Origin of the sequence: Adhaeribacter soli (assembly GCF_008727925.1) — a bacterium.
Classification (GTDB): Bacteria; Bacteroidota; Bacteroidia; order Cytophagales; family Hymenobacteraceae; genus Adhaeribacter_A; species Adhaeribacter_A soli.
Genome location: NZ_VTWT01000003.1, coordinates 1 through 57,671 on the forward strand (window position 1 = coordinate 1; position 57,671 = coordinate 57,671).

42 protein-coding genes (1 of these 42 running past the window's edge) are annotated in these 57,671 nt (G+C 47.2%); 16 read left to right on the top strand and 26 right to left on the bottom strand.

From position 1 onward, the window contains the following. Positions 1-581: 581 nt before the first annotated feature. The 3 genes from F0P94_RS06285 (at position 582) to F0P94_RS06295 (ending at position 5,069) form a co-directional block, all read left to right on the top strand. Positions 582-1,205 carry a hypothetical protein gene (locus F0P94_RS06285; RefSeq protein WP_150902980.1) on the top strand — a complete coding sequence of 208 codons (624 nt, stop codon included), beginning with the start codon at positions 582-584 and terminating at the stop codon, positions 1,203-1,205. An 870-nt stretch (positions 1,206-2,075) separates the two neighbouring features. Further along, entirely contained in the window at positions 2,076-4,421 is a 2,346-nt protein-coding gene (locus F0P94_RS06290; protein ID WP_191906943.1) for a T9SS-dependent choice-of-anchor J family protein, read from the top strand. Between the two features lie 117 nt (positions 4,422-4,538). After that, positions 4,539-5,069 (top strand): GreA/GreB family elongation factor, encoded by a 531-nt coding sequence (locus F0P94_RS06295; protein ID WP_150902982.1) that lies wholly within the window; start codon positions 4,539-4,541, stop codon positions 5,067-5,069. A gap of 81 nt (positions 5,070-5,150) precedes the next feature. On the opposite strand, the gene F0P94_RS06300 is transcribed toward F0P94_RS06295, so the two are convergent. Beyond that, on the bottom strand, positions 5,151-5,531 hold the full coding sequence (locus F0P94_RS06300; protein WP_150902983.1) for a VOC family protein: 381 nt from the start codon (positions 5,529-5,531) through the stop codon (positions 5,151-5,153). Between the two features lie 204 nt (positions 5,532-5,735). Between F0P94_RS06300 and F0P94_RS06305 the strand changes: the two genes are divergently transcribed. Continuing rightward, positions 5,736-7,145, top strand: coding sequence for a sodium:solute symporter family protein (locus F0P94_RS06305; RefSeq protein WP_150902984.1), 1,410 nt, complete (start codon positions 5,736-5,738; stop codon positions 7,143-7,145). Between the two features lie 44 nt (positions 7,146-7,189). Here the strand turns inward: F0P94_RS06305 and F0P94_RS06310 are convergent, their stop codons facing one another. Both F0P94_RS06310 and F0P94_RS06315 read right to left on the bottom strand, forming a co-directional pair. After that, on the bottom strand, positions 7,190-7,984 hold the full coding sequence (locus F0P94_RS06310) for a hypothetical protein (RefSeq protein ID WP_150902985.1): 795 nt from the start codon (positions 7,982-7,984) through the stop codon (positions 7,190-7,192). Between the two features lie 198 nt (positions 7,985-8,182). After that, on the bottom strand, positions 8,183-15,442 hold the full coding sequence (locus F0P94_RS06315; protein WP_191906944.1) for a T9SS type A sorting domain-containing protein: 7,260 nt from the start codon (positions 15,440-15,442) through the stop codon (positions 8,183-8,185). A gap of 689 nt (positions 15,443-16,131) precedes the next feature. Here F0P94_RS06315 and F0P94_RS06320 point away from each other — a divergent pair. From F0P94_RS06320 to F0P94_RS06330, 3 genes are all read left to right on the top strand, one after another. Further along, positions 16,132-16,839, top strand: coding sequence for a YebC/PmpR family DNA-binding transcriptional regulator (locus tag F0P94_RS06320; protein ID WP_150902987.1), 708 nt, complete (start codon positions 16,132-16,134; stop codon positions 16,837-16,839). A gap of 431 nt (positions 16,840-17,270) precedes the next feature. After that, positions 17,271-18,197, top strand: a complete 927-nt coding sequence (locus tag F0P94_RS06325) for a hypothetical protein (protein WP_150902988.1) — start codon at positions 17,271-17,273, stop codon at positions 18,195-18,197. A 197-nt stretch (positions 18,198-18,394) separates the two neighbouring features. Then, on the top strand, positions 18,395-19,288 hold the full coding sequence (locus tag F0P94_RS06330; RefSeq protein ID WP_150902989.1) for a T9SS type A sorting domain-containing protein: 894 nt from the start codon (positions 18,395-18,397) through the stop codon (positions 19,286-19,288). 76 nt (positions 19,289-19,364) lie between these two features. Here F0P94_RS06330 and recJ read toward each other — a convergent pair whose 3' ends face one another. The 12 genes from recJ to F0P94_RS06390 form a co-directional block, all read right to left on the bottom strand. Next, positions 19,365-21,074: a single-stranded-DNA-specific exonuclease RecJ gene (gene recJ / locus F0P94_RS06335; protein WP_150902990.1), complete on the bottom strand. Its 1,710-nt coding sequence runs from the start codon at positions 21,072-21,074 to the stop codon at positions 19,365-19,367. Positions 21,075-21,837: 763 nt separating this feature from the next. Continuing rightward, entirely contained in the window at positions 21,838-23,667 is a 1,830-nt protein-coding gene (locus F0P94_RS06340) for a tetratricopeptide repeat protein (protein WP_150902991.1), read from the bottom strand. A gap of 274 nt (positions 23,668-23,941) precedes the next feature. Further along, on the bottom strand, positions 23,942-26,050 hold the full coding sequence (locus tag F0P94_RS06345) for a peptidylprolyl isomerase (RefSeq protein ID WP_150902992.1): 2,109 nt from the start codon (positions 26,048-26,050) through the stop codon (positions 23,942-23,944). Between the two features lie 656 nt (positions 26,051-26,706). Then, positions 26,707-27,987 (bottom strand): hemolysin family protein, encoded by a 1,281-nt coding sequence (locus tag F0P94_RS06350; RefSeq protein WP_150902993.1) that lies wholly within the window; start codon positions 27,985-27,987, stop codon positions 26,707-26,709. A 15-nt stretch (positions 27,988-28,002) separates the two neighbouring features. Beyond that, a complete protein-coding gene (locus F0P94_RS06355) occupies positions 28,003-28,191 on the bottom strand; it encodes a hypothetical protein (protein ID WP_150902994.1) in 189 nt (62 codons plus the stop codon). Positions 28,192-28,272: 81 nt separating this feature from the next. Continuing rightward, the gene (gene lptC / locus F0P94_RS06360) at positions 28,273-28,827 is read right to left on the bottom strand and encodes an LPS export ABC transporter periplasmic protein LptC (RefSeq protein WP_150902995.1); all 555 of its coding nucleotides are present in this window, start codon (positions 28,825-28,827) and stop codon (positions 28,273-28,275) included. Between the two features lie 86 nt (positions 28,828-28,913). Continuing rightward, a complete protein-coding gene (locus tag F0P94_RS06365) occupies positions 28,914-30,182 on the bottom strand; it encodes a hypothetical protein (RefSeq protein ID WP_150902996.1) in 1,269 nt (422 codons plus the stop codon). After that, entirely contained in the window at positions 30,175-30,894 is a 720-nt protein-coding gene (locus tag F0P94_RS06370; RefSeq protein WP_150902997.1) for a type III pantothenate kinase, read from the bottom strand. The genes F0P94_RS06365 and F0P94_RS06370 overlap by 8 nt, the downstream gene beginning before the upstream one ends. A 572-nt stretch (positions 30,895-31,466) precedes the next feature. Continuing rightward, the gene (locus F0P94_RS19845) at positions 31,467-33,359 is read right to left on the bottom strand and encodes a pseudouridine synthase (protein ID WP_225307136.1); all 1,893 of its coding nucleotides are present in this window, start codon (positions 33,357-33,359) and stop codon (positions 31,467-31,469) included. Between the two features lie 58 nt (positions 33,360-33,417). After that, positions 33,418-33,981: an SMC-Scp complex subunit ScpB gene (gene scpB, locus F0P94_RS06380; protein ID WP_150902998.1), complete on the bottom strand. Its 564-nt coding sequence runs from the start codon at positions 33,979-33,981 to the stop codon at positions 33,418-33,420. Positions 33,982-34,109: 128 nt separating this feature from the next. After that, complete coding sequence (locus F0P94_RS06385; RefSeq protein WP_150902999.1) at positions 34,110-34,493, bottom strand: TraR/DksA family transcriptional regulator; 384 nt, start codon at positions 34,491-34,493, stop codon at positions 34,110-34,112. 178 nt (positions 34,494-34,671) lie between these two features. Beyond that, on the bottom strand, positions 34,672-36,894 hold the full coding sequence (locus F0P94_RS06390; protein WP_150903000.1) for a T9SS type A sorting domain-containing protein: 2,223 nt from the start codon (positions 36,892-36,894) through the stop codon (positions 34,672-34,674). 294 nt (positions 36,895-37,188) lie between these two features. Between F0P94_RS06390 and F0P94_RS06395 the strand changes: the two genes are divergently transcribed. Next, complete coding sequence (locus tag F0P94_RS06395; protein ID WP_150903001.1) at positions 37,189-38,100, top strand: hypothetical protein; 912 nt, start codon at positions 37,189-37,191, stop codon at positions 38,098-38,100. Positions 38,101-38,235: 135 nt separating this feature from the next. On the opposite strand, the gene ribH is transcribed toward F0P94_RS06395, so the two are convergent. The 3 genes from ribH to pdhA form a co-directional block, all read right to left on the bottom strand. After that, positions 38,236-38,718 carry a 6,7-dimethyl-8-ribityllumazine synthase gene (gene ribH / locus F0P94_RS06400; RefSeq protein WP_150903002.1) on the bottom strand — a complete coding sequence of 161 codons (483 nt, stop codon included), beginning with the start codon at positions 38,716-38,718 and terminating at the stop codon, positions 38,236-38,238. A 521-nt stretch (positions 38,719-39,239) separates the two neighbouring features. Further along, complete coding sequence (locus F0P94_RS06405) at positions 39,240-39,992, bottom strand: tetratricopeptide repeat protein (protein WP_150903399.1); 753 nt, start codon at positions 39,990-39,992, stop codon at positions 39,240-39,242. Positions 39,993-40,112: 120 nt separating this feature from the next. After that, entirely contained in the window at positions 40,113-41,153 is a 1,041-nt protein-coding gene (gene pdhA, locus F0P94_RS06410; protein ID WP_150903003.1) for a pyruvate dehydrogenase (acetyl-transferring) E1 component subunit alpha, read from the bottom strand. A 137-nt stretch (positions 41,154-41,290) separates the two neighbouring features. Between pdhA and recF the strand changes: the two genes are divergently transcribed. From recF to F0P94_RS06425, 3 genes are all read left to right on the top strand, one after another. Then, a complete protein-coding gene (gene recF / locus F0P94_RS06415; protein ID WP_150903004.1) occupies positions 41,291-42,427 on the top strand; it encodes a DNA replication/repair protein RecF in 1,137 nt (378 codons plus the stop codon). Positions 42,428-42,938: 511 nt separating this feature from the next. Continuing rightward, the gene (locus F0P94_RS06420) at positions 42,939-43,268 is read left to right on the top strand and encodes a DUF721 domain-containing protein (protein WP_150903005.1); all 330 of its coding nucleotides are present in this window, start codon (positions 42,939-42,941) and stop codon (positions 43,266-43,268) included. Positions 43,269-43,348: 80 nt separating this feature from the next. Continuing rightward, positions 43,349-44,083, top strand: coding sequence for an energy transducer TonB (locus F0P94_RS06425; protein ID WP_150903006.1), 735 nt, complete (start codon positions 43,349-43,351; stop codon positions 44,081-44,083). A gap of 17 nt (positions 44,084-44,100) precedes the next feature. Here F0P94_RS06425 and F0P94_RS06430 read toward each other — a convergent pair whose 3' ends face one another. After that, positions 44,101-44,496: an SET domain-containing protein gene (locus F0P94_RS06430; RefSeq protein ID WP_150903007.1), complete on the bottom strand. Its 396-nt coding sequence runs from the start codon at positions 44,494-44,496 to the stop codon at positions 44,101-44,103. Positions 44,497-44,726: 230 nt separating this feature from the next. Here F0P94_RS06430 and F0P94_RS06435 point away from each other — a divergent pair, with 230 nt between their 5' ends. The 5 genes from F0P94_RS06435 to F0P94_RS06455 all read left to right on the top strand — a co-directional run bounded on the left by F0P94_RS06435 (position 44,727) and on the right by F0P94_RS06455 (position 50,475). Then, positions 44,727-47,654, top strand: coding sequence for a heparinase II/III domain-containing protein (locus F0P94_RS06435; RefSeq protein WP_150903008.1), 2,928 nt, complete (start codon positions 44,727-44,729; stop codon positions 47,652-47,654). 85 nt (positions 47,655-47,739) lie between these two features. Further along, the gene (locus F0P94_RS06440; protein WP_150903009.1) at positions 47,740-48,294 is read left to right on the top strand and encodes an acyl-CoA thioesterase; all 555 of its coding nucleotides are present in this window, start codon (positions 47,740-47,742) and stop codon (positions 48,292-48,294) included. Between the two features lie 190 nt (positions 48,295-48,484). Continuing rightward, entirely contained in the window at positions 48,485-48,691 is a 207-nt protein-coding gene (locus tag F0P94_RS20020) for a T9SS type A sorting domain-containing protein (protein ID WP_225307152.1), read from the top strand. Positions 48,692-48,824: 133 nt separating this feature from the next. Then, positions 48,825-49,769 carry a T9SS type A sorting domain-containing protein gene (locus tag F0P94_RS06450; RefSeq protein ID WP_150903010.1) on the top strand — a complete coding sequence of 315 codons (945 nt, stop codon included), beginning with the start codon at positions 48,825-48,827 and terminating at the stop codon, positions 49,767-49,769. Between the two features lie 91 nt (positions 49,770-49,860). Next, positions 49,861-50,475 (top strand): DUF2939 domain-containing protein, encoded by a 615-nt coding sequence (locus tag F0P94_RS06455; protein WP_150903012.1) that lies wholly within the window; start codon positions 49,861-49,863, stop codon positions 50,473-50,475. A gap of 864 nt (positions 50,476-51,339) precedes the next feature. Here F0P94_RS06455 and F0P94_RS19965 read toward each other — a convergent pair. From F0P94_RS19965 to F0P94_RS06490, 7 genes are all read right to left on the bottom strand, one after another. After that, positions 51,340-51,486, bottom strand: coding sequence for a fasciclin domain-containing protein (locus tag F0P94_RS19965; RefSeq protein ID WP_150903014.1), 147 nt, complete (start codon positions 51,484-51,486; stop codon positions 51,340-51,342). Positions 51,487-51,490: 4 nt separating this feature from the next. Next, on the bottom strand, positions 51,491-51,811 hold the full coding sequence (locus F0P94_RS19970; RefSeq protein ID WP_150903016.1) for a fasciclin domain-containing protein: 321 nt from the start codon (positions 51,809-51,811) through the stop codon (positions 51,491-51,493). A 107-nt stretch (positions 51,812-51,918) separates the two neighbouring features. After that, complete coding sequence (locus F0P94_RS06470; protein WP_150903017.1) at positions 51,919-52,542, bottom strand: rhomboid family intramembrane serine protease; 624 nt, start codon at positions 52,540-52,542, stop codon at positions 51,919-51,921. Positions 52,543-52,892: 350 nt separating this feature from the next. Then, positions 52,893-53,864: a polyprenyl synthetase family protein gene (locus F0P94_RS06475; RefSeq protein ID WP_150903401.1), complete on the bottom strand. Its 972-nt coding sequence runs from the start codon at positions 53,862-53,864 to the stop codon at positions 52,893-52,895. A 216-nt stretch (positions 53,865-54,080) separates the two neighbouring features. Then, entirely contained in the window at positions 54,081-54,371 is a 291-nt protein-coding gene (locus F0P94_RS06480; protein ID WP_150903019.1) for a hypothetical protein, read from the bottom strand. Between the two features lie 56 nt (positions 54,372-54,427). Then, on the bottom strand, positions 54,428-56,887 hold the full coding sequence (gene rnr / locus F0P94_RS06485; protein WP_150903021.1) for a ribonuclease R: 2,460 nt from the start codon (positions 56,885-56,887) through the stop codon (positions 54,428-54,430). Positions 56,888-57,202: 315 nt separating this feature from the next. After that, positions 57,203-57,671 carry the 3' portion of a hypothetical protein gene (locus F0P94_RS06490; protein WP_150903023.1) on the bottom strand. It continues 17 nt past the right edge of the window, so 469 of the gene's 486 nt are visible here — the last part of the coding sequence; its start codon lies off the right edge, out of view; it ends in the stop codon at positions 57,203-57,205.

A 57,671-nucleotide genomic window follows, 5' to 3' on the forward strand; every position in this document is an offset into this window, starting at 1 on the left:
AACTTCCAAATCTTAAAACAAATTTATTTTTAAGATCTTTCTTTTAAAAACCGGCCTTATTCAAACCGTAAGCCCCTTTTGCTTTCCCGCTTCCTTCTGAATCGGGGTGCAAAAGTCAGAAATGTTTTTCATTCCTGCAAACTTTTCATCAAAATATTTTCTGAAGTTTTCCGGAGCTGATTACTGGAAGTGAGATTGCCTTACTGCCCCGAAATTAAGATAGCTACTTATTGTAGCCTGAGGTAGAACCAAACTTTAGGAACCGAAGTTCAATTCCTGGTAAATTCTTTTTTCAGCCCTTCCATCTTCTTCTTTCAACCCTGCCTGCTGCTGAATTGCGATGCAAAAGTAGCAGCCTTAAACGGAGTTTGCAAGCCACTGTTGCTTTTTAACATTAACTTTCCGGTAACAACTACATTTTCAGAAAGAATTATTTTCTTGACTGTCCTTTTCCTTTCTTCCCTTCTTTCCCCTTGCTAAGGTCTTCTCTACTTTTTATTGCCAATCGGCTTTTATCTTCCTTCTGGTTTCTATTATGCTTACCTTTGTTGCGGACATTTACTATTCCGGTCTTTCAATTTATGAAGCATCTTTTACCTTTTCTGCTACTTTCCTTTTCTTTGATTTTATTTGGGTGTCAGACTGAAGAAGAGCCGGCCATAACCTATCCGGCCTCCCGGTCGGAATTTTACTTCTCTGGCCTTATTGATAGTAAAAAAATTCTGATAGAAGATGGCATACATGGATTTAGAAGTGATGCTACTTCTCAGGGCACTTTAGGAAATGGTTACTATGTAGAGGAACAATCTCTTTCTTTGACCAATTCTGGTTCTTCTAAATCTGCCGGGTTTGTTCTTGTTAAAACTTTTGGCAGCAAGCCTACTGGTTGTAATTTTACAGAAGGTATGTTCCGGCTTGGATCTTATACTTTTGGTCATTCACCCGACAGCACCAATGACATACCTTTGGACGGCGTAGTTATTTACTTTACTGATAATAATGGGAAATACTGGAGCTCTGACCTGGGTACCGGCAACCAATCGGGAAGTATGTTTAGAATTGTGGAGCACTACCCGAATTCTGACGGTTCTTCGCAAATGATTTCCAAGGCACAGTTTTCCTGCAACCTGTATGATGGTCTTGGCAATGTAAAAACCTTAATGGATGGTGAAGCGAAGGGACGAACCGTTTTTTGCAATTTTTGACCCATTCTTTTCAGTGCATTGTATAGGAAAGTGCTACCTCTTTTAGGGACAAAAGCCATTTAACACTAGTATTCAAGACATTACCTGAAATAGTATTGGAAAAGGAAGAGAAATTCAGACATTCCTAAATTAACCCTCCGTTTAAGCCGTTTTAAAGGCTCTATTCTATATAATGGGCTAGCTAAAATAAGTAATCCGGATGAAGGATTATATTCCGGCTTGCATTATAATAGCCTTTAATTAATGATTGAACAAACCAGGAACCACCATTCAGGAGGGGATTATCTTTCTAAAGGACCTTTCTGCTGATCCGCTTCCCTTTGCGGCAGAAACATAAAGGCACTACAAGGTCTTCAATCCTTCCATTCCTATTATTAATGACTACTTAAAGCGCAGTATTCTTACCAGATAGCGAACTAAAAATTAGGGCATAACCTGAAAGGAACTTCAATTACCTGATCATTATAATACCGGCATTTATATATTTTTATTCTAGCTACGAATATTCAGGCACCCTTACCTTTTTACTTTGTAGCGGAATTATAAGGAAGTATGAACCCTACACAGATCAAGGTGACTTCGGGTATCAGGATTTCCTTTGGGGTTTCCCTAACCAGCTTAATATTTATGACACCTAGTAGGCCATAAATTACACCGTTGTTAAAAAATAACAAACACCCTACGTTTCTCTTATATTTTAATTACCTTTAGCCGCTAAAAATAATCTTCTTTATCATGAAAAAAACTTCTACTTCTTTTTTTAAAAGAGGTATAACTGCTGCCTTTGCTGTAAAGCAAAGAGTGCTACCGGCCTTTATACTTTCTTTATGCACTGCCTTTGCAGCAGAAGCTCAATATTGCACCACCAACTTGCACAGTTTACCCTGCGATGCTACCGATAACATTAACTCGGTAACTATTACAGGCACTACCTTAAGTAATCTGAATTCAGGCTGCGGCAGCGCTTCGGTTAATGGTTACACTGCTTTTCCGGCTACAGGCTCTACTACCGCTTCGCTTCAGCAGGGCAACGTTTATACTTTTAATGTAGAAACTACCGACGACAGCAATATTTCCCTGTGGATAGATTATAACCAGAACAACCTTTTTGATGCCAGCGAATGGACTCAGATCTCCGCTAATAATCCAGGTGGTACTACTGCTTCGGTTTCTTTTATAATGCCCTTCTCTGCTTTACCAGGCACCACCCGCATGCGGGTACGCAGCCGTTTAAGCGGCAATGCTAATGGTGCGGCAAATGCCTGTACTTCTTTTGGCAGCGGCGAAACCGAAGATTATACCATTACAATTACCGCTGCACCTGCCTGTACGGGAACACCAGTAGCCGGCACGGTTACAGCCACCCCGGCTACTGTATGTGCCGGCGTTACCAGCCAATTATCGGCGACCGGAGTTACAATTGCCAATGGTATGGTTTACCAATGGGAAGAATCGGATGACAATGGCGTTGCCGATCCGTGGGCGAACGTAACAGGCGGAGTAGCCAACCTTTATACTTATACTTCCCCGGCCCTTTCAGCAGACCGGTGGTACCGGTTAAAGGTTACCTGTACGGCAAGCAGCCAGACCGCAACTTCTGCCGCTACAAAAGTAACTTTTAACAACGTTGTTGTTTCTACTTTCCCTTATACGCAGGATTTCAACACGGTAACTTCTAATAATTTACCATGCGGCATTACCCTAAACGATGCCAATACCGATGGTTACACCTGGAATACTTACCTGGCCCAAGCAGGCAGCACCGACCGCGTGATGGCTTATTTCTACAATGACGCCGATCCTACTATTGGCGCCAACGACTGGTTCTTTACGCCAGCCTTAAACCTGCAAGCCAATAAAGATTATATAGTAACTTTCGATTATGCTGCCCTTTTAAGCGCATTCCCGGAAGCCCTGGAAGTACGCTGGGGCAATGCGCCAACAGTAGCCGGTATGCCAGCTGCCAACACAGTGCTGAATTTGCCTTCTATTACCAATTCAACCCTTGCAAGCGGTACTGCTGCTGCCATTCGCCCTACTACCACCGGCACGTACTACATAGGCTTTTATGCCAAAAGTGCTGCCGACCGGTATGTTTTATTAATGGATAACCTGGTAATTACAGAGCTTTCTCCATGTTCAGCAGCTCCATCGGCCGGCACCGTTGCTGCTTCTCAGGCTACCATTTGTATAGGTGAAACCGTTGAACTAACTGCTACCGGTGCTTCCAGCGCTGGCGGTTTGGTTTATCAATGGGAAGAATCGGATGATAACGGCGTAAATGATCCATGGGCTAACGTAACGGGCGGCACCGCTGCCGGCGTAAAATTCACTACGCCTTCCCTTTCTGCAGATCGCTGGTACCGTTTAAAAGTTACCTGTACTGCTATCACTCAAACTGCAACTTCAGCAGCTGTTAAAGTTACCGTTAATTCCGGGGCCATTACTTCTTTCCCTTACACGCAGGACTTTGATTTGGTTACCGCGCCAGCCGTTCCGTGCGGTTTTATTATTGAAGATTCGAACAATGATAATTTTACCTGGATGAACGATGCTTACAATACGACCGGCCAGCAAGGTATGATCTACGTGTATAACGATGACGACACTACCATACCGGGCAACGACTGGTTCTTTACACCGGCAATTGCCATGAATGCGTCTAAGGAATATATTGTTACTTTTAACTATGCCGCAGCCGCCTTCCAGGGCACAACTTATCCGGAAAAACTGGAGGTAAGATGGGGAAATGCCGCTACATCTGCAGCCATGACCGGTGGCACCATTTTCTCAAATCTAAACATTAACAACACTACCATGACTCCGGGAACAACCTCTGTAATCCGTCCGGCCACAACCGGTAATTACCATGTTGGTTTCCATGTAATCAGCGATCCGAATCAGTTCTTCCTGACAGTAGATGATATTAACATTACGGAACGCAATATCTCCGGTCTGGCGAACGAGTTAGGAAACTCCGTTTTGGTTTACCCGAACCCGGCAACCGACAAAGTGAATGTGGAGATCTCCAATACAGCCGCCAAGTCAATTTCTGTAGAGGTTGTGAACACACTTGGCCAGCAGGTTTACAAAACTTCGGCGCTGAATAACCAGAAAAACCAGCTAGACCTGAGCAAGCTTTCAAACGGCATTTACTTTGTAAAAGTACGTTTAGACGATAAAGTAGGTACTTACCGGATTTCCGTTCAGAAATAAGAACGATCAATCTTCATTTATTAAAAAGGAGAGGCACTTGCTTCTCCTTTTTTGTTTCTATGCCTACCCGAAAGCCTTTCAGAAAACCTGGTACTTAGCTTTACGTTAGGCCATTTTATGAGCAGAGCTTTTGTAAAAGAAGACGATGCGGGCGAACCGCCCATTATTCCGCCGCGGGCGGCATTGCCACCAGGCGTACCCAATTACGTAACCCCGCGCGGACTGGAATTGCTCCGGGCAGAAATGCAAACGCTGGAAGCGGAACGAACCCAGATAGAAGCGAACCGCGACGATGCTGCGGAACGGACCCGGCAATTGAATATTATGAACGGGCGGACCAGTGCTCTGGCTTCGCGGCTGGCCAGTGCCAAAGTAGTGGACCCGGCCGGGCAGCCATCCGATGAAGTGCGTTTTGGCGCCACTGTTACCCTGAAAACCATTAAGGGAGGAAAGCCCGGCCTGGAGAGAACGTTTACCATTGTGGGCGTAGACGAAGCTTCGGTAGCAGAAGGGAAAATTGCTTTTGTAGCACCCATTGCCCGGGCGGTTCAGGGCGCTAAGGTTGGCGAAACCCTTCCGTTAACGCTTGGCCGAAACGAGGAAGAAGTGAAAGTTACGGCAATTTCCTACAGCGGCATGCAAGGCTGAAGGCAGCAGATGAACAACGCTCTGACAGTACCAATTCCTCGGTTTTCCAATCCAAAAAGATACCGTTCCAAATCAATGCTATCAGGCAGGTTCCCAGAGTTCGAGTTTGTTTCCTTCGGGGTCCATGATCCAGGCAAATTTACCGTATGCTTCTTCCTGCATCTCCCCTATTAACGGTATGCCTTCGGCCTGTAAAACTGCTACCAATTCCTTCAGGTTTTCTACCACATAGTTTACCATGAAGGGTTTGTCGCTGGGCTCATAGTATTTGGTGGTTTCCGGGAACGGGTTCCAGGCGGTGTAAAAATCTTTTTGCTGTGCTTGCGTTTCCGGCGAATTCCATTTAAAAACCGCACCCCAGGTTTCAGAATCGATGCCTAAATGCTTTTGGTACCAGGCTCTTAACGCTTCCGGGTCGCGGGCTTTAAAGAACACGCCGCCAATGCCGATCACTCTTTTCATAGTTCAGGGAAATTAATTGTTAATGCAGCCAATATATGCGTTTTCCTGATGCAGTTTTCACCTGATGAGTTTTTTCTAAAAACCCGGAAGCTGGAACAGTAGGGTTTGCGGTTGAAAAAGTGCCTATAATTTGTTTGGCGTACTACGGAATAGGAGGAAAAAACTTCTGAAAAACGGTACTTTTATTCCGGAAAAACTGCCCGTATGCTGCTTCTTTTTATTGGCCTTTATTTGCTGCTGAACGTTTTTATTGGGGTCTGGGCCGCCCGGCGGGTGAAGAACACTTCCGATTACCTGCTGGCCGGCCGGCAATTGCCTTTCTACATTTCCACGGCAGTGGTTTTTGCTACCTGGTTCGGTTCCGAAACCCTGCTGGGCGCTTCGTCGGAATTTGCCGAAAACGGTTTGCTGGGCGTAATCGAAGATCCCTTCGGGGCAGCGTTGTGCTTGTTCCTGGTAGGCTTGTTCTTTGCCAAAAAGCTTTACCGGATGAACCTGCTTACCTTCGGCGATTTTTACCGGATCCGTTACAACCGGGCTACGGAAATAAGTGCTTCGGTTTTCCTGGTGGTTTCTTATTTCGGTTGGGTAGCCGCGCAAATGGTGGCCATCGGTATTATCCTGAACCTGATCTCCGGCTTGTCACTCACCACCGGAATTCTTGCAGGGGCAGCTGTGGTGGTAATTTATACATTTATGGGTGGCATGTGGTCGGTTTCCATTACCGATTTTCTGCAAACCATCATGATCATCGGCGGCCTGTTGGTAGTAACGTTTCTTACGGTGCAGCGGCTTCCTTTCGAACAGGTAACGGCAGATCTACCGGCCAATTTCTTCGATTTTTATCCGCAAACCCGTAGCGTTCCGGACTGGATAAATTATTTTGCCATGTGGATCACCATTGGCTTGGGTTCTATTCCGCAACAGGACGTTTTTCAGCGGGTGATGTCGGCGAAGTCGGAGAAAGTAGCGGTGTGGTCGAGTTATGCGGCGGGCTTTCTGTATTTAACGGTGGCCCTGCTGCCGCTGGTGCTTACGCTTTACGCGCAGGTGCTGCACCCGGAATTACTGCACGGCGACCTGCAACTGCTTTTACCGCATTTAATTCTGAACTCTTCTTCCCTGGCAATTCAGGTACTGTTCTTCGGGGCACTGATCTCGGCCATAATCAGTACGGCAAGCGGCGCGATTTTAGCACCGGCAGCCATCTTAAGCGAGAACATTATCCGGCCATATTTACCTGCCATTACCGATACCCAATTGCTACGCCTTTCCCGGTTCTGCGTGCTGCTGGTTTCGGTAGTTTCCTTGGGTTTGGCCCTGATGAAAAGTAATATTTTTGAACTGGTCAGTTCTTCTTCGGCGCTCAGCCTGGTTTCGTTGTTTGTGCCTCTGGTTGCCGGCATGCTGGCCAGGCCGGTTTCTCCATTTGCCGCAATTCTTTCCATGCTTTCCGGGATGGCGGTCTGGATACTGGCTTTGTACCTGGAAACGGAAATCAATCCGCTGATCTATGGGTTGGGTGGCAGTATTTTAGGGTTGTTGGTTGGTTTGCTGCTCAAAAAATCAGAAACGATTTCTTTACCAATAAGTAAGAAAATAGTCCGGAATTGACCTGAGCTATAAATCGTGCCTTTGTCTTAATTTGCAGAGCCCCTTTATTTACAACTGTAAGTATAGGTTTCCGTTCTCACATCACCGTATCCGTTTGTTTCTATTCTGGTGGTTGGATACCCGGCAGGGTTAAAGTTTAAAGTAGCAGTATACGATTTTGATCTATCGACTACGCCACTTCCATATTTCAAGGTGTATTTAATTATATTATGCGGGATAAAGAACTCATTTCCATAAGTAGAAGCAATTACATCTGCAGAAGGGACTTTATTATTATCAAACTCAAATTCTTCAATTGTATAAAGCACTCCTGAATTTGAATAAGAATTAGCAACAACTTTATTATTGGTAAAGGAATAGGTTGTATAAGTGCTGGGGTCGCCCGTAAGATTATAATCTTCATCTTTCCTTTGTAACTGGCCCGAAGGGCTATAAGTGTACGAAGTTGTTCGATTTAGTACCGGAGCGCCATTCTGTTTGGTATAAGTAAGACGTTTTTGCCAGCGCCCCAAATTGTTGTAAGTGTAAGTCATATAAAAATAGCCAGGACCGTTGGTTTGAACCTGCGTTTGTTCTACTACCTGGTTTTGTGAATTGTAAACGTAAGTCGTAGTATATAAGCTACTATAATATTTCCAGTCATATTTCACCAGCAGATCGTTCGCATCAAAGTAACGTTTCTGCCAGTAAGTAGAATCCTGATTTACTTCAGTAAGCAAGCATTTGGCAACGGCTGGTGCGGGTTGCGGATTCTGTTTATCATCATCCTTATCACAGGAAGTCAGCAGGAAGCCAGGAACAAGCAGCAAGGTCAGGATAAATAGCTTTTTAAGATTCATAGGCAGCTAATAAAGTGCGTTTAAATATAACATTCTCAAACAACACTCAAAACTACTTTCTGTTTAATTTCAGGAAGAAGTGGAAAGTGCATGCAGAGGTTAAGATTCTCCATGCACAATAACTGCATCTGTCGGAGTTCAAACAAAAAAAGGGAAGCCTGTTGGCTTCCCTTTTTTAAATCTATTCAGTACCGTTTTCTACTGTTTGATCAGTTTGGTCTGAATGTTTTTGTAGCCGATGCGGGTATGCAGGAAGTAAACGCCGGCCGGGTATTTTTTATCCAGGCCTATTTCCAGCGTGTTTACGCCCTTGTTTACTTTTACCTGCTGCTTCAGTACTGTTTTACCGGCAATATCGGTCAGGCTGATCGAAACGGTTTCAGTTTGCGGAGATTCTACCGACAAGGTAAAGTTTTCGGAGAACGGGTTTGGCCAGGTTTTTACCACTAGGGCCGCTTCGCCGAAATTCACCGCTTTTGGTCCGTAGTAAGTAGCGGTACCATCCAGGTCTAGCTGCTTCAGGCGGTAGTAACGCAAGCCGGTTTTAGCTGCTTCGGTATCGGTAAAGGTGTAGGTCTGCTGACCGCTGTGGTTACCGCTTCCGGCCACAAATCCGATCTTCCGGAAGGCTCTGCCATCTACTGATACTTCTACTTCAAAACCGCTGTTGTCTTTTTCCATGGCAGTGATCCAGGTAAGCTGGGCTTCGGAGCCTCTTTTCACTGCCTTGAAGGAAACCAGCTCAACCGGCAGTGGCTTGGTAGCATCGCCTAAGGCCCATACTGAGAAACCTTTCACATTGTTGATCGATACTGTTTTAGCAACTTTATCGCGGGAGGCAAAGCCTACCGGCTGCCACGGCGCATTTCCGGTTTCCGATTTAAAGTACACCAGGTTGTCTTCGCTGATCGTACCTAACTCATGCTCCAGGTAAGAAGTGGTCATGTTCACGTTCAGGTTGCCATTGGTAGCCGGATGAATATGAAATACGCGGGCAATGCTCCGGGATTCGTTCGCTCCGCTAACCGGCGTTCCGGTTACGCGGGTTACGGTAGTCAGTCCCGGGAAAGCTGTAGAAGTTAAGCTTGGTTCCAGTCTAAGGCCGATGCCGTTGAAAGTGAAAGCGTTGCCCGGCGCATTCTGGGTGTTTATCTGGTTCATATCAGCAGAAGCTTCCACGTTTCCGTTTACATAGCTCGCGTCTGTTTCCGTTATGGTAGCTGTTTGCGCTAAGGTTACTTTATAAGCTGAAGAAGTTTCCAGAATGCCCTGGTTCAGCGTTAAAGCCCCGGCCACCTTTACATTTCCTTCCAACATTTTAGTACCAGTTCCGGAGATCTTCAGGTTCTGGTAATTGAATGCCGGCACAATTTGAGCAGCACCGGTAAACTCGATCGTATTACCAGTTACTAAATAAGGATTTGCATTGGCAGAAGTCGCTGTTGGAGCAAAGGTATTCTTCACGCCAATAGTACCGCTTTCTAACGTAACCGAAGCATTACCTCTCGCTCCGCTGATGATCAGGTTGTTGTAATCCGGACGGACTGAAATGGTTTGCGCACCGGTTCCGTTATATTCAATTGTAGAAGCATTGTCTAAAGTAATGGCTGTAGCCGTAAGGGCCGTATTGGCAGAACCGGAGAAGCCTTCAGCTTTTGCCGTCTTAACCGTACCGTTTACAGCAGCTGAGCCGTTTCCGGTCAGCTGATTTGTGCTCATATCCAAGGTGCTTCCGTCATTCAGTTTGAAAGCGCCGCTCACTGCCATGCTGCTGCCCAAGGTTACTGTATTCGAATTCGAAACCGTAAGATTGCGGACAGCTGTTGGGAAAGCAGTTTGGGCGATGGCTGCCACTCCGGTTAACTCCAGATCCGCGCCGGCATCGAAGGTTTTCTTTCCTGTAGCAAAGCCAGTAATAGCATCATTAAGGCCATTAGCGTGTGCTGTTTTAACCAACGCACCCGCATTGGCAGTAAATGAGGCTCCTGTAGTATTGGTAGAAATTACCTTGTCCTCCAGATTCAGCGTACCATTTACAATAAACTTTGAATTTACACTTGCAAGTGGTAAAGCACCAAGGCCTAAGCCCGATTTCATAGTTAAGGTACTGCCTGCAGCTACGATATATGGAGAATAAGCTGAATTTGTTCCTGAATAAGTGAATTCCTGGTTTGAAGTACCGTTGAATACAAATCCGTTCGGTGAAGTGCTTAATGAGCTTACATTGAAAGTTCCAGATCCGGACTTAGTGTAATTACCGGCAATCTTTATTTCGTTACCCGTTATAGTTCCCGTAGCGCTAGTTGTTCCTCCAAAGTCTACAATCTTGCCAGATGTGCTGGTAGCAACAAAATTACCCGACACGTTCATTGAAGCCGCGCCTGCAGTTGTTGAATTAAGAGGCTCCAGCAAAATAGAACCCGTGCCAGATACAGAAACATCTTTCGGTGATATGGCTGAACCAACATTTACCACTACGCTATTTACAGATCCGTTATTAATAAAAGTGAAAGTACCGCCGGAAAGGTCAAAATTCTCTTTCAAATTTATTTCGTAAACACCCTGGGAATTTGCTGCATTGAAATTACCACCAGTCTGCGTGAAGGCGCCGGCAATGTTCATCGTTAGTTTATTGGCATTGCCCAGGGAGCCGTTAAAGCCGCCGCCACTCAGGTTGAATTTCTTATTAAAGTTTATTGTCTGGCTGCTACCTGTACTGGAATTCGTGCTTACGTTTCCGGAGCTCTGCGTATAATCGCCATCTACAATTAAGCCACTACCTAAAGTATAAGAACCGGTACCCGAAAGGATCAAATTATTGTAATGGCCACCAGAGCTTACTGATAAGACTGGAATTGTAGCACTTGTACCATTAAATTCTACTGTGCTGCCAGCTACGGTATAAATATTTGTTCCCGGACTGAAGGTACCGGCAATTTTAATAATGCCGTTTTGCGCCAGTATTCTGGCACCTGTTCCGTTAGAAGTCAGGTTATTGTAATTTATTGCCGGAATTTCCTGCAAAGCAGCGCTGGTGAACGTTACTGTTCCGGTACCCGGCGCAATTCTGCCGGTAGTAAACGTAGCCGGAGCCGTAAAGCTTCCTGCAATATTAATAGAACTACCTAAGGTTACATTGCCTGATGTCCGGTTTCCGGAAACGATCAGGTTATGGTAGCTGAAAGAAGGAACCGTTTGCGCGCCGGTACCATTAAACTCGATGGTACTGCCGGTTGTAGTATAGGTATTGCTTCCGGGGGTAAAAGCGCCGCAAACCTTCAGAACGCCGTTGCTTTCAAGGGTCCGACCAACAGCACTGGTTCCGGTAGAAGTTAAGTTCCCGTAGTTCAGGGCGTAAATGGTTTGGGCACCGGTATTACCGTAAGTGAATGTACTGCCGCAATCAAAAGCCGTGGTTGCCGGTGCAGCATAAGTGAAGTTTCCGTTAACAGTAAAACCTGAGGTTCCGTTCAGCGTCAAATTGCCGCCGGTAAGCAAGGCACTGCCCGAGGCAGTAAGGGTTGCCGAACCATCCAGGGTTAAGGAACCACCACTAATAAGCAGGTTGGTTAAGGCAACGGTATTTCCGGCAGCGATTACCGGCTGGTTAGCGGCCGAGGCATTGCCGATCGTTACATCATCCACGCTCGTCGGAAGGCCGATAGGTGACCAGTTCGTATCGGTATTCCAGTCGGAAGAAGTATTGCCCGTCCAGGTATAGGGTAGCGATGGGTTAACCCGGCCGGTAAATTCGTTATTGTGCAACTGGCCAACCGCTTCATTCTGAGCAGGCGTAATGTTAAAACTGCTGCTGGTTGCACCACTGGTCGGGGCATTAGTTGGTAGCTGGGTCCAGTACGCACCATTCCAGCGGTTTGCTTTAATAGAACCATTAGCCCCCGTTATATCTCCACTCGGATAAGTAAAGGTTGCGGTATAACTATAAGTGCCACTTCCGCTGTCGGTGAATTTCCAGTAACGTTTCAGGTAATTGGTTTGAGCGCCGTTAACCGTGTTTTGCGGGTGCACATCGTTTACCACGTTTACGCCAATGGTACGATTGGTGGAATTAGTTACAATTGTAAGCTCAACCGGAGAATATTCTGCCGTGCCGGTCATATCGCCGATCGGGAAGAGATAGGCCGTACTGGTTGCGCTGGCTGCAATTGTTCTCTTCAACTGACCAGTTCCATCGGCAACAAACATTTTCGTTGCAGAAGGGGAAGTAATATTAATTGCGTTTACTGTAAGATTATTAGTACCTAAAATTACCTGACCATTGGTCAGCGTGAAGGTGCCGGCAATTGTCTTACTGGAATTCAGGATAAGCTGGGCATTGCTTACCGTAACGTTAACAGGTCCATTGGTAGAAGGGAACTCTTTGTCGGTAGTTGTCTGAATTCCGGAAGTGGCTGCATACTCCAGTCGGTTGTTGATACCAGAATATACTACCGCCCCAGATCCTGAGATCGGACTGCCAGCATTGTTTATGGTAAGTACAGCATTATTGTTTACCGGCATATTACCGGTTAAATTAATACCACCGGTATTATTGATTATATAGCCAACTTTCCCGGTTACGCCGCCGGAAGCAAAAGTAACATTCTGTTGAGCTGCTCCTCCGAAAGTAATGGTTGGGGAAACGACACCGGTATTGGTAATAGTACCGCCAGACTGGATCAGGTCTCCTGAAAGCACGAGCTTTTGGGTACCGCCGGTTACATTGCTCAGATCCAGAATACCATTGCTCTGAACCAGGTTACCATTAACGTTAAGCGTACCGGTGAAAGTCCCGCTTCCGTTAGTATTACCACTAACGATGGTAGTACCCCCATTATAAAGCAGGTTACCTTTTACAGTCATTGTATAGCTTCCGCCCAGCAACAGGCTACCAGTTCCGGTACTGTTCACTGTAAGGTTCCCATTCACTGTTCCAGGCGCGCCGCTAAGCGATAAAATACCGGTAGTCTGGCTTGGGCAATTCCAGGTAAAATTCCACAAACTGGAAGGTATTCCTGCAGGCATCTTCGAAACCACTCCGGTAACTAAAAAATCGGAACCAGTGTTGTAAGTAGCTGAAGCAACAACCCCCTCGTCCCGGGCATGTTCGTAAGTAGATCCAGCATTAAATAGAAGTGAAGCAGCAGCTGAAGTAATAACGCCGGCATTTTTAAGGACTCCGGTTACGGTTACAATGCTGTTTGCGGTATTTAAGCTATTCAGGAAAGTAGCAGGAGTATTTTCTTTCAGGTGGAGCGTTCCGGCAATTGTAGCTTCATTGCCGGTGCCGGAAAAAGCCAGGCCAAGGCTATTGGTACCGGTGCTGGCCAGGATCAGGGAAGAACCGCTTTCAACAGTTAGATCGGTATTGGCGCCGCCGGAAATAGTTAACGTATTGGAGCCGGCAGATTGCAGGTTTACTGTGGTATTTCCGGTTACAAAAAGCTGACCGATGGTTTGCATTGGTATGTTGGTTACTGTAACCGTACTGCCGGAGTTAAATTGCAGCACATCGCTGTAGCTCAAGTTCTCGCGGCCTGGCGTCCAGTTTCCGGCAACCGTATAATCATTGGACTGCGAGCCGTTCCAGGTATAAGTGCGATTGGAAACAAACCGTCCGGTAAAGTCGCTGTTGTTCAGAGGGCTTTCTGTACTGGCCTGAGAAGAGAGATTCAGAACATTAGAAGCGGAAGAACCGGCTAATTGAGCCCAGTATTGTCCGTTCCAGCGGTTAGGCAGCATACTGGTTGCTGTCCCGCTTACGTCCGCTGGCAGATAGGTGAAATTAGCAGTGTACGTGTAAGTACCGGTTGCTGCATTATCGTCGGTAAAACTCCAGTAGCGGTTCAGGTAGCTGGTTTGGGTAATTCCCTGATCCATGTTCGGGTGCTTTCCGGCGGCTACTCTTAACCCGATTGTTCTGGCAGCAGTATTGGTAGCGAAGCTGATTGTAGCAGGGGTGTATTCCGGCGTGCTGCCGTTAAACCGTCCGACAGGGAAAATAAAGGAAGATGAGCCGGATGCAAAGGTCTTCTTAAGCTGGCCCGTACCGTTTAAAACAATCATCCGGGTACCGGAAGCTGTTCCGAGAAAGGTGCCTCCAATGGTCAGATCATTGTTTCCTAAAAGGATAAGACCGCTGTTTAAGGTAAGCGTACCGCCAATAGCGCCATTTCCGGTTAAGGTGAGAGTATTATTCGGTGCAGGAGCAGTAAGATTAACGGTTACGTTGGTGGGGCCATTTAAGGCGGGCAGCTCTCTTGTAGTTGCAGTTATCGCACCGGTGGCAGATGTATAGGCCAGCGTTGTAGTTCCGGTATAAGCAACAGCTCCGCCATTTACAGGAGTAGCAGCGTTGCTGGCGATGGTTAACGTTGCTCCGGCATTTACAGGAATTGTACCCGTTAAATTAATGCCGGCATTGTTGCTGACGGTTACGTTAATAGTGTTGGCAATGCCAGGAGTAGCAAAGGTTACATTCTGGGCAGAAGTACCATTAAATTCAACCGTGCCTGAACCGCTTCCCGATTCTGTAAGGCTGGCTCCGGCACCTTGCGTAAAACTGCCACTTACTTTTAAGGTAGAACTGCCGGAGGTGCTGGAAAAATCTATGGATGTATTTGGCGCCTGCACGAAGTTATTAACTACCAGAAAATTATTGTTGCTTGCTGCGTTGGTCAGCCTTAAATACGTGCTGGCATTAGATTGCAGAAAGAATGTACCTGCTGCCGTTATAGTACCTCCGTTTAATAGCAGGTTCATGGTGGAGTTTCCGGTAATATTCCAGGTGATATTGCCAAAGGTTTGGCCCGTCAGGTTCGGAATTACGGAAGAAAGTGCAGTATATTTTCCGAAAACTATAGTTGAGTTTGCGCCCCAGATTGCTATAGGTACAGTTCCGGTAGCAGTAGTAAAGTTATGGTTATAGGTAGAGCCGTTGCTGAAAGTTAACGTACCGGCCGGACTGGTAATAAGGCCCGCATTATTTATAGTTCCATTAATAGTAACAGCAGCGTTTGTAGCGTTGAAGTTATTGTAAACGTTAGTTGTGCCGGGACCAGAAAGGGTAAGGATCCCATCTATTGTAGCGGTAGTGCCAGCGCTAAAGTTTACCGTTAAGCTGTTGGAGGTATTGCCTAAGGTCAAGGACGTTCCGGTTGGAATTTCTAAATCTATGCCGTTTCCGCCGCTAATGGTTAAAGTAACTGTAGCAGTAGTGCCTTGCAAGGTAACATTGGCATTACCGGAAAGCACCAGTTTGCCGATGATTATGGAAGGTATTGCCGTAACTGTAGCAGTGGAATTAAAGGCAATAATATCGGTTGCGGCTGAAGGGATAGAGCCGGTAGACCAGTTCCCCGGGGTTATCCAGGCGGTATTGCCTCCTGCTCCCGTCCAGGTGTAAGTGGTTTGCGCCTGCAGGCGGCTAAGCGGCAGCAAACAAAGCAAGACCAACATCACTTTAAAGCATCCGGCTTGGTACCCGGAAGCTCTTCGTGCAGCATGCTTTTTTTGTTTGTACCCGATTTCGGCCCTGGATTTTAAGGGATGCGAGTGAGTAAATGATTTGAGCATAGATTATAAATAGTGAAATAAATTATCCAACAGAGACAAGGTCCAATACAACACGTTCTTAACTACCCAAAATAAAGCCGTTGCATGAAGCTTTAATGAAAAAAAATCTTTTCTTCAGCATAATTCCATGTTAAAGCTACAATAGGTGGCCGAACGAGGCACTATTAAGCTTTGCACCAGATGTTATTAGCAGACTTTGGGAGAATACAAAAATTTAGAAATAAGTTCCTATCTTAAAGGAAGAACCTGCTAATTAATTCCAATTTTTTCCGGCAATAGAACTAAAGGCCGTTTTTAAGCCAAGTGATATGCGGTGTAAGGAAGCAAATTAACTCGTACTGGTTCCGGACAGGAAATAATACCTGCTTTGCCTATGGGCTTTCCAGGCAAATGCCTCCAGTTTTTAAAGGAGGCTTTACCGGAAATTAAAATGGAGCCATGCATTTTTGACTTCAGGCACCAGACAGACCACAACTAAAAGTTTCTTTGTAAAACCCTTTCCAGAAATTATTCATTGTGCAGGGAAAAAATTAATTTTACCTTTCTAAAAATAAACTGTGCTACGATAAGAAATGGGAAGAGCATTTGAATTCCGTAAAGCCCGCAAATTTAAGCGCTGGGATAAAATGTCGAAGGCGTTTTCGCGCTTAGGCAAAGAAATTGTGATGGCGGTGAAAGAAGGCGGCCCGAACCCGGATGCCAACTCGCGCCTCCGGACCGCCATTCAGAACGCCAAAGGCGTGAACATGCCCAAGGACCGCGTAGATGCTGCTATTAAGCGCGCTTCGAGCAAGGAAGAAGGCAATTACGACGAGGTGGTGTATGAAGGCTACGGCCCGCATGGTATTGCCATTCTGGTAGAAACCGCTACCGACAATATAAACCGCACCATTGCCAACATGCGCGTGTATTTTTCGCGGGCGGGCGGCGCGGTAGGCAAAACCGGCTCCCTCGATTTTATTTTCACCCGTAAAGGTATTTTCCGCTTGCCAGCCGAAGGCCTGAACCTGGAAGAGCTGGAGCTGGATCTGATCGATTTCGGCGCGGAAGATATTTACGAGCACGATGGCGAGATCATTATTGAAACGGCCTTTACCGACTTCGGAGCCATGCAGAAAGCCCTGGAAGAACGCGGCCTGCCGGTAACTTCCGCCGAGCTGCAGCGCATCCCGAACACCCGCACCGAACTTACCGACGAACAAGCGGAAGACATCGAGAACCTGGTCGAAAAGATCGAGGAAGACGATGACGTACAGGCTGTTTACCACAACATGGCCTAAGCCACTTTTTAGTACAAAAGCATACGGTTTCCGGCTTTTCATCCAAAATTCCTAGCGTTTCCGGCACCCTGCTCAGGTGGCCGGAAACGCTTTTTTTATGTCTTCGCTTTCCAAATTCCGTTGATTGAAGCCAATAGATATGGGGAATAGGAAATCAGGCCGCAGGTTTTGTGTTTGGGAACAATCCGGTAATGATAAAAAACTGTGCCTATACGTCAGGTTCCTTGCTTATAGCGCCTATCCATTGCCGTTGACTTCAGTCAACGGAATTCCTTAAGGCTGATTGGCGTTTCCGGCTTTGCATGCCTCCTAATACCCGGAAAATAATTTCAAAAAATTCTGACCTCCATACTAAGGGTGTCTCTCTCTTTGAAATGTCTAAAGATCAGAAACCGGTTAACGCCTTCAAATAAACCGGTCTTTTGAAAGGTATGAAAAAGATATTGCTTACTTCCCTCCTGCTTTGCGGATTCCTTTTTACCGGTTTTATCGGGCTTGATCTTCGTCCGTCATTCTCTTACGAGATATTCAGATCACCTTATTATCGCCTTATCAGGAAAACGGCTCCGGCAGCAAATGCCCAGATTGGTTTTGTAGCTGCCACGCTGGATGCCCGTGCTATGGAAAACCCGACTTTTAAAGATGCACGCATGCCGGCTTTACTGGAAGCCATTAACCAATACGTACAGGATAGCCTGAGCCTGCAACCGCTGAACATCTCAACCCCAAAACTAATCGATGGCCCGGATATCTTCCTGGGCTCTGTGCTGCAAGGTCAGCGGCCGCTTTATATCACTGCCGATTGCCCCCAGGAAAAGGAATCGCCGGAATATTGCATCCGGTTAGCCGGGCAGCTGGGGAATAAAGCCTGGATGCAGCAATTGCAGGAACAGATATCTAAAAACAACCTGGATTATGCGCTGGTGTTACAGATAGGCGAAGGTTACCTGTACCCGAACGGGAAAATGAAGCGGGTGAATGCATTAATTGAAAAACGAAGCGCGCCGCAAGCCGGCCTGGATATGGGCACCAACTTCTGGCTGCCGATGTCGCAAAAGCTGGTAGCTACGAATAAACCGATAGACGTGCTGTTCATTAAAGGTTTCCTGATCAGGAAAGATGGCAAGGTTATCCGTTTGGGCGGAGAAGGAATAACGGCGGCATCCAAAGCCCGCTTCCTGGAGCAGGCGGTCAATATCAGCCATGAATTTTCAGAAGAAGAACTCAACAGCGTGCAAAATAATGTCCGGCGTGAAGACCTGCCCGGACGGCCACTTAACTGGCAGATAGCTGCCCGGCACCTGGTAAAAACCCTTACCAACCCGAACCTGGAAAGCCGCGGCGGCTACATTAAATAAGCTACATCAAAAATGGCTGTCATCTTGAGCGACAGCGAAACAGCTCGTCCGCTACTGGTAAAAAGTTTAAATCTGGCTTTCGTGCTGAGAATCAACGAGGTCCTTCGCTATCGCTCAGGATGACAGGTGGAGTTTTAAAAAGCTTCTAATTACTGAGAAAAATAATTTTAACCTAAACCATTAATCAATCTAAAACCGTGAAAAAACTATTTACATTTCTAACTGCTTTATTTTTAGCGTCAGCTACTTTTGCCCAGCAAGGGCCGACCGGCTCTATTCCGAATGCCGGCTTCGAAAACTGGCAAACCAAAACCGGCTTTGGCATGACCGGACCTTATACTTACGACATGCCCCGGGACTGGAAGCTTGGTTTTGCCTCCGAATACATTTCCCTTTTTATGAAGCCAAGCATCGGAAAAGCGCCTAATTCCCTGGCCGGCACCTTTGCCCTGAAACTTTCTTCCACCCCCGACACCATTGGCGCTGATCTGGAAGCTACATTTCCGCTGGGCCCGAACAACCGTCCGGATGGCTTTACCGGCCAATTTCAGACTTCGGGCGTAGTTACCGATATGGATGATTACGGCCAGGCGCTGGTATTTATGACGAAATGGAACGGTACCAAACGCGATACGATCGGATTCGGAATGGGAGAATTAAGCTCTTCGCCCGGTGCATTCTCTCCTTTCTCCACCCCGATCCAGTATATGAACAGCAGCATGCCGGATACCGCTATAATTTACCTGCTGTATTTCCCGGATGAAGCCAATACCCATGTTCTGGTAGACAACCTTTCTTTTATTTACCTGCTTGGCACCAAAAAAGAAACTGCTTCCGCCAGCCAGCTTAAACTGTTCCCGAACCCGGTTACTGAAAAAGCCACCTTAACTTTTAATGCACAGAAAGCCGGTAAAGGCACTTTAATTATCCGCGATATGGTAGGCAAAGAAGTGAAAAAACTGCCAGTAGCAGATGTTAATGCCGGCGCTAATACTATTCCGGTTCAAACCGCCGATCTGAAAAAGGGCATTTACACCATAACTCTGCAAACGGAAAAGGAAACCCAAACCCTCCGCTTCCTCAAACAGTAAGGTTTAGAGTTAAAAAAGCAAAAGAGGCTGCAGGATTTCTGCAGCCTCTTTTTATGTCTGGCTTTTTAGCTTAACACTAACTTCTGAACCGGATATCTTTAATGCGGAGTTGAAGCGAGGTTACGCCCCGGAAAACGTTCTGTTCTACGCAATAGCAAACATCGAAGGGAATACCTTTCAGAATTTTCGGATAATGATCGGCCATACCGAAAGCAATGGCGTCTATTTCGGTCATACCGTCCTGGGTGAGGCGGAGCTTTAAGTGCGTATCGCCTACTACGCGGCAGGAACCGGTATCGTACACGCATTCAGAAGCAAAAACCGGGGCCATGTTGCCCGGGCCAAAAGGCTCCATTTGTTTAATGATCCGGCAAAACGGGTGCGAAACCTGGCTCAGACGCAACGGCGCATCGATATCGATCTGGGGGATGCGGAGTTCATCGGCCAGGGTGCGGGAAACTATTTCTTCAAAGCGTTCGCGGAAGGCCGGAATGTTTTCCACCTTCAGGGTAAGACCGGCGGCATACATGTGCCCGCCAAATTGTTCCAAGAGATCAGAACATTCCAGAATGGCGCTGTGCACATCGAAGCCGGGAACGGAACGCGCCGAACCGGAGGCCATGCCGTTCGATTCGGTGAGGATAATGGTGGGTCGGTAATATTTTTCGATGCAGCGCGAAGCTACAATTCCTACCACGCCTTTGTTCCAGCCTTCTTTATACAAAACGGTAGATTTGGCATTGCGGAGAAATTCGTCGCCCTCGATCATGAGGAGCGCTTCGCGGGTGGTGTTGGTATCGTGCAGGCGGCGGCTGGTATTCGATTCGTCGATGCTTTTGGCGGCTTCGAAGGCTTCTTCTTTGGTTTTAGCCAGCAGCATGGCCACCGAACGTTTGGCATCGCCCATGCGGCCGGCAGCATTTATGCGCGGCGCCAGTCCAAATACGATCGTGGTAATATCGATCTCATCTTTCAGGGCAGCAAGTTCTTTCAGGGCGGTAATTCCGGGCCGGACCGGGCCTTCCGTTAATTGCTTTAAGCCGAAATAAGCCAGAATGCGATTTTCGCCGGTAATAGGTACAATATCGGCGGCAATACTGATAACCACCAGATCGAGCAGGCTGTAGAGTTCCTCCGGATCGAAGTTATTCTGCATGCAAAAAGCCTGCATCAGCTTAAAGCCTACGCCGCAACCTGCCAAGTCTTTGTAAGGATAAGGGCAATCGGATTGTTTCGGATCGAGTACAGCTACGGCAGCGGGCACCTCCACATCGGGCAAGTGGTGGTCGCATATAATGAAGTCTATTCCTTTGGCGCTGGCATATGCCACCTTATCATTCGATTTTATGCCACAGTCGATGCTGATGATGAGGGTAAAACCGTTTTCGATGGCCCATTCAATTCCTTCCGAAGAAACGCCGTAGCCTTCTTTGTACCGGTCCGGAATGTAGTAGCTCAGGTTTTCTTTGAAGTAAGGATGCAGATAGCTGTAAGCCATGGCAACCGATGTGGTACCGTCCACATCATAATCGCCGTAAAGCAACACTTTTTCCTGGCGGTACAGGGCTTCGTTTAGCCGGTTCACCGCCTTGGCCATGTCCTTCATCAGGAACGGATCATGGAGGTGGTCCAGCGAGGGACGAAAATAATCTTTGGCTCCTTCGAAAGTACAGATGTCGCGCTGGCAAAGAACAGTGGCAATTACTTCGTGAATGGAGAGGCACTGAGCCAGATGTTTGACCTTTTCCGGGGCCGGCGCCGCTTTATAAACCCATCTTTTCTCCATACTGCCCGTGCATTTTGTTAATTTACTACCTACAAAATTACGCAATTAGTCCGGTAAAAACCGAATTGCTTTTAAGAGCAACTGGCCAATTGCTGAAAAAGTGCGTATTTTTGCCTGATTTTCAATTCTATTTCACGTGAAACAGCTAAAAGACTTTTATAATAAGTACAAAGATTACGGGCAGACGGATGCACTGATGTACCTTTCCTTTGTTGTTTTCCTGGTTCTGTTATTTATTTTCGGGTAAGCTATTCAGGCTTTTCAGATGTAAGGGCACACTTTTTCCTAGCCTTTTTTCGGTCAGAAACCTACTGTTTTGTTGGTTAGTCTAAATGGAGGAATATCATTGTGCTAGCAGGTGCTCCTTATATTATGTTGTCATTCTGAGTGAGAGCGAAGAACCTTGTCAACGAACTGGGCTACTGACTTTTCTGGCTTTAAACCTATCGTTTTCGCGTCATTTCGACGTCAAGAGAGCTCCCATCAAGATGGTAGTACCTTCTATTTTGACTTCACTACCTTATTCCGGAGATCTCTCCTGCCGTCGAGATGACGGAACAAAAAACCATTTCCCTTAAGTAGACAAAACCACCCTTGCCCCTCCTTGAAAAGGAGGGGAGCTCTACTAAGCCAGCTCTTTGCTCAAACAGTGAAAGGACAATTAGCTGCCATTACACAGTTCTTCACCAGAGTTAGCTGTACTCAAATCTGCAATCGAGTACTTGTATTGTCCTGAAAATCCTTAAATCCTGAGAATCCTGATTCAATTCACCACGGCGGCATCGCCTCTCAGGTTGCGGAAACGTTTGCGGGCTTCTACGGAATAGGTGCTGCCGGGGAATTTGACCAGCAGGTCGTTGTAGAGCTTTTTGGCCTGTTCGATGTCTTTCAGGTTTTCTTCGGTGATTTTGGCGGTCATGAATAAAGCGTCGTCGGCCAGAATATCCTGGTTATGGTTGGCGGTAATCTTCGCTAAATTGAAGAGGGCATCGGTGTAATTTCCCTGGCGTAAATATATTTTAGCTTTCTGGTAATAAATCTCATCGGCCAGGCTGTGGCCGGGGTATTGCTTCAGCATGAAGTCGAGCTTCTGAATGGCTTCCGAGAACTTATTCTGAAATACGAGCAGGTCGGCTGCGGCATACGCTTCCATGGCTTCGGTAGTGGTATCGAGGCCGGTATTATCCGTTATCAGCAAGCTCAGCTCCATGGCATCGTTGGCAATCTCACGGCTGGTGGCCAGTTTCAGAATATCGAGGTGGGCCTGGGCCAGTTCGAAGTCGCCTTTGTAATAGCTCAGGCGGGCATTGCGTAGCTTAGCTTCGTGCCCGATCGGGGTTTCTTTATGCGATTTTTCTACCTGCGAGTATAGCAAAGTAGCTTCCCAGGGCTCGCCTTTCAGCAGGTAAATATCGCCCAGATTTATTTTTGACTGGGCTACCAAGTCCGGATTGGTGCGCGGAGTGTTTACTACTTCTTCCAGCAAATTTATAGCCTGCTCTTTTTCATCGAGGTAGAAAGCGTGGAGCATGGCCATGTTGCGCATGGCGTCGGCGGTGCGGTCGTTTTTACCGAATTCCTGCAGCAGCTTCTGGTAGTCCGCAATCAGGCTTCTGATTTTGGTGTGATCTATCGGGAAAGTGTTTTTCACCTGCTCTTCTTTAGCATTAAGCAGCCGCTGCCGCGAAACCACATAGTAAGGGCCCGACGGATATTCCCGGCCCACGTATTCAAAAGCTTCGATGGCTGTTTCGTAATCGCCGTTCTTTAAGCTAATGGAGCCGATCTCGAAGATCCGGTTGCCGTTTTCGCGGCTGCGGCGGTCAAGGGCACGCGCCTGGATCAGGGCACTGGAAAAGTCTTTACGCTGCAGGTAAACCCACAACAGCAATTCGCTTAATACATTCTGATTCGGGTTTTTCTGTACCGAAGAAATTAAGGTACGCTCGAGCGCTTCAAATTCCTTTTCATCTTTCATGCTGTTCTGAAGCATATTCTGCGCATAACTGATTTGCGCCGGATTGGCCTGCACCAGCAGCAACACCTCGCCCATGAGCTTATCGCTCTGACGCAAGTTGGTATAATGCTGCATCAGTTCTCCGGAATAAGCCAAAGGGTTGTTCTCCAGTTTCCGGCCTTGCAGGTAAGTTTTTTCCAGGTATTCGGGCAAGCCGCGCTCTAAGAATATCTGGGCCGTGGCCCGTACTTTGGGCGGTGTGAGCTGCGAAATTACTTTGTCGAATTGCTTCTGGCTGTTCTGAGCATTTCCGGCGGCGGCATATACTACTCCTAAGTCCACTTCATAAGCGGGCATGCCGGGGTATTTTTTCTGGGCTTTCTTCACCAGTTTTTCCGCATCGCGGTATTTCTTCAGCGCCAGCAGGGTTTTCAGGTAATCGGGGTAAACCTGCGGAAATTGCTCGTTATTCCCGATCAGCTTTTCGAAAATAGCTTCGGCTTTGGCATGATCGCCTTTGGCCACGTATTCCTTCGCCAAAGCCGCATCGCCGGTTTGCTTCTGGGCCTGTACCGGATAATTTCCTAACAGGAACAGGCAAAACAGTATGGTTTTTAAATAAAAAGTTGCGCGCATATATATTTTGTAGTTCGGAGCTTGCCTGGTTTTAAACTTTTCGCTTTAAAGCCTTGGGTTATAAACCCGGCTCCACTAAAGCCCTTGCTTTAATCCGGGAAATTTCAGTTTCCGCGAAGTAATGCTGAGGTTTTGAATCGGCCAGTAGCGGTTCTCCTTTGTTCAGCTTTTCAATATAACGGAATTTTAACCTAAACTGTGCAAACGGCCGCTAATAAAAAAAGCTGCTTCCTCAGAAGCAGCTTTTTTTCAGTAAATGTAATAACGTTTGTTCTTAGAAGAATTTCACGCGGTTATCTTTAATTTCGGCTTCGGCTTTAATGGCTTCGTAAACAGCGTTGTCTAAACGGGCCATGCGCATGCCTTCGAGCTGCTTTTTCACGCCGGCAATGTCCGTAACTGGAGCAGCCGGAGTAATCTGCTGCAGTTCAGCCATAATTACGCCACCCTGGCCTTCGATTGCTTCGGTACGTTTACCTGGTTGTAAAGCGAAGATCTTACCAACGGCTACCGGCTCAATGCCCGCGCCTTCGATGTTGGCAGAACCGAACGTTACGTTAGAGGCAGTACGAACCTGGGCTTCAGGGCCATATTTAGCGGCGATTTCTTCTAAAGAACCTTTTGCGTTAGCCAGTTTCTCTTTAATCGCATTTGCTTTTAATTCGTTACGAACAGCAGCGGTTAACTCTTCGCGGCGGGCTTCGATGTTCTGTTCGCCTTTTTCGGTTTTACCGGTAAGTACGGCTACTACAAACTGATCGTCTACTTCGAACACTGGCGATACCTCGCCTACTTTGGTGTCTTTGTTGAAGGTCCAGCGAACCAGTTCGCGGGCGTTCAGGTTGTTCACGAAACGGTCGTTCTGACGGAGGTTTTTCGCTTCCGCTTTTACGAAAGATTTGTCTTTGGCAATATTGGCGTTAAATTCTTCGGCGTTTTTGCTGGTACCAGCCAGCTCATCGACTTTGCGGAAAGCGGCATCGCGGGTATCGTCGGAAGAGCCAATGTTGCGGGTAACGGTTGCAATCTGGTAGCTGCGGGTAGTTTTAGGTTCGGTAACTTTTACAATGTGGTAACCGAAGCTTGTTTCTACCAGGTTTGGCAGCAAGCCGGTAGATTTTGCATTAAATACTGCTTTGTCGAACTCCGGAACCATGTTGCCCTGGTTGAACCAGCCTAAATCGCCGCCCTGAGAAGCTGTTCCGTCGGAACCGTACTGACGGGCCATTTCTTCGAAAGAGGCGCCGCGTTTGATCTGGCCTAATACTTCTTCGGCTTTCTTCTTGGCTTCGGCTTTTGCTTCCGGAGTATCAGAAGCAGGCTTGAACAGAATGTGGCTCGCGCGGATAGACGGGGTACCGCCTTCTTTTACGTCGGAAACTTTATACATAGTATAAGTACCGTTTTCCTCGAAAGGCCCAACAACGGTACCTTTGGTTAAAGAAACCGATTTCAGTTTTTCCGGCAGCTGGCCAATGTTCACGTAAGACGGGTTGAAAGGCGTTTCGGAATTAGCAGCTACGAACAGAGAATCGTTGGTAGAATTCTGGAATTGTTTGGCCAGGCTCTGGATTTCTTCTTTTGCGGCATCTTTGTCGGCTGCGGAAGGAGCAACCGAAACGGTTACGTACTCTACGCTACGGGAAGGCTCGGCTTTGTATTTATTCTTGTTTTTATCCAGGTACGCTTTCAGCTGGTCGTCGGTCACTTTAAAAGCCGAATCGCTCAGGGTGAAGTACGGGATGTACAGGTATTTTACAGAAGCCTGCGCATTTTGCTCTTCGTTAAAGTTCTTTGCTTCCTGGGTGGTTACGTAAGCCGACTGTTTGATCAGGTTGTCGAACTTCATGCGCATGCGATCCGGACGAAGGCTTTCTTCGAAGTTCACCCACATGGCCTGCTGCTCAGCCGGTGCTTTGTTCAGGTTTCTCAGGTATTCGATCACTTTAGAGCGGTCGAACTGGCCGGTTTGCGGATCGGTGAAGGACTGCTGAATAGCAGGGTGAATGTGATTGCCCTGTACCATGTCTACCAGTTCTTCTTCGGTAACGGCTAAACCTAAACGGTCGAATTCTTTTTGAAACGCTATTTTAAAAATAAGCTGGTTCCAGGCTTGCTCACGCAGCGGACCCATTTCGTTTTCGTTTGGCTGACGGCCCTGGTTCTGGTTAATGAAGTTGCGTTTTACGCCTTCAAGCGTTTCGTCGAATTCCTGAATAGTGATCTCCTGACCGGCTATTTCGCCTACAATTGTATCACCGCGCCCAAATAATCTGGATTGAGGACCAAGCAAATCGCCTAATACCATGAAAATTAGCAAGCCGACCGCGATTGCGCCTACGGCCCAGCCAGACTTTTCCCTGATTTTGTTAATTACTGCCATTGAATAGTTTAATTATAAAAGAATTGCAAAATAATGAGAATATCCGGTAAGTTCAAAATTTTACACCCTTTAGCCGGCTTTATGTTAAGATTTATGTTTTAGTAGAAAGTAAAAGGGGTTTTTTGATGGGAAAATATAGCGTTTTTGTTCCTATTGAAATACTTATTTTCGGCCTTGAGCAAGCTTCAACTCTAAACTCATAACTCATAACTTTTAACTCTTAACTGACTTTCCCCTCAAGCCGGGTGGCTTCGTTTCTAACTCGAAAGCCGTGGATTCACCTGCCCTACCGGGCTGCCTCCTGCGTCGGCACCGGTTAATCCAAAGTCTTTCTCCTTAGAAACTGGTATCAGTTTTCCTCAGATTTGGCTTTTATCTTTTTGTGTAAGATCAGATAATGTTGGCTCGCGCGACGCTGCGCTGGCGATATGCGTGAAATCTATTTTTGTGAAACCATGAAAAATCCTTTAATCCTTAAAATCTTGTTCAGACATAAACGTGAATTAATAATGTGAAAGGGCACCCACAAGGGATGCCCCAGCATGTAATTCCTAATTCTGAAAATTCTATAATTCTGGAAATTCTGATTTCAGACAATTGTCCGGAAAATCCTTAAATCCTGAAAATCCTGATTCTGATTCAGACAAAAAGCGGCCTTACGATTCTGTTTGCTCCGGGTGCATGGTGAGCTGTACGGTGTTGATGCGGTTCTCGTCCATGGTGAGGATGGTGATGGTGAAGGGCGGAACCTGGATCACGTCGCCGGGCTTTGGGATGTCTTCGTATTCGGAGAAAATGAAGCCGCCCAGGGTTTCATAATCGCCTTCGGGAAGTTGGAAACCGTATTTTTCGTTCAGGTAGTCTATTTCGTGGCGGGCACTGAAAATGTACGTGTTCGGTTCCGGCAATACCTGTTCTACCAGATCATCTTCGTCGTATTCGTCCTGAATTTCGCCGAAAATTTCTTCTATTATGTCTTCTACGGTTACAATACCGGAGGTGCCGCCAAATTCATCTACGACCAGGGCCATGCTCCGGTGGTCGGCAATGAATTTTACGAGAAGCTCGTTGGCCAGCATGTTTTCCGGAATTACGGTTACCGGCGTTAAGATCTCAGCAATGGTGGCCGGCCGGCGGAAAAGCGATAACTGGTGGCAATAGCCGATTATATTATCGATGGTTTCTTTGTAGATGAGCAGTTTGGAATGGCCGGTTTCCACAAAAGCTTCCCGCAAAACTTCGATCGGTTCGGAAAACTCTACGGCTTCAATTTCGGTTCGCGGCACCATGCACTCCCGCACCCGCACCGTCCGGAATTCCAGCGCATTTTCCAGGATCCGGGTGTCGATGTCGGCCATTTCTTCGGTTTCACTGACATCGGCAGCGCGGCGCATGTGCTCATCGAGGTTGGTAGCGGCAAAGGCCGGACGGTCTTTCTGGTAACTAACCCGGGCCACCCGGCTGGTAACGAACCGATTGAAGCCGGTTACGAACTGCACGAGCGGGTAAAAAATATAATACGAAACTGCCAGCGGCGCGGCAAAAGGGGTAAGCAGGCGATGCCCGTAAATGCCTACAAACAGCTTAGGTACCAGCCAGCGAAAAAGGAAAATGGCCAGCGCACCAGCTAAAACGGCAAGGCAAGCAACAGCAACGGCTGAAAATTCGGTAAGTTCGGGGAGTTCCTCGTAAACCTTTGCTGCCAGTACCGCTCCCCCGCCTACCATGGCCAGTAAACGGCCTACCAGGCAGGTAGCGGCCAACCGGAGCCGGTGTTCCAGCAGCCAGTCGGTCAGTTTTTCGGCCCAGGAAAGTTTTTTTGCGCCTATTTCGAAAGAAAATTTTGCCGGCCGAAGGTAAATGGTTTCGGCGGTGGTGTAAAAGCCTATCAGCAGCAGAAAAAAAACCAGAAGCAAAATGGGGCCGGGGTCGGTCATAGGGCAAGGCAACGCTTAAGAGCGCTGTTTCTTTTTTTCGTTACGGAACAACATTAAACAAACAATAGTAATCATAAAAATCCAGTAATTATACCCGATAGCCGCTGAAATAGATACGCTTTGCCCGTCGATAATGCACCGGTGCACGCCGATCACTAAGGAAACGATGGCAAGGGAAAGGTAAATGGTTTGTTTAAGGTTCACGTTGAAAATATTGCATTGAAATACCGGAATTCCGAAAACAGGCTTTTTACTTCCTTTTTCCTGCCTTCCGGCTTTATAAAATTATTGCTTTACCGAGAAAACACCGCTTGGCTTCAGAATTTTGTACCGGGAAAAATCTTGGTTGGCTTCGAGGCCCGTGCCAGTAAGAATCTCATCGGCCGTGCGGATCTTTACGAATTTGTCGGTCTTGATCTGCTGCTTCCGCTTATCCCAGCGGAGTTCTTCGGTGTTCAGAGTCTGGTTCTTTTCCAGGTTCTTCACCACTACATTTCCTCTTACCCGGTACGAATCGGTTCCTTTGTCGTATTTGCCGTAATTGGAACGCAAAGTACTGGTAACCCGGCCCTGATCGTCGAGAAAAGTTAGATCTAGGCCTTTGGGGTAAATGCCGTCGCCGTTTTCAAATTGCTGCTGCAGCGGCGAATTCAGCTTGATTTTCACGCGGGCCGAATCGCTGTAAAGCGTATGCACGTTGGCCGTTTCCATGATGGGGCCGGTATACTTTTTCTCTTTATCGGGATCCTGGGTCGGGCCACAGGAAGTAACGGCCAGCACCAGCAACCCTGGCAGGGCGTAAGCAAACAGCAATTTCCGGTAAAGAGAACCCTTGTGCATTAAAACGTTAGCAGCTATTTATCTGGTAAAGCACTATTGCCGGAGGCCTTTCTTACTTTTTCAGTTGAAAACCTACCGTTTAAAAATTAATCTAACTTACGCTGGATAAACCATTTATTGTTCAGAGTGAAACCGGCCTGTACGCGAATAAAGTTTTCCTGTACCAGGTTATCATCAGTTGTGCCCCGCTTCCCATATGCAAAGCCCAGGTTCAGGAAATTGCTTTCGGTAATTAGCGCCCGGCCCACCGGCAAGGTAAAGCCCCAGGTAACGGCAGCTTCGTTTACTTGCTTTCCGGCCAGCTGATAAGGCGTTTGCCCGAAGCTGAGGCCGGCGCGGTAAGCCACCCGGCGGAAGTAGCGCGGAGAAGCCGGTTCCGGCACGTATTCGCCGCCCAGGCCAACCCGTAAGGCATTTTTCAGCTCATTCCGGCCTTCAAAACTCTTGAATTCTCCCCAGGCTTGCGAGGCCACATCAAGGGCAACACTCCAGTTTGTACCGTTGTCGATGCTGATGCCGGCCTGAAAACCGCCCGGGATCTGGGCTTTTCCGGAAGTGCTGTCGGCCTGGAACGAGGAAGTTACACTGGTAAAAGACATACGCTCCAGCTGGGTACGGCGTTCGGCGGTTAAACTGATCGGGAAATTATAAACCCCGCCAATGCCGATGCTGTATTTTTCCCCGAATTTCCGGCGGTACGCAAGCCCCGATTTAAAAGCAAAATCGTTGTAAGTGGTTTGCTGGCTTACCTGCAGCTGCTGGCCGCTTTGGTTCTGAATAGCCGAAGTAAAATTATTATTGATGGTACCGAAAATGTATGAAGCCGCTACCCCTACCGTAAGATCTTTGGCCACTTTTACGCCGTTGCCGAAATAAACTTCCGTTAAGCCGCCATCGCCGCTATATCTTACCAGGGCCTGCGTATTTGGATCGCCGGTTACCGGCTGGGAGGTATTGGTTTCGTACTGCACGGTGCTGAAAGGCTTCAGGCCAACGGCAGCGGTCCATCTTTTATGAACCGGCAGGCTCAGGCTGATGGTATTTAAGGTGGTGTTGCCGTCGCGCTGGGAGCGGTTTTCCTCTTTCAGGGTTTTCAGCTGACTGGCCACGCTCATTTCAAAAATCACATTGTTGTTGTAGTAGAGCAAAGCCGGGTTCAGCTCGTTTACCTGAGCGCTGTTAGGCGAAGAAACGCCGGTACCGCCCATGCTGAAATTGCGGATGTTGCCGTTGTTGGTAGAAACTTCGCCAATGCCCAGACGGGAATAAGGAGAATTCCCTGAACTTTGAGCCAAGGCAGGAGTTATAGCAAGCCAACCGGCGGCCAGCGCAAAAGCAGAAATATATTTAAACATCTTGTATCAGTAAACTATTAAGCCCGATCAAAACCAATTCAGGAATTGCAAAGATGCGGCCTTTTAAGTTAGTTTCAAAAAAAGCAGCGTCGCCGCCGCAAAGTAAGGTCACCAGACTTTCTGACTGGCTTTCATAGCGTTTTATAATGCCTTCGGCTTCGGCCAGCGTGCCGTTGTAAACCCCGCTTTGCATGGCTTGGGCGGTGGTTTTCCCCGAAAGTTCCGGAGCAAACGAAGGCTGTTCCAATAACGGCAAGCGGCTTGTAAACGTATGCATGGCCCGGAATTTCATATTCAGGCCGGGGGTTATCAGCCCGCCGTGGTAATTTCCGTTGGCATCCAGGAAGTCGTAGGTAATGCAGGTTCCGGCATCTATTACGAGGCAATCGGTATTCGGGTACAGGAAAGCAGCGCCTAAAACGGCCGCTAAGCGGTCTTTGCCTAAGGTTTCCGGCGTTTCGTAGAGGTTTTTGATAGGTAGCTTTGTTTCATGCGTAAGCACTACTTTTTTGCCCGGAACCGCTACGGTTTTCAGCACTTCTTCGGCCGGTGTACTTACTGTGGAAAGCGCCAGATTATCGAAGTTATTTTCAGCAGCCAGTTTTTCTAAAGCAGCCAGATCAGGTAAAATGCCTTTCTGCTTCAGTTCTTTGCCCTGAAAAACGCCGTACTTGATGCTGGTGTTGCCGATATCGATGATCAGGTTGTGCATATTACCCCACCTAAATCCTCCCCTAAAAACAGGGGAGGACTTTTTTCGCGGTATGTGTTTTTGGTTTATGTATTTATAGCGTTTTGCTTTTAAAAAGCTTTGATCCGTTGTTGGTATCTGTGGCCGACAGGTAAATTTCCGGAACCCCTGTAGAGACGTAATATATTACGTCTTTCACAGCATTGCGACAAATTTACCACATCTAGTACCCGTCTTGTAGCTGGTTCTGGCACTAATCAACAGTGTTAGTACCTCGAATGGAGACGTAATATATTACGTCTCTACAGGCTAATTTATTTAGTCATCCCGACCTTGTGAAGGGAACTAACGCATACCGAACACGAACGATAGACATTTATTGCTACGCTCAAATGCCATAGTAGTAACCAATAGTTTCCTCGGCTTCGCTCGGAATGACCGGCTTCTTTCCGTTGCCTGACAGCTCTGGTGTCTTCACCAACAACGGCAAAGTTCTACTTTCTTTCTTAATGCTGATGCCTAGCATTTCAGCAAACCAGACAAAAAAATTCCGGCAATGCTTTTCAACATTGCCGGAATTTAAGCTTTTGTTCTTATAAGAAATACTTCAGGCGGATCACTTCTTTTTCGGTGAGGAAACGCCAGTTGCCGCGTGGTAAGTCTTTCTTGGTTAAACCGGCGTATTGTACGCGGTCCAGGGTTACTACTTCGTAGCCGAGGCTTTCGAAAATACGGCGTACGATGCGGTTACGGCCAATGTGGATCTCGATGCCCAGGAACTTGTTGGTGTTGCCAATTAATGCCAGGTCATCTACTTCCGCTTTGCCGTCTTCCAGCTCCAGGCCGTCTACAATTTTCTGAAAGTCGTCTTTGGTAATTGGCTTATCCAATTCTACCTGGTAGATCTTCGAGTTCTTGTGCGACGGGTGGGTCAGTTTTTGGGCCAGTTCGCCGTCGTTGGTGAACAGCAGCAGGCCGGTGGTGTTTCTGTCTAAGCGGCCAACCGGGAAAATACGTTCTTTCGAGGCATTTTTCACCAGGTCCATTACCGTTTTGCGGCCTTCCGGATCTTCAGTAGTTGTGATAAAGTCTTTCGGCTTATTCAGCAACACATAGACCAATTTCTCACGACTTAAGTTTTTTTTTCCGTATTGAACGCTATCCGTTGGTTGTACTTTGTAACCCAGTTCGGTTATTACTTCGCCGTTTACCCGGATCTCGCCGGCTGCGATCAGCTCATCGGCTTCGCGGCGCGAACAGATACCTGCGTTGGCAATGTAGCGGTTCAGGCGCAATTGGCCGTCGGCCGAAAGGTCTTCGGAACGTTTGCTTTTATCGCGGTTGCTGTAGCGTTTTAATCCGGTGTAGTTCGGCGCTTCGCCCATAGCTTCCGGAGCTGCTGAACGGCCTCTGCGGTCTGCTACGCGGTCAGGTCGGCCGGTGCGGCTTTCGCGGGCCGGACGGTCGCCTCTTTCCGGACGATCTTCGCGGGATGAGGTACGTTTTTCGCCTTCCGCTTTGTAAGCATTGTACGAACGGTCACGGCTTGGGCGGTTTTCTCTTGGAGCGCGGTCTTCACCACCTTCTCTGGAGCCTTGGTTTTCGCGGGAGGCGCGCATGGCTTTCGTAAAACGGCTGCCTTCCTGACGATCTTCTTTATTAAAGGTACGGTCTTTGGAGTAACCTCTTTCGGAAGACCCGTATGACTTTTTATCGTCGGAACCATAGCTTTTTTTGGCGTATGGTTTGCGGTCGCCATCGTAAGAACGGGCTGGGCGCTCGCTGCGGTCGTTATTGTAAGGACGGTTAGATGGACGTTCGCCGAAGCTTCTTTTTTCTTCGCGCGGCGCAAAGCCGTCTGCATCGCGGCGCGGGCCAGAAGCTTTTCCTTCTTCCTGACGGGCGCGATACTCTTCTTTTTCTGGTTTAAAGCTACGATTACGTTCCCCTTTGCCTCCTCTTGGTACCGAACCCTGGCCCGATCTTTCGGCCCGGGCTACCCAAGGGCGGTCATCGGTTGGCTTGCGGTTAGCTGCCGGACGGTAAGGGCGGAATTCTTTATCGCCACCTTCCGAGCGGCTTGGGCGGTCGGAAGAACGGTTTTCGTATGGACGGTCGCTTTTGAAACCGCGGTCTTTGTTGTATGGACGATCGGATGAAGAACGGTCTTTATTGTAAGGACGGTCGCTGCCGGCTGAACGATCTTTGCTAAAAGGTTTGTCGCCATAAGAGCGGTCTTTGCTATACGGACGATCTGAAGATGCGCCACGCTCCTTATTGTAAGGACGGTCGGAAGAGCGTGGTTTGTCGCCGTAGCCACCTCTTGGCGAATCGCCGTAAGGCTTGCGGTCGCGGCTGTCGGAGGAACGGCCTTTGTCGTTGCGGTTGAAGATCTTTTTGCCTTCGCCGCTGCTGCTCCGGTCAGAGCCGGTGGTGCGACGGGCAGGTCTTTCGCCGCTGCCGCCTCTTGAATTATTGTATGCCATTTAAATTGGATTGGTGATGTAGTATCGCTACTATATCGGTATATAAAATAAGGTAAATCTAGTTGTCGGAAACTTCGCCGATCATGTTCTCTTCGGCGGCAAAGTCTTTGAGTTGCGGGAGGTCGCGGAGGTGGTTTATTCCAAAGTATTCCATGAACTTCTGCGTAGTGCAGTACAAAACGGGGCGGCCAATAGTTTCAGCTTTCCCTTTTACTTCTACAAGTTCTTTTTCGAGTAACTTGTGCAGGGCATAATCGCAACTTACGCCGCGGATCTGCTCCAGCTGGCTACGGGTTACGGGTTGTTTATAGGCAATAATGGCCAGGGTTTCCATAGCAGAAGTCGAAAGCTTCCGTTTCGACTTCTGCTTCAGGAACAAGGCCAGAGTTTCCTGGAAATCAGGTTTGGTTAAGAACTGGTAACCACCGCCAATGGCATAGATCTGCAACGCAAATGCTTCGCTCATGAACAGCTGGTGAATTTCTTCAATGGCTTCCAGCACATCGCTTACCGTCACTTCCACCTGCAAGGCTTCGGAAAGGCATTTCTGCATCTCCTCGATGGTGACGGGCGACTGGGCGCAAAAAACCAGCGCCTGAATATGCGATACCAGTGGATTCATTTTTGAGATAGTTCGATTGTTCGAAATTCGATTGTTCGATATGCAACAACCTTAAACCTGGAAATAATTTCCAAAAGCTCCTAAAAAATCGAATAATCGAAAATTCGAACGATCGAACATTCGAATTCTTAGTCTACGCGTTGGTTTTTGGCTTCGATGGAGTGCTGGGTGTGCGGTACGGCGCGAAGGCGTTCTTTCGGGATAAGCTTTCCGGTGCCAATGCACACGCCGTAGGTTCCGTTCTTAATGCGGATCAGGGCGTTTTCCAGCTGCTGGATAAATTTAAGCTGGCGGGAAGCCAATTGGTTCAGGCTTTCTTTCTCGGCAGTATCGGCGCCGTCTTCCAGCAGTTTGGAAGAAGAAGCAGTATTGTCTGTTCCGGAATCGTTGCGACGGCTCAGGGTTTCTTTAATAAAAGCAACTTCTTTTTTTGCGTTGTTCAGTTTCTCCAAGATCAGGTCTTCAAACTCGATCAGTTCTTCACGTGAATAGCGTAATTTTTCCTCGCTCATGGTTCCGGTTTATAAAATATTGAATTCTTTTAAAAAGCAACGCCAGGGCCGGGTATTTCAAGCCTTCGGTTTGCCTTGTAACAGGGTTTCGGTTAAAATAGTTTAGTTTCGCTTCTAACTGAAAACCAGGTACACAACTGAAATTTGGTGCAAAATTAGCGGATTAATCCTGAATTATCTATTCTCCCCTGTTTATTTTCAGGATTTTTCCCAAAACCGCGGTTTCCGGGCCATTTGAAAGGCGAATCAGGTAAACGCCTGCCGGGAAAGAAGTTAAATCCAGCTCCGTTTCGCCGGAGGCAAAAGCCACTTCCTTCTGCAGCCACTCCCGGCCAAGCATATCGGTAACGGAAATAGTTGCCTTTGCACCGGGCATTGAACGCAAAGTTGCTTTCTGAGTTACCGGATTCGGGAAAACAGACCAGTTGCTGAGCATGGCCCTTTCTTTCGAGATGCCACTTACCACGCCAACATTCCGGAAACAGCGCAAACCACCCCGGCTTAAACCGACAATCAGGTCCGGCTGGTTGTCGCCGGTCAGGTTGGCTACGGCCGGATGCATGCGGCGGCCGGTTTGCAGGGTGTCGTTTGAATTAGAAAGCTGATTCCGGAACCACAAGCGGGTTTCTGTAAAAGTGCCGGCCAGGTTGTTTTCTATATCGGGGAAGTAATGAAGTTTACCGTCGTAGTCGCCAACCAGAAGGTCGAACAAGTTATTCTGGTTCAGGTCGGCAATGTGTGGAGCGGCGTAACCGGCGCCAATGTTCGGGTTGCGCACGCTTACGTTGCCAAAGCTGGCATTTTCCAGACTGAAATTCGGCGCTGAAACGGTACCGTTGTTCCGGAAAAAGTTGAGGTTGCCGTTCCGTTCGCCTACTACTAAATCCAGATCGCCGTCACGGTCTACATCAGCCAAGGTTGGCGTGCTGTAGGCGCCTACGCTTTGCCCCACATAATTATTGCTGACAAAAGTAAACACCGGCGGCTGCCCGGCTTGGGAATCGTTACGGAAATAATAAATAAAACCCAACGACTCGCCCAGCAACAGATCCGCATCGCCGTCGCCGTCCAGGTCGCCGAAAGCGGGCGCGATGGTCATTAAATTCCGGGGACTGAGGCCGGCCAGATCTTTCGTTACCAAGGTGTAAAAAGGCGCAGCAGCCGAACCGGTATTTTCATAAAGCGCCAATTTAGCTGCAGCAGCTCCGGTTCCCTGAATGTAGTAGTCGTTACCGATCACCAGGTCCAGATCGCCGTCGCTGTCAATGTCTACAAAAGCGGGTGCAGCTCCGGAACCAACCTCGATCATTTCGCCGCCCAAGAAATCGTTTTTACGGAAGCTGAAATTTGGACTGGAATTGGTGCCGGTATTTTTGTAGAAGTAAACCTGTTCGTAATTTTTAGCGCCACCATCGCCGCCGGTATTGGGAGCCGCTATCAAATCCTTTACCTGGTCGTTATCCACATCTACATAATAGGCAGCCGGAAAAGAATAGAGGTTTAGCGGGTTCGCCGGGGGCCATATGTTGGTTTGAGAGGTCATATTCGCCAGAGTTGACGAACCGCCATTTTGCAGAAATACCAGCTTTTCACTTGAAATGTCGCCGATCAAGGCATCTTTGTCGCCGTCGTTATCCACATCCAGCACCAGCAAGGTAGAACCGGCATGCAGCTGGGTTTTGCCGCCGGAATAGCGGTTGCTACAGGGGCGGTTCAAATTAATGCTGCTGGTGAAAAAGTCTTCCTCAAATTTCCCCCAGCAACTGGTTTCCCGCTTAAAATTAAGGGTATCTGCTGAACAGGCTTGCCCGTTTTCCACACGCATGTTCCGGAACCAGGTTACATAATCGCTGTTCGTGGTAAAAGCCAGCATGTCCAGATCGCCGTCGTTATCCACATCGGAAAAGGCCGGAACGTCGGAGCTGGGAATGGAGATGATACTATTTGTAGCCTGCAACGGATTCTTTACAAGCTGAAAGGACAACTGATTGCCGCTACTCGTATTTTTAAAAACCCGCACTTCGTCGAAACGGCCGGCCGTAAAAATATCGGGTTTGCCGTCGCAATTATAGTCGTGCAGCAATACCCAACTGTGCAAATCCCGCGGAAAGAACGTTGCGTATTCGGGCGCGTAGGTGTAAGCTGTATCGGTTGCCTGGTTATTGCTGATGAAGGGCAGGATATTATTATCGGTCCGGTCGAAAACCAGCAGGTCCTGAACGCCGTCATTATTCAGATCGATCGGGCTGATCTGGGGCGATTGCAAACCTCCGGCCCACGCCAGTTTCAGGCGGTTGGCTCCCTCCTGCACCGGTAACTGCAAAGGCTCGAACAGAAGCTGGGCTTGCGCTACGGAAATACTGCCCGCCAGAAGAACAGTTAGAAGTAAACGTTTTTTCATCTCGGTTAAAGATACGCAAAAGCAACAAAGTTCGAATTAAGAAAAGCAGAGTTTAATAACTAAAGCTTTGAAATTCAAAATCTTTCTTTTTTGTCTGGAAAAGGTAATGCATGACCAGTTTAGTTTTAGAAAAATGGGATTACCAATCCCACGGCACGGTTAAGACGGAATGACAAATTCCGTTAAGCAAATGCTATAAATTAATTTGGTGGAGCAGTAGTGTTTTTTGCCGGAAAACTAAAAGCTGGAACTATATTTGAATTGCGGCTCCCGCAAAACTTTATTCCTTCCTTTATGAAGCTTTTTTCTCCCGGTATCTTTTTAATAAGCGCTTTATTGCTGGCCTCCAGTTGTACTGCACCGCGTTCGGTAATCCATTCGGGTAAAGTTACCCCGAAGGGCGAGTTTAAAGCCGGCGCCAACTTTTCCGGCAACATTGCTACCCAACCTATTGCGGCCCTTTCCGAAGGCACCAAAAATCTGGTAAATACGCTGAAAGAGCAAAAAACCTATGAATCGGCCGATGCCGTGGCGGATGTCTCGCGGGCAGTCCTGGCTTATACTTTGGATCCGGCTTCACCAAGTTTTGATTTTTACGGACGGTACGGTTTGGCTAAACGCGTGGATGTAGGATATAAGTACGCCTTCGGTACGCACGTATTCGATGGCATGTTCCAGTTTATGGGTTCTACGGGAACAATAAAGAATCCCGGCCCGGAAGGAACCTATGGCAGCATTGGCTTGCAGTTTTCCAGCCGGAGCGCCGATCTGCCGGGCAAGTTCTTACTGGAAGATGCCGGCAAGCTGTTAAAATTCGACGCCTCCCGAACCGACATCCTGATTCCGCTGGTGTTCAGCACTTCTTTCGGGCCGGAAGAAACGTATGGCAATATTTCCTATGGCCTGGCTTATAGCCGTTCGTTTGTAAAATATAACTTCGATCCTTCGGAATTCCTGGTTCAGCAGGCGGGGCAACAAAACTATGTGCCGGTCGAAAAGGTTTCGGGCAAGGAAAGTTACGGCGCCTTGGGGGCTTTTGTGAACGCCAAGATCGGTTATAAATATGCGTATGTGTTGCCTGTCCTGGCTATTTACTATCAGAACTACGGCAAGTATAACCTTCCCGGAGGCAGACAAACTGAACTGAAAGGTTTTACTTTTATTCCTTCTTTAGGCCTGCAGTTTAATTTTGGCGGCGGCAGGTAATTTGAATTGCTGAATGGTTAAATTGCTGATTGACAATATTAAGGTTGTTGACTTTAACGATTTGTTAAGCTATAAAAAAGGCCCGCTGCATTGCTGCAACGGGCCTTTACTTTTCCGGCTAATTACCTACCGTTTTTACTGAATAAAGCTCAGCATCTGAATGGCGGCCACGGCAGCTTCTACGCCTTTGTTGCCATAATTGCCGCCGGAACGGGCTTGTGCCTGCTCCAGGGTATTAGTAGTAAGCACCCCAAAAATAACCGGTTTATTGAACCTCAGGGAAACCTGCATCAGGCCTTGGGCTACCGCGTGGTTAATATAATCGTCGTGTTTGGTTTCGCCTTTAATTACTACGCCCAGGCAAATTACCGCATCTATCTCGTTGCTGGAAGCCAAGTACTGGGCCGCTAAAGGTAGTTCGTAACTTCCGGGAACGGTGTTGCGGTGAATGTTCTGGGGCAAGGCGCCGTGCTTGATCAAGGTGTCGTATGCGGCGCGGCAAAGCGAATCGGTAATTTCTTTGTTCCATTCGGCAACCACCAATCCGAAGCGTTTTCCGGAGGCATCTATCAGTTTTTCGGAGTTGTATTCACTCAGGTTTTTAAGCGCGCTGGCCATTTCTTTGTAATTAATAATGAATAATTAATAATTAATAATATCTCAGGAATTGAATACGAAGGTGCAAATTAGATTGCGGAAACGCTATGTATTTCGATTAAAAAGTCGCTGGTATTTTATTTCTCCTTCTGCTTTCCTCCTGCCTATGCTGGTGCTTTCCTATGTCAGGCTAACTTAAATTATTGTGTCATTCCGACCTTGTGGAGGAAACTATCGCATATCGAACCCGAACGAAAGGCATTTTTTACAGCTACGCTGGGTCCTTTCGACTCCCGTCTCAGGAATGCTCAAATGCCATAGTAGTAACCAATAGTTCCTTCGGCTTCGCTCAGGATGACGCAATAAATTGGCTTAATGACGACTACAGTATTTTCACCAACAATGGCATAGCGGCAATAATTTTCAACCTCTGACGAACTCCCACACTCCTTCGATAAAACGTAATTCTTCCCAAACAAAAACGACGCATTTACCAGAAGGTTTCCGGTAAATGCGTCGTTTTCAGTTTTTTGGCAGGAATTTTATTTGCCAGCCAAGCCTTCGGCGCGGGCTTTGTATTTTTTAGCGTCGTTTACTTCCGTGGAGGCGGCATACTTGGTAAGGATCTGGTCGTAAGCATTGGCTGCTTCGGTGTAATTCTTACCAGCTTCGTAGGCCATACCGGCTTTCATTAAGTATTGCGGGGCAAAGAACTCGTTGGATTTGTAATTGGCGGCTTTCGTGTACATTTCGGCTGCTTCTGCACTGTTACCCAATTCCATGTTCGCATCGCCGATCAGGCTGTAAGCGCGGCCTTGCAGGATCAGGTCATCGGAGCTGAAGTCTTCCAGTTTATCGATAGCTTCTTTGTATTTGCCTTGCTTTAAATAAGCCACACCGGCGTAGAAGTTAGCCAGTTTACCCGCTTTGGTTCCGCTGTATTCTTCCGAAATGTATTCCAGGCCTTTGTAACGGGCATCGCCTTTCAGGGCTTTGTTCAGAGAATCGGCTTCGAAATCGTAAACCGCCTGAAACATGGCAACCTGTGCTTCTTCTTCCTGGTTTTGCTTGTAGCTGTAGTAGAAGAAACCACCGGCAATTAATAAGGCCAGGGCTGCAAAAACGCCTAAAAGGGTATTCTTATGCTTCTTTACAAAATCTTCCGACTGGGCCAGACGGTCTGCAATGGCATCCGGGTTTTCCAGAAACTCATATTCGTGCTGGGGCGTGGCATTGGTCAGGTTCTCCGCGTTCGGATCGGTGGCGTTAGGTTTTTTAGTGCTTTTATTAGCCATTAAAGTACTCATTAAAATACGAAGTTAAGGAATTTCTGTCAGACTATTGTTAGAGCATGGCTAAAATTCATTTTTTGCGCTGCAAAAAACAAATTTAACCATGCGCTTAACCGTAATGTACTACTCGCGCAAATAAGGATAATCTTTTTGCACGTAAATGTCGGTGAACAGCTCTTCCGGCGCCGGATAAGGCGAGTTTTCGGCAAATTCCACCGATTCCTGTACCTGAGCTTTTATCTTATCGTCAATTGCCTGCAGCTCTTCTTCGCTTGCATATTTATTTTCCAGAATGGTATGGCGCACGCTTTCGATAGGGTCCTGGTTCCGGTAGTCTTCCAGTTCTTCTTTGGTACGATACTTGGCCGGATCGCTCATGGAATGGCCTTTGTAACGGTAGGTTTTGAACTCTAAAAAGGTAGGGCCTTCGCCGGCACGGGCACGTTCGGCCGCGCGGGCTACCGCTTCGTGCACGTCTTCGCAACGCATGGCGTTTACCGGTTCCGAAGGCATGTCGTAGCTTAAGCCAAGTTTATAAAGTTCGGTTACGTTGGAAGTCCGCTGCACAGAAGTACCCATGGCGTAGCCGTTATTTTCCACTACAAAAATTACCGGCAGTTTCCACAGCATGGCCATGTTAAAGGCTTCGTGCAAAGCACCCTGACGCACCGCGCCGTCGCCCATGTAGCAAATGCACAGGTTTTTGGTACCGTTGTATTTCTCGGCAAAGGCAATTCCGGCGCCCAATGGCACCTGACCGCCTACAATGCCGTGGCCGCCCATGAAATTCACTTCTTTATCGAAGATGTGCATGGAGCCGCCTTTGCCTTTGGAGCAACCGGTGGCTTTTGCAAATAATTCAGCCATTACCGCGTTCGGGCTCGTACCCAAACCCAGCGGATGACCGTGGTCGCGGTAAGCGGTGATCCATTTATCGTCTTTTTCCAGCGCGGTAATAGCGCCGGCGGCACAGGCCTCTTGGCCGATATATAAGTGGCAAAAGCCTTTAATTTTCTGCTGACCGTATAACTGGCCGGCTTTTTCCTCGAACTTGCGCATGAGCTGCATCATCTCATACCAGTGCAAATAGGTTTCTTTTGAAAATTTTGTTTCCGCTTTTACCTTTGTTTCCTTCTTGTCCTTCGCGTCTTTCGTAACTGCCATAGTAGCTGGAATTGCTCGTAATTTCTAAGTTTGTACTGTAGCCCGGCAGAAAGACCAATTGGTTTAAACCGAAGTGGGTTCCTGACAAAGGGTTACAACACGCGAAATTAACTAAAAAGAATCTTACAACGAAATTAATGACGCTCGAAAATCTGAATGTGCTCTTTTTTAAGAATTATGAAGAGGCGGACATTACTTTCTCTCCCCACATAAACTGCTTTATCGGCCCGAATGGTTCGGGTAAAACCAACCTGCTCGATGCCATTCATTACCTTTCGCTTACCAAAAGCGCTTTTGCCGGCTCCGATGTTCAGAATGTAAAGCAGGGCGAAGATTATTTCATGGTACGCGGCCGCTTTGCCCAGGAAGAACAGAAAAACCTGATCCAGTGCACCTTCCGGACGGGGCAGAAAAAGATAATTACCAACAACAAGGTTCCCTACGAAAAAGTAAGCGAACACGTGGGCCGGTTCCCAGTGGTTTTAATTTCGCCCTACGATACCGATTTGGTGCGCGAGGGTTCGGAAGAACGCCGCAAGTACTTTGATAGCCTTATTTCGCAACTGAACCACGATTACCTGGACAACCTGCTTCGCTACAACCATTTTCTGAAGCAGCGAAATTTACTTTTAAAGCAGTTTGCCGACCGCAATTATTATGATTCGGATTACCTGCAGGTTTTAACCGAGCAAATGATACCGTTCGGCGAACAAATTTCGGCTACGCGGCAGGCTTTTTTAAAGGAATTCGAGCCCGTTTTTCAGAAACAGTATCGTTTTTTATCGGAAAGCTCGGAGGAGGTGCGCATTGAATACAAGAGCCAGCTGCCGGGGCAGGATTTTGCTTATTTACTGAAACAAAACGAACGCAAAGACAGCATTCTGCAACGCACTTCGGTAGGTCCGCATAAAGACGATTTCGTTTTTCTGATGGATGAGAATTCGGTGAAGCACTTCGGCTCGCAAGGCCAGCAGAAAAGCTTTGTAATAGCCCTGAAACTGGCCCAGTTCGAACTTACCGCTGCCGCTAAAAACCAGAAACCGCTTTTGCTCTTGGACGATATTTTTGACCGGCTCGATGAAAAACGGATCGCCAAGCTTTTGGAAATGGTAGCCAACCACACCTTTGGGCAGCTGTTCATTACCGATTCGCATCAGGAACGCACCCAGCTTTTTCTGAAAGACCTTTCGGAGGATATCCGGACTTTCTGGGTAAGGAATGGTAGCGTTTCACCCCACCCCGGCCCTCCCCTAATTCAGGGGAGGGAGCTTTGATTTCTGAATCAGGATTTTCAGGATTAACAGAACTTTCAGGATTTCCTTTAAAAGAATTTCATGCATATCGCCAGCGCAGCGCCCCTGAAAACCACGTTAGCGGATAAAAACTAACTTAAAAACAGCCCACCACGGAGGAAAACTGATACCAGTTTCTAAGGAGAAAGACTTTGGATTAACCGGTGCCGAGGCACGAGGCAGCCCGGAAGGGCAGGTGAATCCACGGCTTTCGAGTTAGAAACGAAGCCACCCGGCTTGAGGGGGAAAGTCAGTTAAGAATTGAAAGTTATGAGTTTAGAGTTAAGGCTAACTTTAAAACGATATGCTTTCAAGGCCATAAAACGCTGCGAAATCATTAAACCCATTTCATTACCGATTTAGAACGCCATCCATTTATCAACAGAAACACCTAGTTTTCCTGTGGACAAATTGCCGATAACTTCTGCTTGAAGCCTTATACCTTTGCTTCCATTCCGGAATATCCGTACACCAATCTAACACCCGCGCACTTATGTTGAGACCACGCTACAATACCGACAAATCCCTGAACAGCCGCAAAGCCGATATCCAGCCGCTGAAAGAGAGTTTGCAGGCGCTGGTAAATGCGTATAAACTGCAGGGCAAACTGAACGAAGTTACCATTGTGGAAAGCTGGGAGAAAATTATGGGCCGGGCTATTGCGCTTAAAACCCAGCAGCTTTATTTCCGCGACGGTAAATTATTTGTGCGCCTCACCTCTGCCCCACTCAAGCACGAACTCACCATGGCCAAAACCAAAGTAATTGAGCTGATAAATGCTGAAGTAGGCGTGCAGGCAATTAAAGAAGTGGTGTTTCTGTAAGAACTGCCGAAAAAGTTTATCCTGTTTGTTGAGAAGCATTCCTTTAATTCCTGTTATCTTTGCTTTTCAATTTATATCTCATGAAGCTTTTTTTTACTGCTGCTTTCACGCTTATTTCATTCTTCGCCGCTGCTCAGGAGCGGAAATACCTCGATACAAACTGGCAGATAGTTTTGGATTCAAGCAGCGCCAAATATTATGAAGAGGTAGCTTTCTCCGGTTCAGGAGCCAACGCCATTAAAACCAATAGAACCTACACTATGGCCGGCCAACTTATAAAAGAAGAAAGCTCTAATGAAAAAACCAGGTTTATGGCTGGCGGCAGTAAGGAATGGTTTGAAGACGGAAAAATAGCCAAAACCAGCAATTACGTAAATGGAAGCCTTGAAGGCGAATTCCGATCTTATTACAAAACCGGCGAACTACGGCGAATAGATATTTATAAGGATGGCAAACTTATTCAAGGGAAGTGCTTAACCAAAGCCGGAGCAGACACAACCTATTACCCGCACGAAACCAGTGCAGAATTTCCGGGCGGCGCACAAGGGTTTATCAGGTATTTAAACAACACTCTGAAATACCCTGCCGCTGCCAAAAAGAATTATATTCAGGGCAAGGTACTCGTTCAATTTGTAGTTAACCCAGACGGCTCTTTATCCGGAACAAGAATTTCCAGACCGGGCGATGCCGACCTCGATGCAGAAGCATTACGGGTAGTTTCACAGATGCCAAACTGGAAACCAGCCGTTAAGGAAGGAGAAAGAGTAAGTCAGCGAATGGTTATTCCAGTTAATTTTAGTCTTGACAGACGGTAATACACTTCTTTTCGCCGCTACTTCAGCATACCTTTATAATCGTCAAAATCCTTATCAAATCCATTGTAATCGGAGGTAATTTCTTCGCCGGGCTGAATATCGCTGGCCGCAATGGTAAAGCCTTCGTCGTCTTCGGAGGTATCTGAGGTATTGGGTTGGAAGGAATGGTTGATGAAACGCCCGTCGTCGCCGCAAAGAATATGCAGGTGGCTGGATTTGCTTCGGTATAGGTATTTCTTCAGATTATCGAGCGGGTATTCTTTTTCCAGTTCAGCCAATTGTTCATCGGAAAGCTTCAGGTCTACGCCTTCGGTGTACTTCCAGATAATTGCGCCTTTAGAAATAAACTGATCGGCAAACAAACCAATGCCACTGATCTTGCTCTGGCCGAGCCGGGTTTTTACGAGAAGCATGTAATCGGATTCGTGTTTTTTTCGGCATACGGAAAGGCAAATAAAAGGCTGTGCTCTACTCAGTGTTTAACCTCCTTCCATAAAAATAAAGGCGTCCGGCATAACTGTTGGCCCTCTCCATCAGTATCTTTAAAATAATAAATATAATTTTTTAAAGAAACAAACACGCAAGAACTCTTTGCAGGCAACTGCTGTTTCCTAAGCCGTGTTTCGTGTGTATATTTAGCATTATGCCTATTGCCGGATTTTTTACCAGATTTAGTTTTCTCTTTCTTTCTTATACTGTTTTAGCCTTTACCGCTTTAGCGCAGTCGGGCAGCTGGCAGCCTGCCGGGGCAGATGTAAGTTTTCCAAGAACACTGCTTAAAGCCAATGCCCTGCCGGAAGTAAGACAATCGCTGCAGGAATCTGCCCGCAAGGAGATTTACCAGTCGGTATATGCCTGGGCTTTGGCAACGCCGCCTGCTACCAATTCCACCGATACCGACCGCCGCCTGCGGGCCAGAGCTGCTAAAAACGTTGCGTTTATCCGGATAATTGGTCTGAATTATAACTTAGATACGCTCAATTCCGCTCAGAAAAACGACCTCGAAACCAAAGCCATATCCCTGCTCGACAACCTGAACCCGGCGGTGGAAGCCTTCTGGAGCTACGAAAAATGGCAGTGGCGCAGCAAAGAACTCATCGACTATTTAATTGCCTACGACCTCTTGCGCGGAGCCGGCGTTCCTGAAGCGCGCCTGCTTACCGCTAAAACCAACCTGCAGAACTTTGCCGGCCGGCTGTATTCCAATGGTTCCGGCTTTGTAGGCTCTATAAACAACAACCATTTATTTATGACGGCTGCCGCTTTGGGTATGGCCGGAGTTGTGCTCAACGACATGACCAGCACCACCGTGGCCAATCAGCCGCAAAGCTGGATAAACATTGGCATGTACAACATCGATAATGCCATGTGGCGCAATGCCGGAAGGCAATCGGAGCCGGGCGTAGTAGCAGGTTATGCCGAAGGGCCGTACTACTTTAAATACGCCATGCAGAACTGTCTGCCTTTTTTCCGGGCTTTCGGGAATTTCCTGCCGGATGGTACTTACAGCTTCACGTGGAACAACACAACCCGCCAGATCCGCAATCCTTTCTTCGACCCGAATTACGACCTGCTTTACCAGTGGATCACGGATATTACCCTGCCCGACGGCCGCCTGCCGGCGCTGGAAGATTCTTACATCGATATGGCCATGCCGGAACTGGCCTTAACCGGGAAAGCGCAGTTTGTAAAAGAATTTCACCCGCAAAACCTGGAAGCAAACCAGCTCCGTACCCTGGATGCGCAGCTGGACGGCACGGTAGATTTACGGGCCAATTATTTAGCGGCCAACGTAAATCCGCTGCCTAAACCGGAAAAAGCTTTAACTTCTTACCCGGAAGCCGGCAATTTGGTATTCCGGTCGGGAAATGGCTTTGCAGGAAATTACCTGCACGTTTACGGTAAAAAAGGACTTGCCCTTACCAATTCGGGCGGACACAACCACGGCGATGCCGGCAGCTTCACGCTTTATTCCCAAGGCCAATTACTGGCTTTGGATGCCGGTTATCTGAATTACAATCGTCGCGGGGAAGTAGGAAATGCCACGAACCATAACCTGGTGCTGGTAGACGGCGCGGGGCCTTTGATCGGGACTTCCAGCGCGGCCAACGATGCTGCCGCTACCATTCAGCATCCGTTCCAGACATCGGGGTTGAGTTACGGGGAAGTAGCTACTGCTTATTCCGGCGCTAGTATTACCCGCAAAACGCTGAGCGTACGCGGCGAATATTACCTGATGACGGATTTCATTTCGGCGGCGGCTCCGCATAATTTTACCTGGCAGCTGCACGGTTTCGGCCTGGAAAACGGCACCTCCGCGCAAGGTACTTTTACCGATAATGCGGCGAACCACGAAGGCATCTGGCAGAAGAACGGTGTTTCCCTCAAGGCGCACGTAACGGCTACCAACGGTGTCAGCAGTTATACCAAAACCACCGGCATCCACGAAACGACTTATAATCAGGCCGAAAGCCACACTACTTTTCTGGTGAATAAAGCTAACGTTTCGCAAACCCAGTTCCTGGCCGCGCTGCTGCCTTACACTTCTCCTGCCCTAACTGCCACTACCCTGCCGCTCAGCAACATGGCCGGCCTGGTAACCGCTTCGGCCCAATTCACCGATGTGGCCTTTACCCAAGCCGATACTATAATGCAAACCGTAACTGCCGCGACGTTGCCGGAAACCTTAAGATCCGATGCCAGCTTTACCTTTTATTCCGAAGATATTTCCGGCGAGCTCGCCCAGGTTTTTCTGCAGAACGGCACTACCCTGGTTTACGGCTCGGAACAACTCCTGAAAAGCAGCCGCCGCGCCAATATTTCGTGGGAGCAACTCAGCAAAGGCGAATTTGAAGGCTACGTAAGCAAACCGGCTACGCTGCTGGTAAAAGCCGATAAACGGCCCAATCTGGTAACCGGACAAAACCTCTCCTCCTGGACGTACGATGCGGCAACCAAAACCCTGATCGCTACCTTTTCGCAGCCTTCCGATTTCCAGTTAAGGTTTGCACAGGACCCGCTTCCGGTGGAATTGGTAGCTTTTAAGGCCGAAAAAGTAAGTTCCGGGGTGAAATTAACCTGGCAAACGGCTTCGGAAAAAAATAACCGTTCGTTTCAGATCCAGCGTTCTGCCGATGCCCGCTCCTGGAAAACAATCGGGGAAAAAGCCGGTCAGGGAACAACTTCTGCTGCCACAGCCTACCACTACCATGATGTTCCTGACTTTTCCGGGCTGGTTTACTACCGTTTAAAGCAACTGGATCTCAGCGGCGATTTTAGTTATTCCGACGTTCAGGCCGTGCAATTTGAGATGGAAACAATTACAGCCCTGCACCTTTATCCGAACCCCATTAAAGACCGGGTTACGCTGGAATTAATGTCTGACGTACCGGAAAATGTGGAGATCGAGCTCCGAAATGTGGCCGGCCAAACGGCATTTAAACAGAAACACCTGCTGGCAAAAGGGTTAAATAGCCTTCAACTGGAACTGGCAGGGCTTCCCCGCGGATTTTACTTCGTAACCCTTAAATCCAACTCCCGAACCTGGCAGACGAAATTTGTAAAACAGTAGGTTATAGTCACTAAAAAGGAAGATTGCCGTAATCCGGAATTCAGGAAGGTGATCTTCTTTTTTTATGACCTTAACCCAGCGTTTTATGCAAGCATCCGAATTCCGGCCGGTTTCTTATTCCCGCACCACCATTACCGAACTTATGATCCCGGCGTATGCCAATTTTGGCGGCAAGATCCACGGGGGTATTCTGCTTTCGCTAATGGATAAAGTGGCTTATGCCTGTTCAGCCAAGCATGCGGGCAATTATTGCGTTACTGTAACGGTAGACGGGGTTCACTTTCTGCAGCCTGTGGAAGTCGGGGAGCTGGTTTCGTTAATGGCTTCGGTGAATTACGTGGGCAATACCTCGTTAATGGTGGGCATAAAAGTAATTGCTGAAAACGTGAAAACCGGCCAGGTGAAACACACCAACACTTCTTACTTTACCATGGTAGCCAAAGACGATTCCGGTAAACCCACTCCGGTGCCGGGCCTACTGCTGGAAAACCAGGAAGATGTGCGGCGGTTTCTGGAAGCTATAAAACGCCGGGAGATTAAAGAACACAGCCGCCAGGTTTTTGAAAACGAAAAAAGCCGCTTAACGCCGGAAGAAGATCTTACGCTGCTGGAAAAGGAACGGTGCCGGTTGGGGTTCTGACTTTCCGCAGCGCCTATTAAAATCAACCTTTGCGTTACAATTTCCCTTACCGGAACCTGCGTTTGCCTTCGGGCATTACTGAATTACCATGCTGCTTTAAGAAGCCTTCGCCAGCAAAACGCAGTCTTAAAACATGCCTTAAGCTGAAAACCAACAACAAAGCTTTTATAAACTGCTTCTTTTAAACCATATTTGTACTGGTGTTAACTACTCCAAAAGCGCCTGCAATTGTAAAGTTAGCGATGCATCAGGCAAAGTGGTTCTATCCGAAAAATTGAGAGCTAACCATCTGCTAAACATTTCGGGCCTGCCAAGAGGCACTTACTTCATGGAAGTTACCAACGGAGCGCTTCGGCAAACAGGTGGTAAAGCAATAATTGGCAGGTATCTGTCCTGATTTAAAAGCCATTTCCGAATTCGGAACTGGCTTTTGTCATTCCGGGCAATCCTCCCCTTCCCTTTCCATCGGCCCTTGCTTGTTATTCAGGGGTTTCTCTTTAATTTTGGTGTTTATTAAAACAAATCAGTACATGAAAAAACTTTTACTTGTAGTCGTAATGGCTGTTTCAGGCTTCTTTGCAAAGGCCCAGTCCTACACTTTTTCGCAGACAACCGGTACTTACGCCGACCTGCCTTCTCCCTTTATATTGAGCCAACCTGGTTGGGATGGTATGAGTTCTTATAACGTGTTAATTCCTTTCCAGTTTGAACTGGGTGGTACCACCGAATCGATGCTGGGTATTGGCGGTAATTCGGAAATCGGCTTTCAGTTCGGCATGCGCGGCATTTCAGCGCTTCTGGCAGAGCTCGAAGACCGGAACCAGTCAGCCAACCCCTCTACGATCGGCTACAAATTAACCGGCACGCCGGGGCAGCAGATCCTGAAAATGGAATGGAAAAATGCAGGAACAAGCAACGGCGGCAGCGAATTTGCTAATATGCAGGTATGGCTTTATGAGGGCTCAAACATCATCGAGCTGCATTACGGCCCTTCCAGCCTGCCTTCATCCGGATTTCTGTATTTTCCCCAGCAAGCCCCTACCGTTGGCCTGGCCTTATCAACTTCCTCGTCCACTTTTACCGTTTCAGGAATATTTCTGCAGGGTAACCCGGCTGCTGCTACCGCAGTAACTGTAACCAATGCAAATACCTTTCCTACCCTTGCTGCTCCCCCGGCCAGCGGCACTATTTACCGCTTTACTCCTTCCAATGTAACAGGCTTATCCGGAAAGCTGCCGGAAAATACCCTGGCTTTTCACCCCAATCCGGCTACCGATTTTATTACTATAAAGGGTCTTCAAACTGAATCAAAGGGAGCGCACCTGATCGTTACCGATATGGCTGGCCGCACCATGATGAGCGAAACAATACCGGCAAACGGCCGGATAAACATCGAAAAACTGGCTAAAGGGATTTACCTGGCCCGGATAACAGCTAATGGTAGTTCTTTCACAAAACGTTTGATCAAACAATAAAACCGAAATTGTTTTATTTCGTTGGTGAAGGCCCGGAATCGGATCCTGAAGCTAAATAATTCTTAACTCCATTATTCACGAGTACATTTCTATGAAAAAAATCCTTTTACTGCTTCTGGTTATTGGTTTAATAGGTGGCTATCTTTATTACCGTAGTTTCCTTTCTGGGCCAAAGTACTCGTTGCTGCAGGCCAAAGAAGCCGCACAGAACCACAACGTAGCCGAATTTGAAAAGTATGTGAACGTGGAATCGCTTACCGGCAGCCTGGTAGACCAGGTAACGCAGCAACGCAGTCTGGTAAGCCGGTTTGTTCCGGGGCTGAACCTGGGTAAAAGCGCTTTAAACCTGCTGAAGCCACAACTGGTAAAAGCGGCCCGCAACGAAGTGCAGTACTACATCGAAACCGGCAACATTAACCTTAATGCCGCCGGGAAAAAACCCCTGATCTCCTTGGGTGCCATTGCTGGAATGGTAATTGGCGACAGCAGCGAGTTCCAGGGCATCGATTACATTAAAGAGGCCGGAGAGCAGGCCCTGGTCGGGCTGAAATTCACGCAGCCCCGCTACGATACCACCATGGTACTGGAAATTAAGATGCTGGATAAAGGCGATTACTGGCAGGCCACCGAGCTTACCAATGTGGGCGACATTATAAACCACGTAGCCCGCCTGGAAAAGCAACGCTTGCTACGCCGGAATCAATAAAGGACTTTTTATTTCAAAGGCCCTGCTGTTTTAATTTAACAGCAGGGCCTTTGCTTTTAAAGGGCAGGTAGTTTCCGATCCTGCAATGAATAATAGTTATTCCTGAATTAAACTTTAACAGTCTTTTTAAATTTAAAAATGCTAAGCTTATTTACTGCATCTGAAAGCCTTTTCTTTCACTAAATTTAACGTATATCTTTATTTTTCATTAATGAAGACTTTGATAAATAACTACTTAAAAGGAAAATAGCTTTTCTTTATTAAAAATTTAAAAAAAAAAATTTAGTCAGGCAACCAAAACGAAAAAAAACGCGACTACATCTACAAACCTGCCAGACTGTAATAACATATATGTTTTTATGGAAGAATTTTCTTAAATTGCATAAATATATGCGTTATTATAGCATCGAACAGGAAATAAATAAGAGTTAGTTGTTTTTGAAGTGTTGTTTTAGTCTTTTCCGAGGTTGACGAAAAACTCCTGGCCTCTTTACATATTGGAGGTGAGAATTGGGTGAGAGCATTTTTCCTTCTACAAAGAGCGCCAGGAGCTTTGTCAACCAAGGTTAAAGTATTGAAGAGCACGACCATAATTGCCTTTCCGGCGAACTTCCTTCAACTGTGCCCTTCTGAATATCTTTATACATTCCTTTCCACAACGGCCTGCTTTCTGCTAACAGCCGAGGCCAAATGCATGGGGCTAAAAGATTTACAAGCGGAAATTCATTCAGCAGCTTTTCCGCAATTGCGCTGAAGCAAACCAACTTTAAGCCGGCCGGTAGCCGAAAATTCTTAAAATAAAACAGAAAGGGTTTCGAAGAAAGGAGACCTTGGCACTCTTATTCAGGGGAAGTCTCAGAAAAACTATAAAACCGGCGCAACAAGCCAGTTATTTACCGTATGCATTACCCCGTTCCTGGCAACGTTATCGGCTTGGGTAATCTTCACGCCATTAATTAAAACCTGGTTGCCCTTCCGGAAAACGGTTACTTCTTTGCCTCCCAGCGTCATTATTTTAGAACCTAGAACCGTCTTTGAAATCTTCCTTCAGCAAACGACCGACAATAATATGACTCATTAGCGCATCCTTCAGCTTGTTAGGGTCTGCATTTCTCATTTTCTGCAAAGCTTCGTCGGAAGGGGCAAAAAAGGTATAAGGCCCGGCATCCGTCAAAACCGGGCCTAGGCCGGCCTGCACCAGAACTTCTTTTAAGAGCGCCCGGTTGTCGCAAATATTTTCCATAATGGACTTGCCGGCGTTTTGACTGTAAGCAGCAGTAACCGATAATAAGCAGAATAGCAGGGCAGTAAATGCCGTTAGTAAAGTTGTTTTCATACCCAGGGAGCCTTATATAGAGCTTTCTCTATGGTATACGCGCCCAGAAAAAAACCGCCGGCAAGGTATGGTTTAAAGCCTTACCTTTTTCCCGGAAAACAATAGCATTAAAACGGTAAGTTCTGTAGCAATTGGGAAATAAAGCCGCGGCCAGCTTCCGGAACCAGGATCCAGCCCATAATTACGCCTACCAAAGCCCCGTAAAAGTGCGCATCGTGGTTTACGTTGTCGCGGTTTTTCTTTGCTTCGAAATAGGAATAGATCAGGTACAATACACCCAGCACCACACCCGGCAGGCAAATAAAACCATAAAGGCAGATTTTATTCATGGGGGCATACAGAATGCTGGCAAAAATAATGGTAGAAACCCCGCCCGAAGCGCCCAGTGAATGATAGTTACGGTCATCTTTATGTTTGAAATAGGTGGGCACATCGGCCAGAATTACCCCTATTACAAACAGCGCCAGGAACCAGAGTGCGCCTGCCTGCGGACCGAAATAATATTTGTAAAGGCTTTCCACGGCATCGCCAAAGAAATAAAGCGAAAACATGTTGAAGAACAAGTGCCCCCAGTCAGCATGCAGGAACCCGGAGGTCAGGAAACGGTACCACTGGTTATTACGCTTTACGCTGTACGGATGAAAAACCCAGCTTTCCAGGAAATCCTGATTCCGCCAGGCATACATGGTAATGACAACGTTAAAAGCGATGAGGGCAAGGGTTAAACTCATGTTTTCAGATTTGGGAATTTGGAAATTTGAAGATTTGGAAATGGTTTCAGGATTCCACTGTCTGCTAACAGGCCAAGACAAAATACTTACCACAACCGGTTTTATGCAATATGTGTAACCCTCCCCTCCTACTTATCGCAAAACCTGGTATGCAGCTTTTTCCGAAGTATTTCGGGAGCGATAGTGAGGTATCTTGTTGGCGTGCGGTAGAAACGTTTCTGCAACCAGCCGACAAGTTGTTTCGCTGGGGCTCAACATGATAGAAATTTCAGGTTACAGCAGAAACAAAGGGTTACGGGTTCCACCTCAAAAAAACTATCAACAATTTAACCATTTAACAATTAAGTCATTTAATTATTGCGTTCCATCAGGCTTAGTGCCAGCGCGCGCAAATACTCTTTCCGTTCCTTAGGCGCATTTACGTGCTCAAGGTGCTCCAGGGCTTCGTGGAAATAATGGTTTATTTTGGCTTCGGTTTTGGCTTTAATATCCAGCAGATCATAAATAGCCGTTACAGCTTTTACTTTTTCCGCCGGATTTGCTACCATTTTGCCAAGCCAGTTGTGGAGTTCGGTGCGGTGCATTTCGTTGGAATCTTCCAGTGCCGTTAAGAGCAGGAACGTTTTCTTATCGGAAAGAATATCGCCGCCAACCTGTTTGCCAAACTGGGCTGCATCGCCGTACACATCTAACAGGTCGTCGCGGAGTTGGAAGGCGATCCCGGTCTTTATGCCGAATTCCTTCAGGTTCTTTCTATCTTCTTCCGAAGCATTACCTAAAACGGCGCCTAATTCCAACGCAAAACCCAGAAGCACCGCCGTTTTAAGCGTAATCATTTGCAGGTATTCGGGAATGCTCACGTCGGTACGGGTTTCGAAGTTCATATCCAGTTGCTGACCTTCGCAAACTTCGGCGGCACATTTGGAGAACAGCTTAAGCACTATCGGCAAATGGATGGGCTGCACGCCGAGGAATAATTCGTAGGCTTTTACCAGCATCACGTCGCCGCTGAGAATGGCGGTGTTGGCGTTCCATTTTTCGTGCACGGTTTCCTGGCCGCGGCGTAAGGGTGCCTGATCCATGATGTCGTCGTGCATGAGGGTGAAGTTGTGGAAAACCTCTACGGCAGCGGCCGGCAATAATGCTTTATCTACTTCATCTTCAAATAAATGATGTGCCAGCACGGTAAGCAACGGCCGGATGCGTTTTCCGCCCAGGTCCATGATGTAGCGGATAGGCTCATACAATTCAGTCGGCTCATCGCCGTAATTAATTGTGGATAAAGTCTGCGCGATCTTCTCCGAAAAAGTAGCTATGGGAATCAAAACGTAAAGCTGGATTTGGTGCTGCCGCTAAATTACAACAGCATTCTTAGATTTCCGGAATTCTTTTGCGGGATTGGGGGAGTTTTGGTTTGGCAAAGTTTTCAAGCTGCTCGCTATATCAAATTCCGTAATCAGGGAAAGCATTTTGAGCTTCTAAATTAAAAAGCCGTAATCTTTATCAATTACGGCTTTCACTCCTAATTAACCTATCTGTTATCTTAAAAGATCTAAAACACCCGCTGATACATTTGGCCGAATTAAATCTAATGAAGTACCGTAAAGATTATACATCCTTTCTGATTGTTTAGAATAATTAGATAATCCTTCAGCACCAGTTATTAGATAGCTGTAATTATCATACTTTGCTTTAATAGAGTTGATTGAAACACCTCTCAATAAAGTAGATAGTTGCTGTTTTAAATCTGCACTTAAAGTCAATCCATTTGCTCTAAGATAATTAGTAGCATAAAGCATATCTCTATCATCTTGTTCTGTCCAAGTCATATTATATTCTTTTTAATTTTATTACAGGATCAAGTTAACTAAATTCTGAGCTAGGTTTAAAACCCATAAAAATCCCGGATATTCCGTTTCGTAATCGGAACGTGCGGGGCTTCGGAGCTGTCTGGAGTTTCTTCGTTGGCGCCGGAGCGTTCGGGGCCTTCGTGGGTAACGGCCGGCTTTTCCGGAATGTAGCCGCTTTTGCCTTTACGGGGTTTGGGCGCAACTTTCGCGCGATCTTCCTGCTTGCCGCGGCCAATTTTTTCGGCTTTCTTTTTCTTGCTGCGGCTTTCGTAGGTGTCTTCTTCCGGCTGCTGGAAACCGTAGTGCCGCGAATTGGTTTCGGTAACCAGATAGAGGTCTATGTTGCGATCCATCAGGTTTACGGCTTTCACTTCCACGGTAACTTCGTCGCCGAACGTGATCATCCGTTTGTTCTTCTGACCAATCACCCGGAAATTCTTCGCGTCGAGCTCGTAGTAATCGTCTTCCAGGTCGGTGAGGCGCACCATGCCTTCGGTATTGGTTTCTTCAATTAACACGTACAATCCCCACTCGGTTAAGCCAGATACAATACCTTTGAACTGACGGCCAATGGTATCCTGCATGTACTCCACCTGTTTGTACTTAATGGAAGCGCGTTCGGCATCGGCGGCACGTTTTTCCATATCCGAAGAATGTTTACAACGTTCCTCAAATTCCTCTTTGGGCGCTGTAACGGGCTTTGCGAGGTACATTTCTATGAGGCGGTGCGCCATCATATCGGGGTACCTTCTGATGGGCGACGTAAAGTGCGAATAGTGTGGAAAAGCCAGACCAAAGTGCCCTTTCGGCTCGGTGGTGTAAATGGCTTTGGCCATGGTCCGGATGGCCAGGTTTTGCAGGATGCTTTGCTCCGGCTTGCCTTCCATTTGTTCGCCCAGGCTGTTTAAGCTTTCGGCTACGTTGTTTTCCTGGATGTTTAAGCGGTAGCCAAAACGGCCGGCAAAGTTCGAGAAGTTCTCCAGTTTTTCCGGGTCCGGGGCGTCGTGGGTGCGGTACACCATCGTCAGGCGTTCGCCTTTCTTTTTCATGTGGAAAACAAACTCGGCTACCTTGCGGTTAGCCAGCAACATAAATTCCTCGATGAGCTTGTGCGCATCTTTGCGTTCTTTCACAAAAACCTGGGTCGGCTTGTTGTTTTCGTCGAGCTTGAATTTTACTTCTACCGTTTCGAAACTGATGGCGCCGTTCTTAAAGCGTTTTTCCTTCAGAATTTTAGCCAGGCGGTTCAGGGTATGAATTTCTTCCACGTAGTCGCCTTCGCCGGTTTCGATGCGTTCCTGAGCTTCTTCGTAGGCAAATCTTCTATCGGAATGGATAATGGTTTTACCGAACCATTGCTGGTGGATGCCGCCGTTATCGTCCATTTCGAACACCGCCGAAAACGTTAATTTATCTTCGTTCGGCCGCAAAGAGCACAGGCCGTTCGAAAGCCTTTCCGGCAGCATCGGGATGGTTCTGTCTACCAGATAAACCGACGTAGCCCGGTGGTAAGCCTCTTTTTCCAGGCGCGAATTAGGTTGCACGAAATGCGTAACGTCGGCAATGTGCACGCCAATTTCCCAGTTGCCGTTTTCCAGTTTGGTTATGGAAAGGGCATCGTCAAAGTCCTTAGCATCTACCGGGTCTATGGTAAACGTGGTGATGTGGCGCATATCGCGGCGACGGCCAATTTCTTCGTGCGTAATTTCGTCCGGAATGGCATTGGCCTCGGCTTCCACTTCCTGCGGAAACTCGAACGGCAAACCGTATTCGGCCATAATGGAATTGATCTCCGCTTCGTGCTCTCCCGCCTGGCCAAACACGCGAATTACTTCGCCGATCGGTTTTTTATCGGGGTGGCTCGGCCATTCGGTAACCTGCACCAGCACTTTATCGCCGTTCTGGGCGCCTTTAATGCCGTCCATCGGGATAAATACATCGAAGTACAGCTTTTTATAATCGGGCACCAGGAACGCAAAACGGTCGGAAACCTCGATTCGGCCTACAATGTCTTCGCGTTTGCGCTCCAGAATTTCCAGCACTTCGCCTTCCATCTTGTCGCCGCGGCCCACGGTAACTTTCACTTTCACAAGGTCGTCGTCCATTGCAAATTTCAGCTTCTCCGTGAAAACGCGCACATCGGAGCCCAGCTCTTCCGAAATCACAAAGGCGTATTTCGGGGTAGCCAGGTCCACTTTTCCGGTCACAATTTTGGTTTCCGGGTTAAATATGTAATCGCCGTTGTCGAGCAGCATAATGTCGCCTTCCTTCTTCAATTGCTTCAGGTGCTCGTATACCAGCTCGCGGCCGGCCTGCGTGGTTACGCTTAGCCGGCGCAGAATTTGTTTCGGGGAAAATACTTTGCCTATGTTCTTGGAGAAAATACTGGCAACGCGGTTTTTGGAAATATCTTCAGACAAGCCGCCTTTTTTGCTGCGTCTTGAATCTTCTTTTGGTTCTTCGGAAGCGTTTCTTCCTTTTCGGTTTCTTTGCATCTAAAATGTATCTATACTTTTTAATCTCTTAAGTATACTGTTTTTTCTATAAAGGTTACGGTTAAGAGAATATTAAATTAAAATGGTTATTAAAAATTGCGGTGAAGGGGGATTTTACTTCGGCTGCAAGGGCCGTTTAAGAGGGGTTTTAACAGGAAAATTGATAGCGTTTTCGCCAAGCCGCTGCCGTTTGGGGTGTGGCAGCATTGTATAAGGTTTTGGCGGGGGTTTTAGTTCAGATTTTGGATTTGAGTTTTGGAAACCGCTTTAGAAATCAACTCAAAAAGTGTTTTACAGTTTACTGTAAGTCGACTTTTATTCATAACCTAATTCTTTGAACCTATCAAAACATTGTCCTTTTTCAACAGGACACAATCTCCTATTATGTGTATTTCTTTCTTCAACTATATATTTTATAGAAAAAGGTTCAGATTTGGTAACTATAGAGTCATTCTTAGCATATGTAAATCCTCCTTCAATTTCTTTTTTCTCCAACAATTCTAACCATTCCATTTGGTATGTAATTGTAAGTGTATCATTTTTAAAGTTCCAATTGCCTGTTCTTTTTGTATTTTTTAGTTTCTGTAGCTGGTATATTATGTAGGTAGCTTCCTTATTCTTCGAAAGCGTTATATACACTGTAAAATCATTTGAAGAATCTGGGCTTAACTGATTATGAGAAAGTATATAGGTCCCGTCTATTTTTTCCTTCATATCTTGCTCATCTCGGTGTACAAAAGTAAAAACCAAAGACAGGATTAAAATGACAATTAAAGATATAATT

What these genes read in the sequence shown, in the direction of transcription:
- scpB (WP_150902998.1), bottom strand. Translation starts at nt 33,981, where the DNA reads ATGAATCCACTGGTATCGCATATTCAGGCGCTGGTTTTTTGCGCCCAG.
- rnr (WP_150903021.1), bottom strand. Translation starts at nt 56,887, where the DNA reads ATGCAAAGAAACCGAAAAGGAAGAAACGCTTCCGAAGAACCAAAAGAA.
- F0P94_RS06390 (WP_150903000.1), bottom strand. Translation starts at nt 36,894, where the DNA reads ATGAAAAAACGTTTACTTCTAACTGTTCTTCTGGCGGGCAGTATTTCC.
- F0P94_RS06370 (WP_150902997.1), bottom strand. Translation starts at nt 30,894, where the DNA reads ATGCACAACCTGATCATCGATATCGGCAACACCAGCATCAAGTACGGC.
- ribH (WP_150903002.1), bottom strand. Translation starts at nt 38,718, where the DNA reads ATGGCCAGCGCGCTTAAAAACCTGAGTGAATACAACTCCGAAAAACTG.
- F0P94_RS06425 (WP_150903006.1), top strand. Translation starts at nt 43,349, where the DNA reads ATGAAGCTTTTTTTTACTGCTGCTTTCACGCTTATTTCATTCTTCGCC.
- F0P94_RS06470 (WP_150903017.1), bottom strand. Translation starts at nt 52,542, where the DNA reads ATGAGTTTAACCCTTGCCCTCATCGCTTTTAACGTTGTCATTACCATG.
- F0P94_RS06325 (WP_150902988.1), top strand. Translation starts at nt 17,271, where the DNA reads ATGAAAAAGATATTGCTTACTTCCCTCCTGCTTTGCGGATTCCTTTTT.
- F0P94_RS06345 (WP_150902992.1), bottom strand. Translation starts at nt 26,050, where the DNA reads ATGGCAGTAATTAACAAAATCAGGGAAAAGTCTGGCTGGGCCGTAGGC.
- F0P94_RS06365 (WP_150902996.1), bottom strand. Translation starts at nt 30,182, where the DNA reads ATGTTTAAATATATTTCTGCTTTTGCGCTGGCCGCCGGTTGGCTTGCT.
- F0P94_RS06480 (WP_150903019.1), bottom strand. Translation starts at nt 54,371, where the DNA reads ATGACTTGGACAGAACAAGATGATAGAGATATGCTTTATGCTACTAAT.
- F0P94_RS06385 (WP_150902999.1), bottom strand. Translation starts at nt 34,493, where the DNA reads ATGAGCGAGGAAAAATTACGCTATTCACGTGAAGAACTGATCGAGTTT.
- F0P94_RS06300 (WP_150902983.1), bottom strand. Translation starts at nt 5,531, where the DNA reads ATGAAAAGAGTGATCGGCATTGGCGGCGTGTTCTTTAAAGCCCGCGAC.
- F0P94_RS06420 (WP_150903005.1), top strand. Translation starts at nt 42,939, where the DNA reads ATGTTGAGACCACGCTACAATACCGACAAATCCCTGAACAGCCGCAAA.
- F0P94_RS19970 (WP_150903016.1), bottom strand. Translation starts at nt 51,811, where the DNA reads ATGAAAACAACTTTACTAACGGCATTTACTGCCCTGCTATTCTGCTTA.
- recJ (WP_150902990.1), bottom strand. Translation starts at nt 21,074, where the DNA reads ATGGAGAAAAGATGGGTTTATAAAGCGGCGCCGGCCCCGGAAAAGGTC.
- F0P94_RS06285 (WP_150902980.1), top strand. Translation starts at nt 582, where the DNA reads ATGAAGCATCTTTTACCTTTTCTGCTACTTTCCTTTTCTTTGATTTTA.
- F0P94_RS06350 (WP_150902993.1), bottom strand. Translation starts at nt 27,987, where the DNA reads ATGACCGACCCCGGCCCCATTTTGCTTCTGGTTTTTTTTCTGCTGCTG.
- F0P94_RS06320 (WP_150902987.1), top strand. Translation starts at nt 16,132, where the DNA reads ATGGGAAGAGCATTTGAATTCCGTAAAGCCCGCAAATTTAAGCGCTGG.
- F0P94_RS06395 (WP_150903001.1), top strand. Translation starts at nt 37,189, where the DNA reads ATGAAGCTTTTTTCTCCCGGTATCTTTTTAATAAGCGCTTTATTGCTG.
- pdhA (WP_150903003.1), bottom strand. Translation starts at nt 41,153, where the DNA reads ATGGCAGTTACGAAAGACGCGAAGGACAAGAAGGAAACAAAGGTAAAA.
- F0P94_RS06450 (WP_150903010.1), top strand. Translation starts at nt 48,825, where the DNA reads ATGAAAAAACTTTTACTTGTAGTCGTAATGGCTGTTTCAGGCTTCTTT.
- F0P94_RS06295 (WP_150902982.1), top strand. Translation starts at nt 4,539, where the DNA reads ATGAGCAGAGCTTTTGTAAAAGAAGACGATGCGGGCGAACCGCCCATT.
- F0P94_RS06430 (WP_150903007.1), bottom strand. Translation starts at nt 44,496, where the DNA reads ATGCTTCTCGTAAAAACCCGGCTCGGCCAGAGCAAGATCAGTGGCATT.
- lptC (WP_150902995.1), bottom strand. Translation starts at nt 28,827, where the DNA reads ATGCACAAGGGTTCTCTTTACCGGAAATTGCTGTTTGCTTACGCCCTG.
- F0P94_RS06305 (WP_150902984.1), top strand. Translation starts at nt 5,736, where the DNA reads ATGCTGCTTCTTTTTATTGGCCTTTATTTGCTGCTGAACGTTTTTATT.
- F0P94_RS06340 (WP_150902991.1), bottom strand. Translation starts at nt 23,667, where the DNA reads ATGCGCGCAACTTTTTATTTAAAAACCATACTGTTTTGCCTGTTCCTG.
- F0P94_RS06440 (WP_150903009.1), top strand. Translation starts at nt 47,740, where the DNA reads ATGCAAGCATCCGAATTCCGGCCGGTTTCTTATTCCCGCACCACCATT.
- F0P94_RS06435 (WP_150903008.1), top strand. Translation starts at nt 44,727, where the DNA reads ATGCCTATTGCCGGATTTTTTACCAGATTTAGTTTTCTCTTTCTTTCT.
- F0P94_RS06315 (WP_191906944.1), bottom strand. Translation starts at nt 15,442, where the DNA reads ATGTTGGTCTTGCTTTGTTTGCTGCCGCTTAGCCGCCTGCAGGCGCAA.
- F0P94_RS06310 (WP_150902985.1), bottom strand. Translation starts at nt 7,984, where the DNA reads ATGAATCTTAAAAAGCTATTTATCCTGACCTTGCTGCTTGTTCCTGGC.
- F0P94_RS06405 (WP_150903399.1), bottom strand. Translation starts at nt 39,992, where the DNA reads ATGGCTAATAAAAGCACTAAAAAACCTAACGCCACCGATCCGAACGCG.
- F0P94_RS19845 (WP_225307136.1), bottom strand. Translation starts at nt 33,359, where the DNA reads ATGGCATACAATAATTCAAGAGGCGGCAGCGGCGAAAGACCTGCCCGT.
- recF (WP_150903004.1), top strand. Translation starts at nt 41,291, where the DNA reads ATGACGCTCGAAAATCTGAATGTGCTCTTTTTTAAGAATTATGAAGAG.
- F0P94_RS19965 (WP_150903014.1), bottom strand. Translation starts at nt 51,486, where the DNA reads ATGACGCTGGGAGGCAAAGAAGTAACCGTTTTCCGGAAGGGCAACCAG.
- F0P94_RS06455 (WP_150903012.1), top strand. Translation starts at nt 49,861, where the DNA reads ATGAAAAAAATCCTTTTACTGCTTCTGGTTATTGGTTTAATAGGTGGC.